Genomic DNA, 57671 nt, shown 5'->3' with positions numbered 1-57671 from the left:
TAGATAAGCAACATGCCACCCTGAACGGTCTCCATGTGACACTTTCTCCTTGGAATAATGCTATCTAGGCATACTGCCCAAACGAAGCTCTTCAACCAGAGATATACTCATTGTTGAAGCACTCATTTTTTATATTTTGTATGACTGGCATCCGCCAGTCACCGCATCACAAAAAATCTAAAGCACCTAAAAGATACTTTAGATTTTCAAACCACAATTACTTTCGTAAAACTCACAACTGACTTGCAATTTGGGCTAAACGGGTAATTTCAGCCCAATCTTGTGCAGCGACAACAGGTTTAGGTGTTAACCATGACCCACCTACACACACGACATTAGGCTGCTTCAAGAAATCTGGAGCCGACTCCGCTGTAATTCCACCTGTAGGACAAAAACGTAAGTTTGGAAATGGCCCATAAAATGCTTTTAGCATCTCTACACCACCAGCCTGTTGAGCAGGGAAAAACTTCACAATGTCGTAACCCAATTCAATCGCTTGAATAAGATCACTCGGTGTCATTACCCCTGGTAAAAGAGGCAAGCCCGCATCTTGCGCAGCCAGATGCAAGTCTTTAGTCAAACCCGGAGATACCCCAAATTTAGCACCTGCTTTTTTAGCTTGAGCACAATGCTCAGGCTTAGTAATCGTTCCTACGCCCACCACAATGTCATCTGCTAACTGAGACGCTCGCTCAATAGCAGCCAAACCAGCAGCGGTACGTAAAGTAATTTCCAGTACTTTTACACCACCAGCATGCAACGCACGTGATACATGCTCACCTTGTTCAGCAGAATCAAAAGCCAACACTGGAATTACTGGGCCTAATTTGACAACATCTTCAATCTTGCTCATTACTTTGTAATTCCTTCGTCTCAAATATGCGCTTGTGGCTCTTCGCCAACAAGTGCACCAAACACAGATGCACCATGCTCAGCAGGCGCTGCTGCTGCACGGAATACACCAAATAATTCACGTCCAAAACCGACTTCGTTTTCAGCCTGATGTTCTGGCTGTGCAACAGGGCGTGACTGCCAAGTTTGTTCATCTAACTCAATATCGAGTACGCCAGCTTCAGCATCAATGATTAACATATCTCCGGTTTGAACTTTTCCAATCGGACCGTTTAATAACGCTTCTGGAGACAAATGAATGACTGCCGGTACTTTGCCTGAAGCACCAGACATACGGCCATCAGTCACTAATGCAACATGGAAACCTTGATCCTGTAAAACACCCAACACAGGCGTTAAACGGTGTAATTCAGGCATACCATTCGCACGAGCACCTTGGAAACGAACCACCGCAATAAAGTCTCGGTGTAATTCACCACGATCAAACGCCGCTTGTACCGCTTCTTGCGAGTCAAATACGATTGCAGGTGCTTTCACTTTACGGTGCTCTGGCGCAACCGCAGAAATTTTAATAACACCACGGCCAAGGCGACCTTGCATTAAGCGCAAGCCACCATCTGGCTGAAACGGCACATCAATGCTACGGAGTACTTTGTCATCAAGGCTTTGAACCACACCGTCAACCCAAGTGAGCTGACCGTCAATCAATTTCGGTTCTTTAGTGTAGTGCTGTAAACCTTTACCAGCGACTGTCGTCACATCGTTATGTAGTAAACCAGCCTCAAGTAAGTTACGAATAAGGAATGCCACCCCACCCGCTGCTTGGAAATGGTTTACATCGGCTTTACCATTTGGATAGATTTTTGCGAGCAATGGAACAACAGCAGACAACTCATCAAAGTCATCCCAGTCAATTAAGATGCCAGCCGCACGTGCAATCGCAATAAGATGTAAGGTATGGTTGGTTGAACCGCCTGTAGCCAGTAAAGCTACAATGCCATTGATAATGGCTTTTTCATCAATAACATGACCAATTGGCGTGTAGTTGCCTCGCTCAGCAGTTAAGTCAAGTACACGTTTAGCAGCTTCGGCAGTAAGCGCGTCACGTAGTGGTGTGTGAGGATGAACAAATGCAGCACTTGGCAAATGTAAACCCATCACTTCCATCAACATTTGGTTACTATTGGCAGTACCATAGAATGTACATGTGCCCTGCCCATGATATGCAGCAGACTCAGCTTCAAGTAAGGCATCGCGACCTACTTGGCCTGTAGCGAATTGCTGGCGGATTTTAGCTTTATCATCATTCGATAAACCGCTGCTCATTGGACCTGCGGGTACAAAAATAGTTGGTAGATAACCAAACTGTAAAGCACCAATTAGCAAGCCTGGCACAATCTTATCGCATACCCCGAGACACAATGCAGCGTCAAACATATTATGAGAAAGTGCAATCGCTGTACTCATTGCAATTGTTTCACGTGAAAACAATGACAATTCCATACCGGCATTACCTTGAGTAATACCATCACACATTGCCGGTACACCACCAGCAAACTGTGCAACGCCGCCATTTTCGCGAGCAGCTGTTTTTATAATGTCAGGGAATGTTTTATATGGGGCATGTGCCGAAAGCATTTCATTATAAGAAGACACAATACCAATATTTGGTTCACGCCCCACTTTAATAATTAATTTTTCATTATCTTCCATGCCGGCAAATCCATGAGCCAGATTGGCACATGAAAGTGCTCCACGAGCTGGAAATTTGCCTTGAGCATGTTCAATACGTTGTAAATATGCAGAACGAGTTTTTTGGCTACGCGCAATTACACGTTCGGTAACTTTTGCCAATATTGGATTCGGCAAGTCCATGCTGGACGCTCCTGTACAACCGGATAAGCCGGAACAATAAAAATAGACCAAATGATATATTTCATCATCATTTGATAAGGGGGAGGAACAATATTATTAAGGCAAAAAGCGACATGCAAGCCCTAGACAACTTTACGGTAATACCTGAGCATGAGTATTAAATACAAATTATGTTTAAGTTTTAAACAAGAAGCTGGTTTTATTTTTGACTATATTTACCGGTATATTAGCCTCTAATAACTATGAGAAAATTCTCATAATATCAAAATAATAAAATATCTTTATAAATGTATTAACACAGTTTTTTTATACTAAATTTTATAATAAAAATGTTTATGATTTATTCATTTTAACCTATATATAAACGATTAAATCTTAATTTCATTTACGTATATTATTTGTAATATATCCATCGAGCTTGATTAAAATAACATCACTTCTTTTTCTTAAAAAATTTATACCAAATAGTTGAAAATTACATTAAATATAAATTTACTCTTCATAAATATATACAAAAAACTGTTTAATTCATCTACAAAAAATAAATGAATACAGTGGTTAAGCTTTATACTGAACAAATATTAGTTATAAAAAATTTAATGGTCGATAGTGCTTAAGTCTAATGGGCTAAAGTCTATCTTGGACAGAAAAACAACACATGTTAAAACATCACAACCTGCTCTTAGTGCATATTGCAATTAATGCCTTTTGATCAGGAAGTTAGGAAAACTATTTTTAAATCAGGACTTGGGTATTTCAACGTGGCTACATCAGTATTAGTTATTAATTGCGGTTCTTCATCTATTAAATACGCACTGGTTTCAGAGCGTCGTGAAGATCGTATTTATGGTTTAGCAGAAAACTTAGGGGCAGCTGATGCTCGTATTAAAGGAATTACAGTCGGTGGAGAACCGCTAGAGCTTTCAATTCCCTATGCTGACCACGCCAAAGCTTTAGAAACCTTACTTGCACGTCTTGCAAACTATAAACCTCAAGCAATCGGTCACCGTGTCGTACATGGTGGAAGTCTTACTAAAGCTGAATTACTCACCCCTGAAATTATAGAACGTATTCGTGCAGCCACGCCTCTTGCCCCGCTTCATAACCCTGCTCACTTAATTGGGATTGAAGCAACAATGCGCCTATTTCCTGAATTACCTCAAGTTGCCGTATTTGACACCGCATTCCACCAAACCATGCCTGCACATGCATACCGTTATGCAATTCCGAAATTTTTATATACAGACCATAACGTTCGCCGCTATGGCTTCCATGGCACAAGCCATGCTTATGTGTCTGACCGCGGCAGTGAACTGGCTGGAAATTTCCAAAAAGGTGGTTGGCTAACAGCACACTTGGGCAATGGTAGCTCGACTTGTGCAGTATGGAATGGACAAAGTGTTGATACTTCTATGGGCCTTACTCCGCTTGAAGGCGTTGTAATGGGAACCCGTAGTGGTGATGTCGACCCAAGCTTACACAGCTTCCTTGCAAAAAACCTTGGCTGGGACTTAGCGAAAATAGACAAAGTTTTAAATAACGAAAGTGGATTACTTGGCTTATCACAACTTTCTAACGATATGCGTACAGTGATTGAAGCTTCTGAAAACGGCAACGAGGATGCTCGTCTTGCAATAGAGGTATTTAGCTATCGCCTTGCAAAATCACTTGCTGCCTTAAGTTGTGGTTTACCAAGTATTGATGGTCTGATCTTCACAGGTGGTATCGGTGAGAACTCTGCTTATATTCGTGAAAAAACTCTAGCTTATTTACCTCACTTCGGTTTACAGCTCGATAAAGATCAAAATAACAACTTAAAACGTGGTACAGAAGGCCGTATCGATAGCGGTACAGGTCCACAAATTTGGGTGATTCCAACCGATGAAGAAGGCCGTATTGCCAAAGAAACTCGTCAGGTTGTAGACGTTTCACCAAATACATCTCCTGAAGTTAGCCTTGCTTAATTACAGAAGTCAAAGAACGTTATTCATTTATTTATAGGTTTATATGAATACAATTTTATTAATTCCTACAGGTGAAGGGGTTGGTCTAACCTCTGCCTGCTTAGGTATGATTTATGCACTTGATTGTAATGGGATTAAAGCAGGCTTTTTAAAACCATTTTCTCAGGTAGATCAAGAAAATTTAGACCGGACCACCTCTTTATTTGGCCATTTATTTCAAGGTAAAACTGTTCAATCCATTTCGCATGAAACGTTAACCCAACGCATTGCGTCAGGTGAAGTTGATGAGCTACTTGAAGAAGCAGTAAGTCTTCATCGCAGTATCGCAGCCGACAACAATGTGATTATTGTTGAAGGTTTATTACCAAATGGGCAAGACCATTTTGCCAGTGAGCTTAATGCTAGCCTTGCCCAAGCTCTTGATGCAGAAGTAGTTTTAGTGAGCACTGCTGACATTCAAAACCCACGTAAAACAGCCGAGAAAGTTGAAGCTCACTTGCGTCAGTTTGGCGGTGCAACTTCAAACCGAACAGCAGGTGTACTCTTTATGCGTACACGCGGGTTATCTGAAGAAACAGCTCAGATTCCTGTCGCATTTGACCCATCGCTACGTCCAACTGAAGACATCGCAAAATTTACGGCAGAACTGCAAAAATATAATCGCTACTTTGGATCAAACGATTTACCAATTATTGGCTTAGTTCCATTTAGCAACACCTTAAGTGTCCCTAGAACTTTAGACATCGCGAACGTGATTGACGGTCAATGGGTACACCAAGGCGAAGCGAAAACACGTCGTATTTTGCACTCAAGTTTAATTGCCTCAAGCATTGAATATGAACTGAATAAATTCATTGCTGGCGAACTGATTATTAGTGCGTCTGAACGTACCGATGTGTTACTTGCAGGTAGCTTGGCAACCAGTAACGGTATTCCATTGGCAGGCTTAGTACTGACCGAACGTGAAGCACCTGCCCCTGAGCTTTTAGAGTTTTGCCAAAGCGCCATCAAACAAGGCTTACCAATTTTACATACCCGTTTAAACACACTGGAAACAGCACAGCGCTTATCTGATTTTGGTAATGAAATTCCAACTGATGATACTGAACGTGCCGAGCAAGTGACTCGTTTTGTTTCAAGTCATATCGATGTCGAATGGCTTAAACAGCATAGTAATAACGGTGCAACTCCTCGTCTTTCTCCTTCTGCATTCCGTCACGAACTGGTACAAAAATCGATTGCAGCTAAAAAACGAATTGTGCTTCCAGAAGGCGATGAGCCACGTACTATTGAAGCAGCTGCTATTTGTCAGGCTCGTGGTATTGCACATTGTATTTTGCTAGCAAAACCAGATGCAGTACAAGACGTTGCAAAAGCACGCGGTATTGAACTACCAGCTGACCTAGAAATTATTGATCCGGACAGTATTCGCAACCAATATGTTTCACCAATGGTTGAGCTTCGTAAGGGTAAACTCAACGAGTTACAAGCCAAAGATCAATTACAAGACACCGTAGTTCTTGGCACCATGATGCTGGCCCTAGATCATGTAGATGGTTTGGTTTCAGGTGCAGTTCACACCACGGCTAACACCGTGCGCCCTGCTTTTCAGCTGATTAAAACCGCACCTTCTTACTCTTTAGTTTCGTCCATATTCTTTATGCTTTTACCAGATGAAGTATATGTTTACGGTGACTGTGCAATTAACCCAGACCCTACAGCCGACCAACTTGCTGAAATTGCAATTCAGTCTGCTGACTCTGCAAAAGCGTTTGGAATTGACCCACGTATTGCCATGATCAGCTATTCAACTGGTACGTCTGGAACAGGTGCGGATGTTGAGAAAGTACAGCAAGCGACTCAAATTGCACAGCAACGCCGTCCTGATTTACTAATTGACGGTCCACTCCAATATGATGCAGCTTCCGTTGAAAGTGTCGGACGCCAAAAGGCACCGAATTCACCTGTAGCTGGCCGTGCCAATGTATTTATTTTCCCTGACTTAAATACAGGTAACACGACCTATAAAGCAGTACAACGTGCAGCAAATGTAGTCAGCGTTGGACCAATGCTGCAAGGTCTAAACAAACCAGTCAATGACTTGTCTCGTGGTGCTTTAGTAGATGATATTGTCTTTACTATTGCATTAACAGCAATTCAGGCTGAACAACAGGCTGCTGCGAAATAATTAATATCATTTAATCTTTTCTACCTCTCGCCATTTGATATCCGCTCAAATGGCTTTTTTTATTCTTAAATAACAACATTCCCTTTTGGTTATTCTTAGTTTTAAAACACTTAGCACTAGTCCTATTCGACTTTCGGTCAAAAGATCAACCAATCCCCCACAAGTTTGTGTTTTTGTCATATAATTTAGCCCGCTAGCTAACAGCCCGCTCAAGAGATTTTCTGGTATGACAACGATTATCAAACAAGATGACTTGATTACATCAATCAAGGACGCCCTACAGTTTATTTCGTACTATCACCCGCAAGACTTTATCCAAGCGATGAGCCGTGCTTATGATCGCGAAGAAAACAAAGCTGCAAAGGATGCAATTGCACAGATTTTAATTAACTCTCGCATGTGTGCGGAAGGTCATCGCCCAATTTGCCAAGATACTGGTATTGTTAACGTTTTCCTTGAAGTGGGCTTAGATGTTAAATTTGATTTAACTATGAGCTTAGATGATGCAGTAAACGAAGGTGTTCGCCAAGGCTACCTTGAAAACAGTAACGTTCTTCGTGCATCTGTACTTGCTGACCCTGCATTTGGTCGTAAAAATACAAAAGACAACACCCCTGCTGTTATTCACTACAAACTCGTACCGGGTAACAAAGTAGATATTACTGTTGCTGCTAAAGGTGGCGGTTCAGAAAACAAATCTAAGCTTGCAATGCTTAACCCATCTGACTCGATTGTTGACTGGGTACTTAAAACCGTTCCGACTATGGGTGCAGGCTGGTGTCCTCCTGGTATGCTCGGTATCGGTATTGGTGGTACTGCTGAAAAAGCCATGATGCTTGCGAAAGAAGCACTCATGGAAGAAATCAACATGGACGAATTACTTCGCCGTGGACCAGAGAACAAAATCGAAGAACTTCGTATCGAAATCTTTGAAAAAGTAAATGCTCTTGGTATTGGTGCTCAAGGTCTTGGCGGTTTAACGACTGTTCTTGATATTAAAATCAAAGATTATCCATGTCACGCTGCAGGCAAACCAGTGGGTATGATTCCTAACTGTGCTGCGACTCGTCATGCTCACTTCCAGCTTGATGGTTCAGGTGTAGCTCATATTCAAGCACCAAAACTTGAAGACTACCCTTCAGTCACTTGGGACTCTTCACAATCTAAGCGCGTAAACCTTGATACCATTACTCAAGAAGAAATGGATTCTTGGAAACCAGGTGACACATTACTTCTTAGCGGTACAATGTACACAGGTCGTGACGCTGCGCACAAACGTATGGTTGAAATGATCGACAATGGTGAAGAATTACCAGTTGATCTTAAAGGTAAATTTATTTACTACGTTGGCCCTGTTGATCCAGTGGGTGATGAAGTCGTTGGTCCTGCTGGTCCTACAACTGCAACACGTATGGACAAATTCACACGTAAAGTACTCGAGCATACTGGTTTATTCGGTATGATTGGTAAAGCTGACCGTGGTCCAGCAGCAATTGAAGCAATCAAAGACAATAAAGCAACTTACCTCATGGCAGTTGGTGGTGCGGCTTACCTCGTATCTAAAGCTGTTCGCGAAGCTGAAGTTGTAGCATTTGCAGACTTAGGTATGGAAGCAATCTACAAATTCGTAGTTGAAGACATGCCTGTATCTGTAGCAGTTGATGTAAACGGTACTTCAATTCACGCAGTGGCTCCAAAAATCTGGCAAGCGAAAATTGGAAAAATTCCAGTAATCGATGCCGCAGCAGGCTAATCAAGAAAAGCACCGAATTCGGTGCTTTTTTTTATGCCTTATAATTTTTTTTGGAAATTGAAAAGAATTGTAACAATTAGTTCGCCAATCTATGTTATTAATAAATACCCCCCCCCGCCATATATTGCATATAGGTCATTTCATGACTATCCGCCCTATTCTTAAAAATCTCTCAATCAGCCTCTGCCTAAGCTGTATTACGACAAGCTTGTTTGCCTCTCCTGCGAAATTAAGCTCAGTAAAAGAACTCATGCAAATGAGCCAAATTGATTATTTGCTTAAAGAATCAATTAATGAATTAACGCCTTATTATGATCAACAAGCTGAGCAGATCATCACTAATATTACAGGCATCAAAACTTTAGGCCCGAAAGAAAAAGAGGCTGCAAAAAAGTTAGGCTTACTTTTAAAAGATTCGAGTAACCAGCTCATTAGTAGCCCAAAAACTACGCAAGCCTTACAAGATATTTATTTAAAGACATATACTGAAGAAGAAGTTCAGGCAAATCTGAAATTTTTAAAAACCCCAGAAGGTCAATCAATTACGCGTAAAAACGTACAGATTATGGGGCAAATTTCAGAATACATGATGGAGTTGGGTCAACAAACCTTTAATGACCCTAAAGCACGTGATCATATGCAAGAAGAGATGCTTAAAATTATTGCGCCACTCATGAAAGATAAAGAAAAGTCTTAACTTTTCTTTATCTTTTGTAGGCCATTACCACGTTAAAGGGTTCCACAACTTAAATGGTTTAATCAGATGGACATCTGATTTTTCATCATATTTGGCTGGTTTTAGCTCTTGCGGTTTATGTCGAATTTTTCCTGAAGCATCTTCAGCTACAAAGTTGAAGCTAGAAGATTTAAGCTCGGTAAATGCTATCTCTCTACGTCCAATATTGTCTTGCATTAACATAAATGGGCCAGTGTGTTCACCACGGTCCATTTTATTTTCTTCATCGTATTTTAAATAATAAGACGTTCCAGCATCGACTGTAATATCAATATATTTTGGCTCTTGAAAATGAATACCTAATAAAGGCCGACTTGCAGAAATACGATAACTTCCTGCTGGCAGTTCAATCCAGTAATAATGATTATGCAATAAGCTTGGAATTCGTTTGCCATTTACAAATAAATTAATTGCTGCAATTTCCTGACGGTTCCATTTGGTATCTGGCCGATAGAGATAGACTACTGCTGCATGTTCATTTTGCGGTTTAATCGGAACAAATGTCTGACCTAGTTTTTGGTTGACCCATCCCCCCATGCTAAAACCACCGACATGGTATTGATCAAATACACCAGGTGCTTTATCAACATCAACTTTAGGTAAAGTCGCAGTCAGCTCAGCTGGATTCTTTGCCAAGTGTGATGAACTCTGGCAACCCGCAAGTAATGCGGTACAACTTAATGCAATAATTAAATAACGCATGACATCCCTCAAAGCGTTTTCTTTTGATTTTTCTATATCGCAAAACTATGCGTATTTTGTTTTTTTAGATTAACACCACCTACATGAATTGAAAACAAAAAAAGCATGAATCACTCGCGCGATTCATGCTTTTTAGATGAATGAAATCTAAGCAGACTTCGAATCAATTACTTTTAAATCTGCCTTAGCAACACTTTCATGAGTTGCTGTTTCTTTAGGCTGACGTTCTGGTTTGTAAACAGGTTCAGCTTCACCATTAATCACTGCTTCATTAATGAAAACTGTTCCTACATCTGTACGGCTTGGTAAGTCATACATTGTTTCAAGTAAAACATTTTCCAAAATCGAACGTAGACCACGAGCTCCGGTATTACGCTCAAGCGCTCGCTTAGCAACTGCACGTAAAGCTGAATCTTCAAATACAAGGTCAACATTTTCCATGTTGAATAAGTATTGATACTGGCGAGTTAATGCATTTTTTGGTTCTGTCAAAATTTGCATTAATGCTTCTTCATCAAGCTCTTCAAGCGTCGCAATAACTGGTAAACGGCCAATAAACTCTGGAATTAAACCAAATTTCACTAAGTCAGTTGGCTCAACTTGACGGAACAATTCAGCAATTTTCTTGCTTTCATCTTTTTTCTTCACGTCAGCTGTAAAGCCAATTCCGCCTTTTTCTTGGCGCTGTTGTACAATTTTTTCCAGCCCAGCAAATGCACCACCACAAATAAATAAGATATTTGAGGTATCAATTTGAATGAACTCTTGCTGCGGATGTTTACGTCCACCTTGTGGCGGAATTGAAGCTACAGTACCTTCAATCATCTTAAGCAATGCTTGTTGTACACCTTCACCAGAAACGTCACGCGTAATCGACGGATTTTCAGATTTACGTGTAATCTTGTCGATTTCATCGATATAGATAATGCCCTTTTGAGCTTTTTCTACGTCGTAATCTGCTTTTTGCAAAAGCTTTTGTACAATATTTTCAACGTCTTCGCCGACATAACCCGCTTCAGTTAAAGTGGTCGCATCTGCCATCGCAAATGGAACATCTAACAAACGAGCTAATGTTTGAGCAAGTAATGTTTTACCTGAACCGGTAGGTCCAATCAGTAGAATGTTACTTTTAGCAATTTCCACATCTTTAGACACATGACCAGATTGCCCGACTTTCAAACGCTTATAATGGTTATAAACGGCAACAGATAATGTCTTTTTGGCAAGATCCTGACCAATCACATATTGATCAAGCGCAGCACGTATTTCATGTGGTTTTGGCAATGCCTTGCTCGCCCAGTCACCTGCTTCAACCTGTTGGCTGGTTTGTACAAGGTCTAAGCAGACATCTACACACTCATTACAAATATATGCGTCCTCGCCCGCAATCAGTTTCCCGACTTCAGACTGCGTTTTACCGCAAAATGAACAATGTTTTTGTCCTTGAGGATGTTCGGACATATTCTCTCCACAAATAGAATCTTAAATATGAGGGCAAGCGATAGGGTTAAATGACTATATGGAGGCGTTTTCTAACAACTCAAGCCACTTAAAAACTCCCCTTATGGACGCTTACTTAATACCTGATCGACTAAGCCATATTCTTTTGCTGCTTGTGCAGTCATAAAGTTATCACGATCAGTATCACGAGCAATCGTGTCATAGTCTTGACCACTGTGTTCTGCCATCAAACGATTCAAGCGTTCTTTAATAAATAGAATTTCACGTGCATGAATTTCAATGTCTGATGCCTGACCACGGAATCCACCTAATGGTTGGTGAATCATTACACGTGCATTTTCAAGGCAATAGCGCTTACCTTTAGCACCAGCATTTAATAAGAATGCACCCATAGATGCAGCCTGCCCCATACAGTATGTCACTACATCAGGTTTGATAAATTGCATCGTGTCATAAATCGCCATACCAGCAGTGACTGAACCACCAGGCGAGTTAATATAAAGATGGATATCTTTATCTGGGTTTTCAGCTTCTAAGAACAACATTTGAGCAACAATCAAATTTGCCATGTTGTCTTCAACTTCACCAGTTAGAAAAATGACGCGCTCACGTAAAAGTCGTGAATAAATATCAAAAGAACGTTCGCCGCGAGAAGATTGTTCAACCACAACAGGAACTAAAGCATTTTCAATTGTTGGAACATACATACGTTATTTATTCCTAAATTTTTTGTGACTTAACCTATGGCAACAATATGCGGGATAATTTCTCAAATTGCAAAAGGTTCGCACTGAAATATTATATTATTTATACCTAAGTACTTAATGACGTACTCAAATTAACCACATACCTAAAAAATGAAAAAGGCGCCTAAAGCGCCTTTTCCTGACTTCTCAAAAGATTAGCCCATACGGCGAGCTTGTTGTTCTTTCAATAAATCTTCGTAAGATACTGCTTTGTCAGTCACTTTAGCAGCAGCTAAGATGTGATCAACAACTTGATCTTCTAATACAACAGCTTCGATTTGAGCACGTTGTTGAGCATCATTTTTGAAGTATTCGATCACTTCAGTTGGATCTTCATAAGAAGAAGCCATGTCGTCGATGTAAGCATCAACACGTGATTGGTCAACTTCAAGTTTAGCATCAGCTAATACTTTGCTTACTAATACGCCAAGTTTAACAGAACGCTCTGCTTGTTCTTTGAACAATTCGTCAGGAAGCATGCTCTTGTCAAAAGATTGAGCACCAGCGCCAGCAAATTGTTGAGTGAACTGTTGAACCATTTGTTGACGTTGACGGTCAATTTCTTGAGCAACCATTGCAGCTGGTACTTCAACTTCGTTCGCAGCAACAAGAGCATCAAATGCCGCTTGTTTAACTTGGTTACGTAAACCATTGCGAACTTCACGTTCCATGTTTTTACGAACGTCAGCTTTTAATTTTTCAATGCCTTCTTCTTCAGTAACACCGAAGATTTTTAAGAATTCAGCATCAATCTCTGGAAGTTTAGGTTTTTCAACTTGCTTCACAGTGATTTTGAATTGAGCTGCTTTACCAGCCAAGTTTTCAGCTTGGTAGTCTTCAGGGAAAGTCACATCAATTACTTTCTCTTCACCAGCTTTCATACCAATGATGCCGTCTTCGAAGCCAGGAATCATACGACCTGAACCTAACACAAGTTTAAAGTCTTCAGCAGAACCGCCTTCGAACTTCTCACCGTCGATAGAACCTTCGAAGTCAAAAGTCACTTGCATATCTTTTTTCGCCATACCCTTGGTCACAGCCCAAGTTTGACGTTGTTTTTGCAAGTTTTCGATCATAGTGTCGACGTCAGCATCTTTAATTTCAGCTGTTTTACGTTCAACTTCTAAGCCGTCAAATGCTTTTACTTCAACTTCAGGATAAACTTCTACAGTCGCTTCAAAAACTAAAGCATCTTCTTTATGTTCAACTTTCTCAATGTTCGGCATACCTACCGCATTGATTTTTTCTTGTTGAATTGCTTCAAATACGCTGTCACGAATAATGTCATTCACAACTTCTTGATAAATACTTGCACCGTATTCGCGACGAACAACGTTTGCAGGTACTTTGCCCGGACGGAAGCCGTTGATCTTCACAGTTTTGGCAGTGCGCTTCAAACGAGCTTCAAATTGCTCGTTAATACGGCTCGTCGGTACAGAAACATTTAAACGACGGGCAACGCCCGAAACCGCTTCAGTCGTTACTTGCATGGCTTCCTCGATAAAAATTAGTTAGTAGGAACAGTTTTTAAAAAAGTGCTGTATTATATGACAACTTTCAAGATATACAAAATTAACCGATCAGATCAGTAAATTGAAGGTGGTTTTTCCAAGAAATTTCACAATAATTTTATGATTTTTTAATTTTTTTTAATTCAACCTTAAGCCAAAGTAATTTTTTAGTTATTCTTCATGAATCTAAAATTACAATTAAATTTCACATTATTATCGATTTTACAAACAGTTAAGAATAATCAATCAATTAGAGAATTTTAGACACAAAAACCTATTAAATCTTTCATATTTTCTTCATAATCCTATCGGCAAATCCAATTAACACAAACTGTACATATAAATAAGAATTATTATTATTCGCATAACGTTTTGTATTTAAGTCCTGAAAGTCATGTCATTGATTAGAACACGTAAAAAAATTGTTTCATCTGCAATCGCTTCATCCCTTTCTATGATTGCAACTACTGCAATGGCACAAGAAGCTGTTTCACAACTACCAACGATTCATACTCAAGCAACACAAGAAGAATCTTTAAAGGTAGATCAATCAGCAAATGCAAAATTCGTTGCTCCCCTTTTAGATACTCCGAAATCAGTTTCAGTGATTTCAAAACAACTTATTGAAGATACAAAAGTAACAACCTTATCAGATGCATTACGTACCGTCCCTGGTATCACGTTAGGTGCAGGTGAAGGTGGCAATCCAAATGGTGACCGACCTTTCATTCGTGGCTACAATTCAGAAAGTTCGATGTATGTAGACGGCGTTCGTAACGCAACTTCTCAAAACCGTGAAATGTTTGCTGTCGAGCAAGTAGAAGTGACCAAAGGTTCTTCATCTGCTTTAAGTGGTGCGGGTGGTTCAGGCGGTAGTATTAACCTGATTACGAAAGTTGCGAAAAAAGGTGACTCTCTTGAAGGTTCTGTTGCCGGGGGCACAGATAACTATGCACGTGTTACTTTGGATGGCAATAAAGACTTCGGCAATGGAGTGGCTGCCCGTGTGATTGTGATGGGACACCAAAATGACAAAGCCGGCCAAAGTAATGGCGCAGAATATAAACGCGCTGGTATCGCACCAAGTATTAGCTTCGGTTTAGATAGTGCTACTCGCGGAACACTGAGCTACTACTATTTAAAAACTGATGATACACCTGATTCTGGTGTGCCTTATCAATATGACGTCATTAAGAAAGCGACTGCTGGTAAACCGGTTGATGTTAAACAAGGTATTTATTACGGTTGGAAAGATCGCGATTTTCAAAAGCAAGAAAACCAGATTGGTACACTTAAACTTGAACATGACTTCAACGATAACCTAACTCTCAGCAATACCGCTGTTTATGGTAAGTCTAAAAATAATTATTTATGGACTCAGCCAGATGACAGCCAAGGTAACATTGTTAATGGTAAGGTTTGGCGCCGTGTAAATACCAATATTACTGATACAGACAGCTTTACTGATCAGCTATCATTAAAAGGTAAGTTCAATACGGGTTCTCTTAAGCACAGCTTTAATATTGGTGCTGAATATAGCAAGCAAGATTCAGATCGTGGCACAAACATCGTAACAGATCCAAATACTTCACAAATTGGTGGTAGCGGTACAAACAATGCTTGCTCACTTGCTAACTCAAATGGCTGGTGTACTGACCTTAATAACCCTAATCCAAATGATGCATGGTTGGGTCGTATACAAGCAAACCCAAATGTTACCAACATTACATCTAAAACCCAGTCAATTTACGCATTAAACAACATTGAAATTACACCTCAATGGTTAATTGACTTAGGTGTACGTTGGGACAAATTTGATACTGATGTTAAATATAATAAGGACTCAGGCTCAGGTGCAACGCTCATTAAAGCTGGCACAAAATACAGCTCAAGCAATGACTTCTTTAACTATCAAGCAGGTATCACATTTAAGCCTGTTGAAAATGGTTCTATTTATTTGAGCTACGCAACGTCAGCTAACCCAGTAGGTGTAGATGCTGGTGACGGTTCAGAAGGAATTAGTGTTCCAAACCGTAATACAACCGATGAACAAGCAAGAGCTATTAATAACCTTAAGCCAGAAGAAGTTAAAACTTATGAGTTAGGTACAAAATGGGATGTGTTAAATAACCGTTTAAACTTAACTGCTGCAATCTTCCGTACTGAAAAAACCAATACGCGTGCTTTAGGTACTGATGGTTTCACAAGAAACATTGGTGAAACACGTGTTGACGGTATTGAATTAGGTGCGAACGGTAACATTACTGAAAAGTGGGCAGTCTCTGCTGGTTACACCTATTTAGATAGCGAAATCGTTGATGGTGGATATGCTAAAGATAGTAACGGCAACTATGTTCCAAGCCCAACAAACGGTAATCAAGTACAAAACGTAGCGAAAAACTCAGCGACACTTTGGACAACTTATAAAGTATTACCACAAGTGACAGTAGGTGCTGGTGCAGTCGCTATGGATAAAGTATTTGGAGATGCTGCAAATACTAAATATGTTCCTGGTTATGTTCGTTACGATGCTATGGCTCGTTATGACGTAAATAAAAATGTTAATTTACAGCTTAACCTAAACAACTTATCTGATAAGCGTTACTTTACTAAAGCTTATGCTTCTCACTATGCAACAGAAGCAGAAGGCCGTAGCGCAGTACTCGCAATCAACTTTAAATACTAAGTTAGTCTAGAATCCCATAATCTTTTTATGGGTTCTGATATAAAATAGCCTCTATAGTTAGAGGCTATTTTTAATTTTCTACTACTATTACTCGCAGGTATCACCGTGATCCACCATATTCCCAATGTATTGAGTAAAGAACAGGTTCAATATTTTCGTAATGAAATGGACAAAATTGAATGGGTCAATGGCAAAGTAACAGCTGGTACACTCTCTGCAACTGTAAAACGCAATCAGCAATTACCCGAAGATCATCCGCTTACTCACCATCTGAGTAATATTATTCTTGAGGCACTAGGCACTCACCCATTATTTTTATCTGCTGCAATACCACTTGATATTATCCCTCCCCTGTTTAATCGTTATGAAAATCAGGAGTCTTTTGGTTTTCACGTAGACAACTCTATCCGCCGCATACGTGGTACCAATGAACGGCTTAGAACCGATTTATCATGCACTTTATTTTTAAGCGAACCTGAAGAATATGAAGGTGGTGATCTAGTCGTAGAAGACACTTATGGCTATCACGAAGTGAAACTTCCGGCAGGAGATATGATTTTATATCCATCTACCAGTTTGCATGAAGTGACGGCGATTACTTCTGGCTGTCGTATTGCTTCTTTTTTCTGGGTGCAAAGTATGGTGCGTGATGATGCTGAGCGACATATGCTTTTTAATCTAGATCAAACAGTACAAAACTTAAGAATGCAGCTGGGTGATAATCATAGCGAAGTCATTAAACTGACTAACCTTTACCATAACTTAATGCGTAAATGGGCTGAACTGTAACTCAATTTATTTTTGCCTTATTTGGACTAATTAATTATTTTTATCTCAATAAGGCAAAACAATGAAAATTATTTTCGACAAAACATTAAACAGCGCAAAATTAGAAAATTATTTTCTGAACACTAAAATTAAAATGAGTATAAGACTTTTGCACAACGTGTAATCATTGTTTAGATGTGGTATATCTAAACAATAAGCATATTTGCAAACCACCAAACTTACTATTACATGGTCCATAGATGAAAACGAATCACTTGTTTGCCCAGCCTACTCAAGCAAGACATCATCTCGAACTCCTGATGCTGCGCCTCGCGCGCGTATAAATTTTTGTCTGTATTTTAGAGCAGACCTTTTCAAATTCCCTTTAATTTTTCTGTATTAGATACCATATATAACTGTAGAACGTTGCCTTTTATACGATACCTAGAGCAACCGTGCTACGAGATAAGGAGTTTTCTCATGATGTTGGCTGACCCTAGCAAAAAATACCGCCGTATGTACCAGCGAGTCGATTTACCAGATCGCCAATGGCCAAATAATGAAATTACAAAAGCGCCAATCTGGATGAGCACGGATTTACGTGATGGCAACCAAGCAATTTTTGAACCGATGAACATGGAACAAAAGTTCAAAATGTTCAAAATGCTTGTAAAAATCGGTTTTAAACATATTGAAATCGGCTTCCCTTCTGCATCTCAAATTGACTTCGATTTTACTCGTATGTTGATCGAAGAAAATCATATACCTGATGATGTATACATTGAAGTATTGGTTCAGGCACGTGACCATTTAATTGAGCGTACTTTTGAAGCTTTAGCAGGTGCTAAGCGCGCAATTGTGCATATTTATAACTCTAACTCTCCAACCTTCCGTCAAAAAGTGTTGAATGTAGATGTAAATGGTGCAAAACAGTTGGCGGTGAATGCAGCTCAGAAAGTGAAAGAGTATGCTGCGCAATATCCTGAAACTGACTGGATTTTCCAGTACAGTCCAGAATGTTTCTCTGCAACTGAATTAGAAGTAGCGAAAGACGTCTGTGATGCGGTTACAGAAATTTGGGATGCACGTCCAGATCATAAAGTGATTTTAAACTTACCAGCGACTGTCGAAGTTTCTACGCCAAATGTTTATGCAGATCAAATTGAATGGATGCATCGTAATTTGGCACGTCGTGATGGCGTGATTATTTCCGTTCACTGTCACAATGACCGTGGCTGTGGTATTGCCGCATCAGAACTTGCCATTATGGCAGGTGCTGACCGTGTTGAAGGCTGTGTGTTTGGTAATGGTGAGCGTACAGGTAACGTTGACGTTGCAGCAATTGCATTGAACATGTACACCCAAGGTGTAGCGCCAGAGTTAGATTTCTCTAATATTAATGAAGTCATTGCAACGGTTGAAGAATGTACTGGTTTACCTGTACACCCTCGTCATCCATATGCAGGTGACTTGGTATTTACTGCATTCTCTGGTTCGCATCAAGATGCAATCAAAAAAGGCTTTGAATACCAGAAAAACGAAGAAATCTGGGATATGCCTTACTTACCAATCGACCCGAAAGATTTGGGCCGCGACTATGATGCTGTCATTCGTGTAAATAGTCAGTCTGGTAAAGGTGGTATCGCTTACTTATTAGAATCAAACTATAACGTTGTATTGCCTCGTCGCTTACAAATCGAATTTAGTCAGGTTGTTCAACAATATACTGATGAAAATGGTACAGAGATTAGTGCTAAACAAATCTGGACTTTATTTAAAGACACGTATGTTGAAGTGAAAAACCACCATTACACGGTCAAAAACTATAAGTTATCTGACATTAATGGTACTCAAATTATTGAACTTGAGATTGATGTTGAAGGTGAAACTCAACAATTGCGTGGCGAAGGTAATGGTCCAATCTCTGCATTCTTAAATGCACTTCAATTACCAATTGACGTATTGAACTACGAAGAACGTAGTATTAGTTCAGGTGCAAATGCCAAAGCATTAACCTTAATTGAACTTCAAGTGAAAGGTACAGGTAGAGGCTCATTTGGTGCAGGTGTTCACGACAACACAGTCACTTCATCTATTGAAGCCATTATTGCATGTACCAACCGTTTGATTGATCAAGGTGTTTTAAGTACAGATCAGGTTGTTGCCGCCGCTGTTTAATTAAAAAAAAGACTTTGGAAAGGATACCTAGCTTGGTATCCTTTCTTTTTATTCCTGAAAGATTTAAAAGGCGAAATGTTCCCGTGTCTTTTCCAGCTGACTCAGTGGGGTTAGTCACTCCGCAAAAGTTCCAATTTGAAGAACCCTTACATCTTGAATGTGGCCGTGTTTTACCGCGCTTTGAGTTAATGGTTGAAACTTACGGCACTTTAAATGCAGATAAATCAAATGCGATTTTAATCTGCCATGCCCTTTCCGGACATCATCATGCAGCGGGTTATCACCATGAAGATGATAAAAAAGCTGGATGGTGGGATAGCTGTATTGGCCCGGGTAAGGCAATCGACACAAATAAATTTTTTGTAGTTGCACTCAACAATATTGGTGGATGTAGCGGATCGACCGGTCCAACTTCACCAAACCCTGAAAATGACAATCGCCCTTATGGACCAGATTTCCCATTAGTAACGGTACGCGACTGGGTTAAAACTCAAGCCATGCTTTCTGATCGTTTAGGAGTAAGCGTTTGGTATGCAGTCGTTGGCGGTTCATTAGGGGGCATGCAAGCACTACAATGGTCGGTAGATTACCCTGACCGTTTACAAAAATGTGTCGTTATTGCTAGTGCGCCGAAGCTTTCAGCACAAAATATTGCATTTAACGAAGTAGCACGTCAGTCAATTCTGTCTGACCCGGACTTTCATCATGGTCGTTATTTGGAAAATGATAGCTATCCAAAACGTGGTTTGATTTTGGCTCGTATGGTCGGCCATATTACCTATCTTTCCGAAGAAGCCATGAAACAAAAATTTGGTCGTGATTTAAAGTCCGGCAAGTTTATGTACGGTTTTGATGTCGAGTTTCAAGTTGAAAGTTATCTGCGTTATCAAGGTGAACAGTTTAGCCGTAACTTTGATGCCAATACTTATCTGATTATGACCAAAGCTTTGGATTATTTTGATCCTTCGCGTGAGTACGGCCACTCGCTTACAGAAGCGATGAGTAAGACCAAATGTCAGTTTCTGATTGTCTCGTTCACCACTGACTGGCGTTTTGCACCAAGCCGTTCACAAGAAATTGTAGATGCACTCATTACCAATCATAAACCGGTAAGTTACCTCGATATTGATGCTGAACAAGGTCATGACTCGTTCTTATTCCCGATTCCACTGTATGTCAAAACACTGCGCGCTTTCTTAGGCGGTGAAGAACATTTAAAATCGACATCACTGGAGGCAAGCTAATGCGTATTGATCAACAACTGGCAGAAAAGTGGATTAAACCCGGCTCTAGCGTACTCGATTTAGGGTGTGGTGACGGTGAATTACTCGCTCATATGAGCCAAAAGCATCAAATTCGTGCTTATGGTTTAGAAATTGATCAAGAAAAGATTGCAATTGCCGTCAGTCGCGGGTTAAATATTATTCAACAAGATTTGAATCTCGGTTTGAGCCGTTTTGCCGACCAGTCTTTTGACTATGTGGTCATGGCACAAGCTTTGCAAGCCGTAGATGCACCCGATGTTTTATTAAGAGACATGGTGCGTGTGGGAAAACAGGCCATTATTACCTTTCCAAACTTTGCACACTGGAAGACTCGCTCTTTTCTAGCATTAAAAGGGATGATGCCTGTATCGGATGCTCTACCATATATGTGGTATAACACCCCCAACATTCATTTATGTACGTTTAAAGATTTCGAAGCACTATGTGCGGAAAATCAAATACAAATTATTAATCGACTCGCCGTCAATGGAAACCAGCAGGGAAGCCTGTTAAGCAAACATGTTCCGAATTTGTTTGGTGAAGTCGCTATTTATCGAGTGAGTGCACTATGAAAAAGACATTATTTAGCACACTAATTGCAGGACTGCTAAGTATGCAGGCTCATGCAGATTATATCGCCCAGCCACAATCGGTTGCGAGTCAGGCTGCGCGTTTCTCCACAATGGGGATTCATGACCTTCAAAAAGCAGCTCAAGCGGGTCAGGCTGGCGCACAATTTTATCTTGGAACACGTTACCAATACGGCAAAGATGTAGCAAAAGACGATAAACAAGCATTTGCATGGTTTAAAGCTGCTGCTGACCAAGGTCTTTCACCTGCGCAATTAAATGTTGGCCGTATGTATGCTGATGGTATTGGCGTTAAGAAAGATGAGTCTATGGCTCGTAAGTATTTCGAAAAAGCGGCTAGTAACGGCGATAACCGTGCAAGCTATAACCTTGCGATGATGGAAGAGCAAAAGAAAAACTACGTAGGTGCTTACCAGTGGTATGAGCTTTCAACTCGTGATGGCATGCTCGACAATAAAGTAATTAGCTTATCTGAAGGTAAAAAGACGGCTCTTGCTGCAAACTTAACTCAAGAGCAAATCCGTATGGCACGTGACCGCGCGGATAAATGGATTCAAGCACAATAATAATCCAGCTTATACTTACTCGACTAAAACCACCTTATATCACCTATAAGGTGGTTTTAGTTTTTAAACTTCTAATTTTATATTCTATTTGTTTTGCTCTATATCCCCTTTCAAAAAACACGTAACATAGCTCACGTTCAATATTGGTTATAAAGTTTGGTTATCTTATGTCTACCCCACATTGGTTTGATCAGGGCTCTTTAGTCCTTGCAAGTAATAACAAAGGTAAAGTCGCAGAGTTTGAAAAACTTTTTGAACAGCTTAAGTTACCTGTAGAAATTATTCCTCAAGGTCGCCTTAATATTCCCGACGCCATTGAAGACGGCTTAAGCTTTATTGAAAATGCCATTATTAAAGCACGTCATGCCTCTAAAATTTCAGGGAAACCTGCTATGGCTGATGACTCAGGTATTTGTGTTCCCGTTTTAGGTGGTGCACCTGGTATTTATTCAGCACGCTATGCTGGAGAACATGGTGACGATGCAGCGAATAATGCCAAGTTATTAAATGATCTTTTGCCATTTCGTAAAAATGGAGAAGTGATTGAAGGTATGTTTGTGTGCGTACTTGCTTTAGTGACTCATGCGGAAGATCCATTACCACAAATTTTCCAAGGCATCTGGCATGGTGAAATTTTAGAAGCGCCACGCGGTGAAAATGGTTTTGGTTATGACCCACTGTTCTGGTTACCAGAGCTACAAGTTTCTAGCGCTGAGTTGTCTAAAGAAGAAAAAAATAAGATTAGTCATCGTGGACAAGCGATGCAGTTATTTAGAGAGAGCTTGCAGAAGTAAAACTTTATATAACATTTATTTAGTTTAACGCTAAAGCCATTTGCTATCGTGCTAGGCGACATGGATGTCGCCCGTCGAACTGCGACATCAAGGATGTGTCGTCAGTTCGACAAATGGTTTTGTTACTTTTGACGAAACAAAAGTAAATATTGCCTATATACACAAAATAAGCATATAACCACTATTAAAAGGCTGTCTGATCTAAACATCTTACTTAGAAGTAAAGATGTAAAAACACTGCATAAATCGCAATACACACACAACTCACAATTGTCCCTGAGGCGATATAAGCCGCTGATCTACCCGTCCCTTGATAATGTGTTTCCAGAGCTACAATATTGGCTGCCGGTGGCAAGCAAAACATTAAAAACATTACACCAATATGCTGATTTATATTTGGAATCGGTAAAAATCTATAACTTAATCCACAAAGTACAAATCCACAGGCTACTTTAAATGCTTGAGCTTTTGTACTGTAAATTAAATCTTTTGCATAAACTCTGGTACGGCGTAGCCACATTCCAAGCACACACATACCTGCGAAAGTCATCGCAAATTTAGCAACCTCATAAACCCAATGTATAGCAGGGCTTTCGATATGCTGGGCCCCTAAAAGTCTGAGCACAACAGCACAAAATATTGATATACAAGGTGGCGACGTTAAAACCTTTTTTAATATATTGAGCTTACTTTGCGGTGCTGTAGTAACAGCAGTCACAGCCCAAGCATTGCCAAAAAGCGACATCCCAATATATAAAGCTACAATCGGAGCAGTTGCTTCAGGACCAAATAAAGCCATGGCGAAAGGAAAACCAAGCCACCCCATATTGGTATAACTGACGCAAAGCGCCAGTAAACGATCTTTAAATAGAGCCAAATAGGCAAAGAAAATAATAAACGCCGACCCAAAACTAAAGAGCATTAAACTCAAACTTCCCGATTGATAAAAAACCATGTTGTAAATAATTACAACCGGAATCAGGAGTCGTGCAAGCCAAGCTGAAAGAATAGGTTTTACGGTTTCTGAAATAGAGGTCTGAGCAAGTAGAAGTCCTGTGATAAATGCCAATACAGGCAGTAGTAATGCCACGTTCTCTCCTCTCACTCGTCAAAATCAGCTTGTTATGCTACACCTTTTAATTTTGAAATGTATGGTCTATTTCAAGTAAATTCGTCTAAGAAAGAAGCTTAATAAAACTTAAAAATCCTTCCAAAAAATATCTTTTAAAAACTGATCATAAGTGTCTACTTATAAATATTGTCTTAAAAATGAAATATAAGTGTCACATTCTTGTCATGGCAACCTGTTGAGATAAAGCGAACTAAAAAGAGGTATAAAATTATGGCCGGTTTATCTATTTGGCATGTCGTCATTTTCGCAATTGTAGTTATTTTATTGTTCGGTACATCTAAATTAAAAAATATTGGTAAAGATGTTGGCGGTGCAGTAAGAGACTTTAAAAAATCAGTTCGTGAAGAAGACGAAGCTGCATCTTTAAATACTCCTCGTACAATCGATGCACAAGTTAAAACATCTGAAAGCACATCAGTGAAAAGCTAAAGGTTTGACCCATGCTTGATGTAGGAATGACAGAGCTACTCTGTTTTGCAATTATTGCAATTTTAGTTTTAGGTCCAGATAAGCTTCCCGAAGCTGCACGCTTTGCAGGCCGCTGGTATGTTCGACTAAAACGCTATATTACCAATCTGCAAAACGAGATTGATCAGGAGCTGCGTCTTTCTGAGTTCCGCAAAGAAATGCAAGAGGAACTTAACCGCATCGAAGCATTGGAACGAAAAGTACAGCAACAGCTTGAAGAAATACAAAAACAGCAAATTTCAGAACATTTAGAAGTTACTGAAACGCCTAAAACAACACCAAAGCCTATTCGGAAATGTATTCCTATATCAGACCATTATAAAGTACCGTATGTTGCTAAACCTACGCCTTTAGTTCCTCAAACTGATATTGCAGAAACATCTCCTGTTGAATTGAAGATTGCCGTATGAACCAACTGCCTTCAACCACTGTAAATAGTCAAGAAAACTTAGACCAAATGCCAATCATGAATCATTTGGTTGTTTTAAGACGCCATTTATTCAGGATTGTAGGGGTAACATTATTCTTATTCTTTTGTTTATTACCCTTTCGAAATAATACTTACCAATTATTATCTGAGCCTTTAAGGTTACAACTTCCTGCGTCATCGTCAATGATTGCAACAGATGTAACAGCAACCTTTATGGCGCCATTTAAACTTAATTTATTTGTCGCACTTATGCTTGCAATGCCATTTATTCTTTATGAAATATGGTCTTTTGTTCGCCCTGCGCTTTATCAAAAAGAACGCCATTTAGCGCTTCCATTACTGATTGGTAGTATTGTCCTATTTTATGCAGGTGTCGCTTTTGCTTATTACATTACCTTACCTGCAATATTACATTTCTTTATTAGCGTTTCACCTGAAACAGTAGCACCAATGACCGATATTAATAGTTATTTAAGCTTCTGTTTAAAGCTATTTTTGGTATTTGGTGTGACCTTTGAGATTCCTATCGCGACCTTGCTACTCATTTTGATTGGTGTAGTAAATACGCAAAGCCTTGCTGAAAAAAGACGTTTTATTATTGTGGGCTGTTTTTTTGTTGCAATGTTTATTACTCCACCAGATGCGATTTCAATGGTGATGTTAGCTATTCCAATGTGGTTACTTTTTGAAATAGGTCTACTGTTCGGTAAGATTCTTGAGAAAAGAAAAAGCCAGACTGCTGAATAATTTAAAACTTCTCTTTAAAAGCCCGAATATTAAAATTTGGGCTTTTTACTTTTAAATCGTCTTAATTAATCAAACCATAAACTGTCTTCAAAGTGACTTAAAAATGTAAGAAAAGTGTCATTTCCAATCCATAGAATCGACTCAACAAATATACACACAAAAGTTACGGATTTATTATGACAACTGCTTCTAACCACCCAACACGTCGCGATATTTTAAAATGGTTTACGGGGATTCCTTTTCTTCCATTAGGTGCGATGGCTACGGCAGCAACGTTAGCAGGCTGTAATGACAGCAATAATGATTCAGATATTGTTACTCCACCACCAACAGTAAACTTTAAAAATGCAACCTTTACATCAATGGCTGCGCCATCTTTAGCTAACCCAGCGGCGATGGCAACCACAACTGTTGCATCAAGCCTTTCAATTAATTGGGAAGATGGATCAAAAACTGACTACACATTAGCGTATAAGCCTTTCTTTACCACAGGTGATTTGGTTGCAGACGGTAAAGGTGGAAAAATTCTGGCGGGGGGATATGTTGATATTAATAATCAACCAATTATTGATAAGTCAAAACCAGGTCAAGAACGTCAATTCTTCTCTGACTGTCCGGACGGAAGCTCTTTAATTAGCTTTAAACAAGCAACAGGCCGTGACTTTACCGATACAGACAAACAAGCTTTAGGTGTTACTGGCAACCCTGTATTTCACGTAGTTCAATTTGAATATACGACTCGTGACCAAAGCTTAGCGTCTATGTATGGTCTACTACCATCTCCAATTGCGATTTTAACTTTAGACCAAGACCCTAAAACTGGTCATTTAACCCTTGTTAAATACCACAATGTTGATACCTCTAAAGTAAACGGTTTATGGATCACGTGTGGTGCAAGTTTATCTCCATGGGGAACTCACCTGTCGAGTGAAGAATATGAACCAGATGCAAACAATGTTGCTGGAAGTTATTTACCAGTATTTAGCAAAAACTTATTTGGCGACAGTACAAAAGGTAATCCTTACCACTACGGTCACTTACCAGAAGTTACTGTAAATACGGATGGTACAGGTTCAATCAAAAAACATTACTGTTTAGGTCGTATCTCTCACGAACTTATTCAAGTTATGCCAGATAACCGCACTGCATTGATGGGTGATGATGCAACAAATGGCGGTTTATTCATGTTTGTTGCAGATAAAGAAAAAGACTTATCTGCGGGTACGCTCTATGTAGCTAAATGGAAGCAAACCTCAGGCGTAGGTGCTGGTGCCGGTGATATTTCTTGGATTAACCTTGGTCACGCGACAAGTGCTGAAGTAAAGAGCTGGGCTGATCAATATAAGATTACCGACCTGATGGATGTAAAAACGTCTGATCCAAAAGATGCAAGCTATACCAAAATCCGTTATAGCGGTAAAGATAACTGGGTAAAACTTGTACCTGGTAAAGAACGTGAAGCGGCTTTCTTAGAAACGCATCGTTATGCAGCCTTGGTTGGTGCAAGTATGGGCTTTACTAAGATGGAAGGCACAACTGTAAATATCAAAGATAAAATCGCTTACTCTGCGATGTCTTATGTACAGTCTTCTATGGTTGATAAAACTACTGATATTCAAGTACAAGGTCCAAAAGCTGGTGCAATTTACGCACATACGTTAAAAGGCAGCCAAGTTGATAACAAAGGTCAGCTTATTAACAGTGAATGGGTATCGACTCATATGGAACCACCTGCAGCTTTAGTGGGTGAAGACCTAACAACTGCTGATGCTTTAGGTAATACTGCAAATGCAGATAAAATTGCCAACCCAGATAACATTAAGTTCTCTGAAAATTTACGTACCCTCTTCATTGGTGAAGATAGTGGTATGCACGTAAATAACTTCTTATGGGCATATAATGTTGATACCAAACAATTAAGTCGTATCTTATCAACACCTGCTGGCGCAGAATCTACAGGTTTGCACGCAGTTGACTCTGTAAATGGTTGGACTTACATCATGAGTAACTTCCAGCACCCTGGTGACTGGGAATCTCCATTACACGATAAAGTAAAAGCAACGCTTGATCCTCTTGTTCGTGCAAACTACAAAGATCGTTTTGCAGCAGCAGTTGGCTATATTACAGCTGACCCTATCGCACCATCTGTTGTGAAGAAATAATTCTTAGCTCAACTCAAAAGAAGCCTGCTTTATGCAGGTTTCTTTTATTTAAAAGCATTTATAAAAATAAAAAGCCCTTTTCTTTTTTGACTAAACGATCAAATTTTTCATTAAGTTATCATTAAAACGTCAAGACCTCGTCATATTCAAAATTTAAGCTAATCAAGACTTTTAGAAAAAACTTATTTTGAATTAGGAATTTAATATGAACGATTTGACGCCATATCATGAAGATCAGGAATTAGACAACAACACTTCAGACAATATTCACTTTCGTGATGTTTTAGACCAATATGTGAGCCGTCGTAGCCTCATTACTAAAGCAGCAAGCGGTGCTGTGGCATTAACTTTAGCCTCTACTTTAACGGGCTGTAATGATAATAACGATGACTCTGGTTCTAATAACGGTGGAACTGCTCCAGTCGATCCAAACAAAAAGCCTGAAAAACTTACCTTTACGCCAGTTGCTAAAAATTTAAATGATATTGTGACCGTACCAGAAGGTTACGAAGCAAATGTAATTTACGCTTTAGGTGATTCTCTTAATCCTTCTTTTGGTGATTGGGACGATAACAATATTCCATCTGGTCCAAGCTTCCAGTTTCGCTCAGGTGACTGCCATGATGGTATGCACTATTTTGGTTTAAACACATCAACAAACCGTTTTGATGACACTGTTTCAGCACAAGGTTTATTGGTGATGAACCACGAATACATCAACCAAACCTTTCTACACCCTAAAGGTCCAACCAAAGTTGATGGACGCCGCCCAGAAGATGAAGTCATTCGTGAAACCAATGCCCATGGGGTTTCTGTAGTTCATATCAAAAAAGACCCTGCTACTCAAAAAGTCGAAGTTGTAAAAAACTCTATTTTTAATAGACGTATTACAGGTTCTACAGTCATGGACTTCGCTGGTGCCGCGACAGGATCTAACTTACTTTCGACGCGTTTTTCGCCTGCTGGCCGCCAGACTCGTGGTACACACAACAACTGTGGTAATGGCTATACACCTTGGGGAACATACTTAACCACGGAAGAAAACTTCATTGGTTATTTTGCGCGTAGTACAACTGATGATGCGCTACGTACTCCAGAAGAAATTATTGCTCTTAAACGCTATGGTCTTAAAGCAGGATCAAGCTCTCGCTACGGTTGGGAAACCGCAATTGGTCAAGTAGAGGCGCAAGACTTATATGACCGCTGGAATGCCGATGTAAAAGCAGCTCAAGCAACTCAAGATTACCGCAATGGACCAAACACATTTGGCTGGATGGTCGAAATTGACCCATTTGATAACCGCCAAAATCCGGTTAAACGCACATCATTAGGCCGTTTTGCCCATGAAGACAGTGCATGCCGTGCCGTAGCAGGTCAACCAATCGCATTTTATATGGGGGATGACTCTCGTGGCGAATATATCTATAAGTTTGTTTCAAGCGCTGTGTGGGACACAAAAGATATAAACGGCGGTTATGCAGCCGGTGACAAATACATGAACTCAGGTAAGTTGTATGTTGCCAAGTTTAATAACGATGGTTCAGGTCAATGGATTGAACTTGCCTACGGTAAAAATGGTTTAAATGAAAGTAACACTACCTATCCATTTAAATCTCAGGCAGAGGTAGTCACTTTTGCACGCTTGGCAGCAGATTCAGTCGGTGCAACAAAAATGGACCGCCCAGAATGGGCTACAGTTAACCCAATCAATGGCGAAATTTATGTCACACTCACCAACAACTCAAACCGAGGTAAAGATTACCCTACAGATGCGGCTAACCCTCGTAACTATACCGATCTGTATGCAGGCACAAAAGAACAAAAAGGAAATGTGAACGGTCATATCATCCGTTTTAGAGAAGCCTATGACAAAACCACTGCGGAAACCTTCAAATGGGATATTTATCTGTTCGGTGCAGAAGCTTCGATGGCTTCAAATATCAATTTGTCAGGTTTAACAGACAATAACGACTTTTCATCACCGGATGGTATGTGGTTTGACCCACGCGGTGTTCTCTGGATTGAAACAGATGACGGCGCTTATACAGATGTCACCAACTGTATGATGCTTGCTGCCCTACCAGGACAAATTGGTGATGGTGGTGCGGCAACTACTTCAAATGGTCAGCAAACCATAACAGGTGCTAAAGTTACAGACGCAACATTACGCCGTTTCTTAGTTGGACCAAAGCAATGTGAAATTACTGGTATTGCCATGACACCTGACTACAAAGCTATTTTCATTAATGTTCAGCATCCTGGTGAAGACTCGGCAAGTTATGCAAAACCAGAAAGTAACTGGCCTGCCACACAAAAAGATCCAAGCAACAAAACTGCCCGCCCACGTTCGGCAACTGTAGTTATTACCCGTAAAGATGGCGGTGTTATTGCTGGTTAATTGATTTCTTCCTAGAAAATGCCGATCAAGTGATCGGCATTCTTTTAACGGTTTAGAGGCACCTGCTGCTGTACAATTTGGCCGCTATGTTCGCCTTGCTGGGTCTTTTCCAACCAAATCCATTCATTATTGGTCATTCTTAAAAAATTCGAACACCGGGTTCCATATACTGGACTTTGAATAAAAGTCGATGATAACAACTCTTCCATTTCTGGTTGAATGCCTGTATTTGGCAACAATGCTGTGGTGACCTTGCGCTCATCTTCTAAAATATCCCACGCTGCATGTTGCAAGCTTAACTCTTGTGTTTTGTGCTGATGCATAGGCAAGAACTCTTGCGTAAAACGTGTGCGTAAATGTCTGGTTTTCTCCCAGTGATCGGACATTAAACCATTCGAAACCACATAAACACCGTTGGCTAATACTTGAGGAGCCTCACCACGGTTGCTCATGTAGACCGCTTGATCAGCAGTCCCCATAAACAGGTTAAAACCAGCAAAGTTCTGTTGCCGTTGTTCTAATTGCTGAGCAAAGCGAATCGGTAATAAATCAGACTCTAAAAAAGCCTGAACCAAATGACCACGAGAAGTTTCATATTGTTTTTTATCACGTCCATCACGGAAATTGGTTAACACAGCCCATCGGCCCTGCGGCGTAACACCCATCCAAGTACCACCCGACTGTAAGTCCTGCCCTGCAATGATTGGCGTATGTTCCCATTGATGCAACAATGCGGTTGGTCGGTGATAAAACTCATCACGGTTTGAAATCAGACACAAGGGCATATCATCCAGAACATGCCATGCTAAAGCCACAATACACATTGATTCTTGTTCCCTATGTTTACACATTGAATGTACAACATTTTTCACATCATTCCGCTACAATCTGTCAAAACGTAAGATCAAGGAGCAGCAATGCTGACCTATCCTAATATCGATCCGGTCGCAATACATCTAGGACCTCTTCAAGTCCATTGGTATGGACTCATGTATTTATTGGCATTTTTATGTGCTTGGGGACTCGCTTCCTACCGTGCCAAACAGCGTGATGGCTGGACATCGGACATGGTTTCCGATCTGGTGTTTTACGGCGCCTTAGGGGTTGTACTCGGCGGACGTATCGGCTATGTACTTTTCTATGAGTTTGATAAATTCCTTGAAAACCCGATCTGGCTCTTCCAAGTCTGGACAGGTGGTATGAGCTTCCACGGCGGCTTCTTAGGCGTCATGATTGCAATGCTATTCTGGTGTAAAAAATATCAAAAAACATGGTTCCAGACACTCGACTTTATTGCCCCTTGTGTACCGACAGGCTTAATGTTTGGACGCTTCGGTAACTTTATTGGTGGAGAATTATATGGTCGTGCGGTTACAGATCCGAATTATCCGTTCGGAATGATTTTCCCAACCGATCCATTACATTTAGTTCGTCACCCTTCTCAAATTTATCAAGCGCTTTGTGAAGGTCTAATTCTATTCATTGTTTTGTGGTGGTTTAGCTCAAAACCACGCCCACGCATGGCCGTATCTGCCCTATTTTTAATGGGTTATGGTGTTGCACGCTTTGTAATGGAATTCTTCCGTCAACCAGATGCTGACCAAGGTTTTATCTTATTTGGTTGGATGACGAAAGGACAAATCCTCACCGTTCCAATGCTACTCATTGGCCTTTGGATGATGTGGTATGCCTACCAAAAGAAAATTTATGACTGGGGCCCTCAAAAGAACAGTTAACATCTAAATCAGAGGAGTTTCGGCTCCTCTTTTTTATGCTACAGTTTTTATCTCCCAAGAAAGAAGATTCGCCATGCTGGAATTCTGGTTTAATACGCAAGTCCCGACTTTTAAAAAATTAATGATCTTAATTATTACCCTCTTAATCTGTATTGGGTTATATCAATATCAACCATTGCCTTTAGATACTATTTTAATGTTTACGGGAACTGGGGTCATTTTTTTAATCTGCCGTTACTTTAAATTGCATTTTGCTCAAAGTAATCCAACCGGTTTACTTTACCGTCTATTTACATGGGTCCCTATTGCCCTCTTGTTTGCACTTATTTTTGTGAAAGCCATGCCTAACTTACTTATTTGGGGCATTCAAGGCATTGCATTTATGGCGCTTGCTGCTTTTATTTTTTCACCACAATCGTTATTTAACAAATAGGCTCCCGTTTTATGTTGGCTTATTGGTACAACGCACCGCGTCACATTAAACTCATCTTCATTATTGTCGTTTGTGCTGCAATTTATGCAGCCAATCAAGTTCAGCCTTTATCATCGACTTACACTGTTCTTAGCCTCGTGTTAGGGTTCGGGCTTCATTTCGGGCAATATTTACAAACAAAAATTCCAGCTCGTAGTTCATATAAATCTAACTTCCAGTTTCTGCTTAGGATTTACCCTTTCATTATTGTTGCTATTGTGGTGTGGATATTGCCCCCTCAGCACAATTGGATCGTAACGATACAAGCTTTAGGCTTTGTACTGGTTGGATTTTTTCTTGTTTCAATTTATCAAAATCGTGCCAAGCGTTTTTAAGCATAAAGTTTAGTTCGTTTTTACTATTCCTAAAGCATGCTATTATCTTCCACGGTTTATTGATCCATGAACCGTCTCCCTTTTATTTGATGGAATTAATCCGAACTCGAGAGTGTTATGCGTGCATATTTAGACCTTCTACAACATATCCTTGATAATGGCGGTGACAAAGGTGACCGTACAGGCACAGGAACCCGTTCTGTATTTGGTCATCAAATGCGTTTTGATCTCTCTAAGGGTTTTCCTTTACTCACCACAAAAAAAGTTCACTTTCGTTCTATCGTGATTGAGTTACTTTGGTTCTTAAAAGGCGATACTAACGTTAAGTACTTGCAAGACAATAAAGTCACCATTTGGGATGAATGGGCAACAGCAGAACAAACTGCCCGTTTCGGCCGCCCAGAACATGAGCTTGGCCCAGTTTATGGCCATCAATGGCGTAATTTCGGCGCCACCAAAAATGCCGATGGTACTTATAATCAAGATGGTTTTGACCAAATTAAATGGTTAATTAATGAAATTAAAACCAACCCAAATTCACGCCGCTTAATTGTCTCTGGCTGGAACCCAAATGAGGCAGGACAAGTTGCATTACCGCCTTGCCATACACTCTTCCAATTTTTTGTACAAGACAACAAGTTATCATGCCAGCTTTATCAACGTAGTGCTGACGTATTCTTAGGCGTGCCATTTAATATTGCCAGCTATGCCCTACTCACCCATATGATTGCTCAGGTGTGTGGCTTAGGTGTTGGTGATTTTGTTTGGACAGGTGGCGATACGCATCTTTACGCAAACCATTTTGAACAGGCAAAACTACAATTGACGCGTGAGCCATTACCACTTTGCCAATTAAAACTTAATCCGGAAGTTAAAGATATTTTCGACTTTAAATTTGAAGATATCGAGATTGTAGGCTACGAGTCACATCCGGCAATTAAAGCACCAGTTGCAGTATAACGACGGCTTAAATTTCATTAGATTACGGTTTAGAGAATAAAATTATGGCATGGCAAAATGTAGAAGTTGTCCACGTTGTCGCAATGGACAAAAATCACTGTATTGGTAAAGGCAATGCGTTGCCATGGCATATCTCTGCCGACTTAAAACACTTTAAAGAAATCACACAAGGTGGTGTGGTGATCATGGGCCGTAAAACCCTTGAGTCTATGGGCCGTGCTCTACCGAACCGTGTGAACTGGGTAATTACCCGTGACATTAACTGGCATTTTGACGGCGTAAAAATTGCGTATTCAATTGAAGATGCTTTAAATGCTGCTTTAGAAGATGCCAAAAACACCGAAAAGCAAGCTTTATTCATTATTGGTGGTGGCGAAATCTTTAAGCAAACCTTGTCAATTGCAGACCGTCTTGAGCTCACTCATGTTGACTTAGATGTACAAGGTGATGCACATTATCCAACTATACCGAGTGAATTTCATAAAACTGCAAGCGAACAGCAAGTAGATGAAAAATCAGGAACTTCATTCGAATTTGCCACTTATAAAAAATAATTTTCTGGTCGCCTATGCACAATATCGGAACGCGTGAATTTATTATCGCCCTCGCTTTCGGCGCTTTACATAGTTTATTCACGTTGTTTATTGTGCTTTCCAGCATTTGGGTATGCTTAGCCTTATGGGTGCAACAACCTTTTGGCTGGTTAGGCAGCCGTATTATTATTGGCATATGGATTGCCTTTGCTCTAAGTATGGCAGGCTTATATTTTAATGGGCATATCATTAGCCGTCGTACAGACGTTTTAATCTACCTGTTAGCTTTTGCCTGCTCTTTGGTTTGGTACTTTTCGATTACTGCACGTCAAGACCGTGACTGGAACCCTGAAGTTGCCAATATGTTAAGTTACGAAAAACACGGCGATGTTATTACCTTGCATAATGTCCGTAACTTCAACTGGCATCCTGATGGAACCTATGATGTCCGTTGGGAAACCCGTACTTTTGATCTAAACCAGTTAAATGGCATAAATATCATTACCTCTTATTGGATGGGGCCACAAATTGCCCATACACTGGTCAGTTTCGAATTTAAAAATCAACAACCTTTAGTTTTTTCCATCGAAATTCGAAAAGAAAAGACTGAAGAGTTTTCAGCAATTGGTGGCTTCTTTAGAAAATATGAACTGAGCTTAATTGCATCTGATGAAAAAGATATTGTCTACACACGTAGCAACATTCGTAAAGAGCAAGTTTATAATTTCCCGGTCAATATGCCTCGCTCTGAACAAAAAGCACTATTTTTAGAATATCTTAAAAAGTCAGATGAGCTACGTGCACAGCCAAAATGGTATAACACCCTCACAAGTAATTGCACAACCTTGATTTTTGATATGGTTCAAGCCATTAACCCATATCAACTTCCTAAAGATTATCGCTTAATTGCGTCTGGTTACTTACCTAATTATTTATATGATCTTAAAGCACTTAATCAAAATATTAGTTTAAAGCAGTGGTATCAAATCGCACATATCAATCCACGTACTGAGCATTTTGAACAACTTTCAGATCAGAGTAGTGAACACTTCTCTCAAATTGTGCGACAAGGTTTACCCAAAGCTGACTAGAGTCTGCTTGATATTTTATAGACTCATTTTCGCCAAATATTAGAAGAACACTTTGAGAGCATTGAATATGATCTGCAAAAATTACAAAGTAATTCCAAAACTTATTCAATTTGTAAATTAACCAGTTTTCTAATAAAGGAAAATAATCATGACAGAAAAAATTACACCATTTAATATTTCTAAAGTATTTAATGCACCTCGTGATCTTGTATTCAAGGTACATACTGATATTAATCACTTACAAAATTGGATGAGTCCAAAAAATTTCAAAATCATTCATACCTCAATGGATTTTAGAGTTGGTGGCACTTATCACTATGGATTAGAAGGACCCGATGGAACACAAATGTGGGGTAAGCAAGTGTTTCGTGAGATTGTACCTAATGAGCGATTAACGTTTATTCAATCTTTTTCAGACAAAGACGGTAACAACACACGACACCCTATGTCACCGACATGGCCATTAGAAATGTTAGCAACCACAACTTTTGAAGATATTGATAATAAAACAAAAGTCACAATTACTTGGCAACCGTGGAACTCTGACGATATTGGTAACTCAACTTTTGATTCTGCACGCGATGGAATGACGCAAGGATTTAATGGAACATTCTCCAATTTAGAAGCTTATTTAAAAACCCTTTAAATATAGAGGATCTGTTGGTGGCTATCGAAAACTAAATAAGTTATTCTCTTTTTCTTTACTTTTTTATACACGCTTTACTTTGTAATCTAGATAGATAGACCCTATTGTAATAGGCAGGAAATAGAGGGAAAAACAATGCAACAGGCATTATTTGGCGGCGGCTGTTTTTGGTGCGTCGAAGCCGTATTTTTACAGATACGTGGTGTAGAAAAAGTAACAAGTGGTTATGCTGGTGGGCATACAACTCAGCCAACTTATGAGCAAGTATGTCAAGGTGACACTCAGCATGCTGAAGTTGTTCTCATCGACTTTGATGAACAACAAGTTACATATTCTCAGTTACTTGATGTCTTCTTTGCAACGCATGATCCAACGACCTTAAATCGCCAAGGTAATGATATTGGTACTCAGTACCGCTCTGTTATTTACTATTATAGCGAAGAGCAAAAGCAGGCAGCAGAACACACGATTCAAACGTTAAAAGATGACGATCTTGATATTGTGACTGAGCTGTCTCCTGCCCCGACATTCTATCCAGCCGAAGAATATCATCAGAATTACTATGCAAAGAATCCTTCACAAGGTTATTGCAACTTTGCGATTCCACCTAAGCTATTAAAGCTATATAGTAAATTCCAGCATCTAATGAAAGATCAATAAATTAAAGCAATAAAAAAGCAACCGACTTGGTTGCTTTTTTATTGAGTAAACTAAATTTTAGTTTTCACTTACAAAGGCAATATCGCTCAGTCCGGCTTCACTGGCGCGAGACATTACCTGAGCTACCGTATCGTACTTCGACTCTTTATCAGCACGAAGTTGAACGGTTGGTTTAACCGCACCTTGACCTGCTTCTTGGAAACGTTTTTGAAGCTCATCAAGACTAATTACTTGAGTATCCCAAGCCACTTCACCATTTGCATTGATACTAATCGTAATTGCTTTTGGTGGTGGATCAATAATTTCAGCAGTTGTTTTAGGCAGTGTTAATGGAATCGATGGGTTGGCAACTGTTGCTGTGACCAAAAAGATGATCATTAACACCAACATAATGTCGATTAGCGGAATGAGGTTCATCTCATTTATGCCACTATCGTGGTCTTCACCCAATTGAAAAGCCATTAAGCTTGACCTCCAACATAACTTTGCTCTGCAGTTTTAACATCAGACTTTACAGTTGAGTCTTGCTGCAACATGGTGTCGATTAACAAACTGTGTGCTTGATCTTGTAAATCATGAGCAAGACCACGATTAGCACGTACACAAATGTTATAAGCCAATACCGCAGGAATCGCAACTGCAAGACCAAGACCAGTCATAATAAGTGCTTCACCTACTGGTGTAGCCACTTGAGCCAAACCTGCTTGTCCGCTCTTACCTACAGCAACCAGCGCGTGGAAAATACCCCATACCGTACCAAACAAACCAACAAATGGTGCAATTGAAGCAATTGTTCCTAAAACAGAAATACCTTTTTCAGCATTGACTTTTTCAGCAGAAATTTGGCGCAATAATGCTTGCTCTGCAACTGCTTTACGCTGTTCAAAACTCAAAGGCTGTAACTTTGCTTTTAGCGAACTAATAGCTTTAGAGAGTTGAGCGTAAGCTTGTTGTTTTAATTGGCGAGTCCCCATCAAACGTAAGATGAAAACTGTCCAGGTAGCAATCGACATTGCCAATAAGATGAAATACAGGGTTTTACTCACTGCATCTGCATGTTGCCAATAGATTGAAAAGTTCATATTCGAACTCCTGATTAAGGTTAGCCGTTGGGACTCAAATTCGTTTAAGGGGTTAAATCAAAGGGTTGCTCGGCTTTAATTGGATAAGCAACACCGTTTTCCATATAAGGTTTAAATTTTGCACCACGTACAGCACGGACAACTTTGTCATCTAGACTTGAGATGCCACTGCTTCGTGTTACACGTACGTTGGTAATCTTGCCTTTTTCATCGGCTTCAATCAGTACAACAACCGAACGCGCTTCGCCTTGTAAATCTTTTGGTGAAACAGTCAAACGTGGTGAACGGCTCCACTGCACACCTGAACCACCAATTGAAACATGTTTTGGTGATGGATCTGGCGCAGGTTGAGCTTTAGGTGCTTCTTGCACCACTGGCTTTGGCTTTTCAACGACTTTTTCAGTCACAGTAGTTGTTGGGGTCACTACTTTTGGTTCAACTTTAGGTTCTGTCTTTACTGCTTGTTTAGGAGTTTCAGCCTTTTTCACCTGCTGAATTTTTTCCACTGGTTTAGGTGGAGTCACAGGTTTCTCAACAACCTTAACTTCTTTCACTTCTTTTTTAGGTTCCGGCTTTTTAGGCGGTTCTTTCGGTTTCGGTGGTAAAGGTTTTGGTTGTTCTTGAATTTTTACAAAGCGGACTTGTAAAGGCTTCTTATCAATTGGCTTTAGTTCAGCAGGCTTAATGTGGCTAACTGCCCATAAGACCCCGATATGACCAATTGCAACCGCAATTAGTGCCGTGATGACTTTCTTTTTCATCGGATTGGGAGAGTTTAAGGCTGCGGAAGATTGACTCATAAGAATCTAATTACCTAATGGATGATGAAGTCGACTTCAATTTATAGAAACGATTTCAAACATCGGATAGAACAATAAAGTGCCACAATAATAAATGAGAAGTGTTTTCATTTGCAACTACTTTTTTGCGAAAACACTTTCCAGTATTGTGCGATCTAACTTCATAAAGTGATATCACTTTACTTTTCTCATGTTTAGACAATGCACTAAAACTTGTTGGTTTCAGATACTACTTATCAAATCGTGCTCAACTTAAAAAAACATTAAGGAGCTATATTGAACGTAATCAATGAAACCTCAAATCATAGTTATGTTATAACATTTTAATTTTATTTTAGCCATAAAAAAGCACACTCAAAAGTGTGCTTTTAAAAATATGAGGTAATTAGAAAACAACCGTCTTATTACCATCTACAATGATTCTGTCTTCTAAATGCCATTTAACAGCACGAGCTAACACATTACGTTCCACATCTTCGCCAAGCTCACGTAACTGCTCAACATTATAATCGTGGCTCACACGTTCAACGTCTTGCTCAATAATTGGGCCTTGGTCTAGATCAGCAGTCACATAGTGAGCTGTTGCACCAATCAACTTCACACCTTTTTCATAGGCTTGCTTATATGGATTTGCCCCAACGAAAGCAGGTAAGAATGAGTGGTGAATATTGATGATTTTCATTTCCCATTTAGAAACGAAATCTTCACTTAAAATCTGCATGTAGCGCGCTAGAACTAATAAGTCATTACCCTGCATCATTTCATGAATTTGAGCATAGGCTTCTGCTTTATTGTCTTTAGTTACTTTAATTACAGTAAATGGAATACCGAAGTTTTCAACAGATTCACGCAAGTCTTCATGGTTAGAAATTACATGCGTAATTTCACAAGGTAACGACCCACGTGCATGACGCCACAATAACTCAAGTAAAGCATGGTCGACTTTAGAAACTAAAATACCAACTTTTTTAATTTCGTTTACAAATGCAAGACGCCATTGCATGCCATAACGCTCAGCAACGTTGACAGCAAATGTTTGAATTAATGCATCTTTACGCGACTGTAAATGATCAAGTTCAAATTCAACACGCATGAAATAACGCCCGCCTTGAGCTTCCGTCGCATACTGATCAAGCGCGGTAATGTTTGCACCTTGATGGTACAAAAAGCTCGATACAGCCTGTACGATCCCAGGCTTGTCTTCACAAGTAATCAGTAAACGGGCTGTATTGGCAGTGGTCATATTCATTTGGTTAATATCACTTAATTGAGACAAAATTTTGATAAGCCGAGTATTCTAGCGCTCTAAATAAACAAGCACAACTATTCATCTTTTAAGGATGACAAGCTTGCAAAAAGATCAGAGGGTCCAAGTGATTCTAACAATTGTTCATAAGTCGCACGGCTTTCACCCATCAAATAAGGGCCTTCTAAGAAAACCATTTGACGTAATGCTTGCCAGACCCATTTCTCTTCAAGGTGATTATTGTCACTAATATGCCCAGACATATATAGAAAGTTGGTCCAGTTCGTTAAGACAATCCAAAGGTTAATAATTAAAGCTTCAATTTCAGAAGCTGTCATTTTCATAAGTCCTGCATCAACAAAGGCCTGATAAATTCGTTGTCCTTGTTGCATCACCTGTCCTGCAAATCGTGGATAGATCTTTTTAAAGTCTTCGTTACTTTCAACTAAGTGATAAACATCACGATGAATAAAACGATAGTTCCATAACTGACCGCTGAGCACTTGAAAATAGTTAATTTTGTCATTGGTCGTTAATGGTCTGTCTTCAGGTAAAGATAGCATTTCCAAAGTCTCGACCTGATATTGATACATTAATTCTTTAATAATTTCATGCTTGTTTCGAAAGTGATAATACAAGTTTCCAGGACTAATGCCCAACTCTGCAGCAATATGATTGGTAGTGACAGACCGTTCGCCACGCTCATTAAAAAGCTGCAAACTGATTTGCAAAATCCGGTCTTTTGTCTTCAAAGCTTTAGGTAGAGACATTTTAATAACCTTCGTTAATTCATATGGTTAAGACTTGCACACAGAAACCAACTTGACTCTTTAGAGTATTTAATCTAAAAAATAAGTATATCAGTATATTTGGTAAGTACCGATGAACAGTCAAACAAAAACAAATCCAGAGACTCAGGTTCCTTATGATGTTAAGCATTTACAAGATTTGCTTGAGCAGCAAAAGATTGCCTACTTACGTCATCCGGTACCCACTGCTAAAGAGCGTATTGATCGTTTAGCTCGTCTTAAAAGAGTCTTGGTAAAATATCAAGATCAGATTGCCGAAGCAATTAACCTTGATTATGGCAATCGTGCCATTATGGAAACCAAAATTGGTGAGTTACTTACCTGTCTTGAACAAATCAAATATTACAGTAAGAACCTGACCGGATGGATGAAACCATCAAAACGCCATATCAGTGTATTACATCAGCCAGCAAAAGGTTGGGTACAATATCAACCAATGGGCGTAATTGGCATTATTACACCATGGAACTACCCGTTACTACTGTCTGTTGGTCCACTTATTTGTGCGTTGGCTGCAGGTAACCATGCCATGATCAAAATTTCGAGTGCTTCTCCAAATTTTGGACAGGTTCTTGAAAATGCACTTTCTGAAGCCTTCCCACAAGAGCTGGTTGCGGTGGTAAATGGCGGCGGTGTAATTTCTGATGCGTTTAGTCATTTGCCTTTCGACAAAATGATTTTCACTGGCTCGACTTCTGTTGGTAAAACTGTCATGGCAGCCGCAGCTCAAAATCTGGTTCCGGTTATTCTTGAGTTGGGTGGTAAATCCCCTGCTTTGGTACATGCTTCCGTAGATATGAAAGATGTCGCACAGCGTATTGCTGTAGGTAAACTATGGAATGCAGGCCAAACTTGTGTTGCGCCAGATCATATTTTCTTGCCACGCGGAAAAACTGCCGAGTTCATTGAAAACTTTAAATTGATTGTGGCCGGAATGTACCCACATTTCCGTAACAACCAAGACTACACCTCTATTATTAATGATAAACAGTACAATCGTATTCAGGGATATCTCGAAAATGCCCGTGATCAAGGTGCGCGTATTGTTGAAGTTAATCCGCAAAATGAAATTTTAGATGATGTCCGCAAAATTGCACCGACTCTAGTGACTGGTGTAACAACTGCAATGGATATTATGCAAAATGAAATTTTTGGTCCTGTTTTACCAATTTTAGAATATGACCAAATCGAAGAGGTCATTGAGTTTATTAATAGTCGCCCGCGTCCTTTAGCAATGTATTATTTTGATTATGATCAGGCACGTGCTGATTATATCTCTCAACATACTCATTCAGGGCATTTCGGAATTAACATGGTGATTACCCATGTTGCGCAAGATGACTTGCCATTTGGAGGAATCGGCGCATCAGGTATGGGTAAATACCACGGACCTGAAGGCTTTTTTGGGCTGTCACATGAACGTTCGGTAATGTCAAATCCAAAACTTTATAGCTTGAAATACATTCTTCCACCGTTCAATAAACCAATTCATCGCTTCATTTCGAAAACCTTGTTGCGTTAACTGATCAAGGCATGATCTGTTACACTAGATCATGCCTCGTTTTTACCAATTTCGCTTGTCTTTTAATCGTATTTTTGGTATAAAACGCCCCTTGAATGAATTCATCCGTTTACATTTAGTATGACTGGCCACAGATTTGCTGTTGGCTAAATCAATGGAGTTACACCATGTCTAAGGTTTGCCAAGTTACCGGCAAGCGTCCAGTCGTTGGTAACAACGTCTCACACGCCAACAACAAAACCAAGCGCCGGTTCGAGCCGAACCTGCACCACCACCGTTTCTGGTTAGAAAGCGAAAAACGTTTTGTACGTCTTCGTTTAACCACTAAAGGTATGCGTATTATTGACAAATTGGGTATCGAAAAGGTTGTTGCAGACCTTCGTGCTCAAGGTCAAAAGATCTAAGGAGTCTGAGCAATGCGTGATAAGATTCGTCTCGTTTCTTCAGCTGGTACAGGTTATTTCTATACCACGACTAAAAACAAACGTACTATGCCGGAAAAAATGGAAATCAAAAAATTTGATCCAAAAATCCGTCAACACGTGATTTTCAAAGAAGCTAAAATCAAATAATTTTAGCGTCGAAAAAAACGACTTCTTAAAGAAGTCGTTTTTTTTTGCATTTTTTTTATACCTGCCTTTTTGTTAAACTTTCTACATATTCCGCCTTGGCATTTTTTATGCTTGTCTTTAGCCTAACTCACGTAAAAGGAGTTTTTAGTGCCGCATGACGTAGATTTAATTATTTTACTTGCTGTTGGTTTCGGTGTTGCCCTCTTTTTTGGCTATATAGCCGCCCGACTACGACTTCCCCCTCTTATTGGCTACCTTATTGCCGGAATTATTATTAGTCCGAATACCCCCGGCATAGAAGCAGATATTCATCTTGCCAACCAACTTGCTGAACTCGGCGTAATGTTCTTGATGTTTGGCGTTGGGATGCATTTTTCATTAAATGATCTTTTACAAGTTCGTCGTATTGCCTTGCCGGGTGCGATTTTACAGATTGCTGTTGCCACCTTACTTGGTATTGGCGTTTCAATGTTATGGGGCTGGAGCTTTGGCTCCGCTCTGGTTTTTGGCTTAAGCCTATCGTGTGCGAGTACTGTTGTCTTATTAAAAGCTTTAGGAGACCGCGGTCTTTTAGACTCAGTAAACGGCAAAATTGCTGTGGGTTGGCTGTTAGTTGAAGACTTAGTGATGGTACTTGTTTTAGTACTTCTTCCAGCTACAGCAGTTTTACTTGGTGGCAAAGCACCAGCAGGCGCGGAAGGCAACATTTGGTTAACGCTTGGAATCACCCTATTAAAAGTGATTGGCTTTATTGCGTTCATGCTCATTGTAGGCAAGCGTGTAGTGCCTATCATTATGCAGTTTGTTGCTCGCTTAGGTTCAAGAGAGCTATTTACGCTGACAGTCGTAGCAGCAGCTGTTTCAATCGCCTATGGCTCTTATGCTATCTTTGGCGTTTCAATGGCCTTAGGGGCCTTCTTTGCGGGTATGGTCGTAAAAGAATCAGACTTTAGCCATCGTGCAGAAGAAGAGACTCTTCCTCTACGTGAAATTTTCTCAATTTTATTTTTCGTTTCGGTAGGAATGTTGTTTGATCCACATATTCTTATCGAGCGTCCACTGCATATTTTGGCAGTTATCGCAATTATTATGGTGGGTAAAACACTTGCTGCAATGGCCTTGGTTTTATTCTTCCGCTATCCAATTAATACTGCTTTGACAGTCGGGGCCAGCCTTGCACAAATTGGTGAGTTTTCATTTATTTTGGCTACACTGGGAGTTTCTTTAGGTCTATTAACCCTAGAAGCGCAAAACCTGATTTTAGCGGGTGCTTTGTTCTCAATTACGCTTAACTCTTTTGTTTTCTCGGCAGTTGAACCTGTACAACGCTGGATTCGTGAACGCTCTCATTTGGCACGACTTCTTGAACGTAGTGGTGACCCACTCGCTATGCTGCCAGATGAAGTCGATCAGGCTTATCTACGCGATCAAGTGGTGATTGTAGGGTATGGTGGCGTTGGACGACGTATTACTGAAAATTTAATTAATCAGAATATTAAAGTCGTAATTGCCGAAGAAAATCGTGAAATTGTAGAAAAGTTACGTCAAGCGAATATTGCTGCCGTAAGTGGTGTAGCAACTGAACCCGGCGTTCTCATTCAGGCTCATATCATGCATGCACGTCTTTTGGTGATTTCCCCTATGGATATTTTAGATATTCACCGAATTGTGGATATTGCCAAACAATTAAACCCTCAAATTCAGGTTTTAATTTGTGCAGAAAGTAAAGAAGAAGCAGCCGTTATTCGAGATGAAAATATTGGTGAAGTCTTCTATGCAAAAGAAGAAATGGCGAAGAATATGAGCCATCATATTTTAAATCAAATCGAGCTTGCGCATCAGTCAACACATCATTAACGCACACAAAAAAGCGTACTCAAGAGTACGCTTTTTTTAACTTAGGAATTTAGGCTGCTCATCTACAACTTCAGCCTGCCATTCATTAACCTGCTTCTCTAGCAGTCCAAATAAAGCAGCTTGAATCATATGCTGGGCAACGATAGGCGTTTGCTCGCCTAATATCTCTTTTAGTTCATCACTAAATTGAATTTTAACCAAAGGCTCTTTTTCAGAACCAGCATTACGCAAGGCGAGCTCACCACCTTCGAGTTGGACTAACTCCAACACTGCTTCTTGATTTCCAAATAACTCTTTCAATTGCTGTATAGACATATACTTCCTCCATGTTTCAACATGGTGGCAAAGCACCCTTGCACTTTGCATCTCTCGTCTTATTTATATAGGCGCACTGGGATTAAATTTCAAGCGCTCAGACAGTTTAATTTTAGAACTCGACCATTTCGTTACGAAAACCATCAATTAAATGACTTAACTCTCTATGCCATTCACGCAAAATTTTCACATCAGGTAACCATGATTGTGGCCCCTGAGTCACTTTAATGATCAAATTAGAAGAAGTTTCTTCTTCCGGTGTCGGTTCAGTAGGTTCCGGTGCATATTGGCACATGCGGTAAGCACGCTTTAACTCTGCAACAAAACCATCTTTTGCCAATTGCTGCAAAACAGAAACTTCAGGAGAAACTTGTCCTTTTGCCGCCATATGCTCTTCAATCGATTTTAATGTCGGCTGTGAGTCATTTAAACGGTAATAACGTACCAGTTCTTGCAGGAATGCTAACATCGCACCATGCAAGTGAAAGACAGCTGTTTCACGATACGCTTGTACCTGCTGTACATGATCAGTTTGCTCTGCTTGTTGACACGCTAGGCGTGCAAAATAGAGTTTTTGATTGGTACGATCGGCATGATAACGAGCAACACGTGACATAACTAAACTTTCCTGTTCTAAAATTGCCATCAATATGGCTATTCTTAGCTTAACGACTCCATTGATAAAATCAACGTTATTTATGGTAAATCCAGAGAGACTTGATAAATTTTACGTTATCCCTCATCACCATCATTGATTAAAAAATTCTTGTTTTCAACAATGAATAGATCTTTAAGAGGTAACTCTGTAGGCACCCATGAAAGGACTTCAAATGTCTTTACACCTTGGGCTATATAGGTTCCATTTGGAGCAACCACAGAAAGAGCTAAAAATTGTTGCATAAAAGTATTACTCTTCAGCAGCCTTAACGCGAATACCGTAACCTTTTACCTTAAATGTATTTAGACCTTTGATTGCTTTATTGGCTTCACGCGAATTCGGCATTTCAACAAAGCCAAAACCTTTTGATTTACCTGTATCTTTATCGGTAACAACCACACAAGACTCAACTTTACCATAAGCCTTAAACAGCTCTAAAACTTCTGCTTCAGTCACTGAACGATCTAAATTACGAACTAATATTTTCATTTTCCAACCTTGATTAGCCTTAAATAATAAAGGCCAATACACATTTGAGTATTCACAGTGTCTTATACAGTAGTTTAGTCGAGATCGATACCAAAACCTAAGTTTACTGTTCGTGAAGTGTTCCATTGTTTTTTGGCAAATGGCTGCGGAACTTGACGATGAATTTTTGCCTGCACCAAATGAGCAGGTAAATCATTTAGGAAATAACTTTCGATTTTACGGCCTTGTTCGTCATATGTATCTTGTGACCATGTATTGAGATTTTGCTTCGTTAAAATCAATTCATTTTCCGCACGTGTTAATGCAACATACAATACACGGCGTTCTTCTTCGACTTCATCAAAATCGCCCTGCGCACGCGCATATGGAAATTGATTTGGTGAGACATGCGGCACATAACACACCTTCTGTTCTGCACCTTTAGCCGAATGAATTGTAATTAAGGTCACTAAATCATCATCACCCGCTTTTTCAATTTCAGAAACTGAAATTGGTTCAAGCACATATTCTTCAAGGAACTCACCAAGAGATGCATGTTTACGCGCTAGTTGTTTGACTAAATCAAAATCTCTAGCGCGACGTGACCAATCTTTAGTTTTATAGTTTTGCTCCAACTGTTCACTTAAGGCATCAAGAGCTAGACCAATGCTTGCCTCAACATGCTGCTGTAGCACATCAAGCTGCTTCAAAATCAAAATAGCCTGTAAAGGAACTTTTCCATGACGCTCCAAACGCTGGCAACGCTCTTCGACCTCACTAATGCTCATTAACTCTTGTGCTAACTTGCTGGCCCCAACGTCACCAATACCATCCCATAAGGTTAAAAAGCGCATCCAAGCCAAGTCATCCTGCGGGTTACTCACAATACGTAATAAACTGAGCACATCCTTTACATGCGCTGATTCAAGTAACTTTACGCCCCCAATAAAACGATACGGAATTTCAGCGGCAATAAATGCACCTTCCAAATAACGAGCACTGTAGCCAGAGCGGACTAACACCATATGGTCGTACCAATTTGCACCCTGTTGATGTCGCTCTATTAAGTCTTGTGCAATCCAGTTGGCTTCTTCAAATTCATTACCAAACAAATGGAGTTGTGGCTTTTGTCCTTTGCCACGATGTGCCTGTAACTGTTTTTGATAATCGATTGGACTGTGGGCGAGTAACCAATTTGATAAATCTAATATTTCTTGAGTCGAGCGATAATTCAGATCTAAAGTATGAATGACCGCATCAGGAATACGTTCTTTAAAAGAATGAATGTTTTCAAAGTCGGCACCACGGAAACCGTAAATTGACTGGGCATCATCTCCCACACAAAATAATTTCACCTTACCAATCAGTGGCTGCAAAAGAGCCCACTGTAAAGGGTTGGTATCTTGCATCTCATCAACCAGTAAAGCTTGGCAAAAGCCTGCAACCCAGTTCGTCAGTGCTTCCGAGTTTTGTAAATGAACAGCGACGATCGACAAAATATCATCATAATCTAAAAAATTACGCTCTCTTTTACGCTGTTCATAGGTTTTCATTAACTCAGCAATTTGTGATTTATATTCATATGCTTCAGGTAATTGCTTGAGTAACGCTTCAGACAGCTTAGATTGCGTATTTCGGGCATAAGAATATAAATCACACAGCTCTGCCGCTTTAGGCAAAACATTATCTTTGTCTTTGCCTCTCAATAAGCGAAACATGAGTAACTGATCATCACGATCAATAATACTAAATTGGGTTAAACCAAACGCTTGCGGATTACGACGCAATAAATACATGCAAAAGGTATGAAAAGTGGATGCGCGAAGGCCTTTGGCTTGTGCACCAACATGCTGTTCAACCCTTGCAACAATTTCACTCGCAGCACGGCGCGTGAACGTTAAAATCTGAATTTGATTGGCTGACAAACCCTGATCAATTAAATAAGCTGCGCGAGCAACAATGGTTTTAGTCTTGCCACAGCCCGCTCCAGCCAAAACCAAACAGTTTTGTGCTGTAGTAGTTGCTGCTTTTTTTTGCTGAGCATTTAATTCATTAATTAACTTTGCAAGACTCATAACACATATCGCTAAAACACCAAGGCTTAGTTTAACAGACCCATGCCATGAGATGGACCTTCACTCACTAAAAACAAAAAAGGACACCCTAGGTGTCCTTTTGTTCGTTATTTATATTAAGAAACCGTTTTTGAACTAGAAGGCAAATGTTTAATTGCAGAAGCAAGTCCTAAAAAGTTGATTCCCTGAAATAAAATATCTACTGCTAAAAACATTCCCAACACCCAAAAAGGTGAGTCTTTAGAAACTAAAATTAAAATACCGGTAGCGAGTGTTAGTAACCCTGAAAATAAGGTCCAGCCCCATCCAGCGATTGGTCTCAATAAAAATGCATTTATAGTACGAATTACGCCGGCAATAATCAGGGCAATTGATAATAAGCTAGTTAAACCCACAGCCGTAGTCACAGGCGTAGAAAATGCGTAATAGCCCGCCATTAAATACAGCACACCAAAAAGTGCCCACAGCCATCGGCTACCGCCCTTAAATACACTTATGGCAGCAATCAAGTGCAGCACACCACCTATCATCATTAAAATACCAAATAGGAAAACAACCGAAAATGTTGCAAATGGCAGTGAGCTAAATAACACCAAACCGAAAATAATGAGCACAAAGCCTAATATTAGATACCATTTACGATCAGCATGTAGCTGATTACGAACTAAATCATTACCTACAGTTTTCATCATGGCTACTCTTATTATCAGGTATTAGAAAGTTTATATAATGTCATTATAGTGATGTACTTCACATTTATTGTCTGTATAAGATCTGCATCGTTTATTAACAATTGATGGGGATAAAACAGTATTTATCCACAATTTTATTTCAACCATCCAATTTCTTGAGCAGTCGGTAAACCAATTACAGTTTCTTGTAAATCACTTGGCATTTTATTGGTCTGTTCAGATAATGGTGTTCGACCACCCATGATTTCTGCTCGTGTTTGTGGATAAAGAGGGACCTTTTCAGGTTGTGCGTAGCCTAATGGATAAATCGGCTGACCTGTTTTTAAATCATATTTATCTTTTGCGCCAAAGCCGTGTAATAGCTCGTGAACGATAACAACCTGATTTTGTGGGGCTTGCTCTCGTGTAGCAAACAAATTAACGCTACCAATACGGCCTTTTTCTAAAGCAGTCGAATGCACCAAAACTTTTTGATAACTTGGATCATAATAATTTAAATAAAGTTTGAGTGATGCGCCCCTATCTTCAGATTGCTGTTGTCGCCATGCATAAAAACGAAACTTTAAGCTCCACCAAATGACATTCAGGATATTGGCATTTTGAGGAACTACAGGCGGCCTCTGTTGTAGTTGCTGCCCTAAACGAATTTCAAAGTTACTTGATTGCCCACGATAATGCTGTGACCATTCACTTAGGTAGCTTTTAAGCATTTGAAAGTCAGCGTTTTGTAGCTGATGAATATAAGCTTGCGTGGTTTGTAAACCATCCGTATTTATTGGGTGCAATACCACAACAATAGGCTGATTCCAGTCTTGGTTTTGGTCACGCCATGCCTGAACTGCAACGATTAATAAAACAATCAATAGACACAAAATCCGAATGTTTTTCCACATTCTTGTTCCCCATAAAAATTAAATTTTCTTTTCTTGTTCTAGATATAAAAAATGCTAGCTGAGCTAGCATTTTTCATTTGTCTTATTTAGCCTTCAATCCATTTACCGTCTTGGTAAATCAGGCTCCATTTAGTTTGTTTACCTTCTGGTGTTTCAGATCCCACATACTGCGATTGGTTCTTACGACTAAACTTCACAATGGTTGGGTTACCTTCAGGGTCTACATCCGGAGCTTGTAAAATAAACTGGTATTTTGGATCAAGTTGGTCAGCAACACTACGAAGCTCAGCAACTTTTGGTGCACGTGTTTCACGAATTTTCGGGAACTTACTTGCAGCCAAGAACAGACCAGCAGCGCCATCACGTAACACAAAATAGTCATCATGTTTGGTCGAGCGCAAATGTTCCATCTTAATTGGTTCTACGCGTGGTGGTGCAGGTTGACCATTTTTCAAAACTTTACGGGTATTATCACAGCTTGTACAAGCGAAATACGGGCCAAAACGGCCAGTTTTAAGCTGCATTTCACCATCACATTTATCACATGGAATGGTTGGGCCATCATAACCTTTGATCTTGAACTCACCTTCTTCAAGCTCATAACCATCACAGTCTGGATTGTTACCACAAACATGTAACTTACGGCCACCATCAATGACATAACTGTCCATTGCTGTACCACATTTAGGACAACGATGTTTAGACATCAAGTCTGCGGTTTCAGCACTGTCATCATCAGATAACGCTGCTAATGACTCAACTGGTGTTAAATTCAAAGTTCCTTTACAGCGTTCTTTAGGTGGCAAGTTATAACCTGAACAACCTAAGAATACGCCTGTAGTACCCGTACGAATCTGCATTGGTCTTGAACATTCAGGACAATGTACTGCTGGTACTTCAACTGGTTGATTACGGCGCATTCCCTGCTCACCTTGAGCATTGGTCAGACGCTTTTTAAAATCACCGTAGAATGTATCGAGTAATTCTTTCCAATTACGCTCACCCGTTGCCACACGGTCCAACTGACCTTCTAAATCTGCGGTAAAAGCATAATTCATCAGGTTATTAAAACTTTCATCAAGACGATCTGTTACGATCTCACCCATTTTCTCGGCAAAGAGACGGCGATTTTCTAACTTAACGTAGCCACGTTCTTGAATTGTAGAAATAATGGCAGCATAAGTTGACGGACGACCAATACCACGTTTTTCAAGTTCTTTTACTAAAGATGCTTCAGTAAAACGAGCTGGTGGTTTAGTAAAGTGCTGACTTGGATCTAGCTTTTCTAATTTTAAAATTTCACCCACTTTAATTGCAGGTAAAATGATATCGTCATCAGATTTGTTAGCACCACGAACTTTAGTGAAGCCATCAAATACAAGCGTACGGCCTTTTGCCTTTAACTCCACATTGCCAGCTTCAACGGTTAAAGTTGAAGATAAATATTCTGCTGGAGTCATTTGGCAAGCAACAAATTGACGCCAAATTAAATCATATAAACGCTGCGCATCACGCTCTACACCTGCAAGTTGATCACCTGTAAGTGCAACATTTGACGGACGAATTGCTTCATGGGCTTCTTGAGCACCCGCTTTGTTACCATAGCGGTTTGGCTTTGCTGGTAAATATTTCTCACCAAACTGGCTTTCAATATGAGCACGGACCATACTTACAGCGTCATCACTCAAGAATGTTGAGTCCGTACGCATATAGGTAATAAAACCAGCTTCATACAAACGTTGCGCCAACATCATGGTTTTCTTTACAGAGAAACCTAAGCGTGTACTTGCCGCCTGTTGTAAAGTCGACGTGATATATGGTGCACTCGGATTCACCTTAGTCGGCTTATCTTCACGCTGTGCAACTTTATATTCAGCGCCCTTTAATACATCCAACAGGGCATCTGTTTCAGCTTTGTTCTTTAATTTAAGTGTTTTACCAGCCTGTTTCACAGCCTCAAGACGAATATCATCTTTTTTAGCCTTAGTGTCTGCAAACACTTGCCAATATTCTTCTGGAATAAAAGCACGAATTTCACGTTCACGTTCAACAACAAGCTTTACCGCTACAGACTGTACACGACCTGCTGACAAACCACGGGCAATCTTTTCCCATAGTAATGGCGAAACCATGAAGCCTACTACACGGTCCAAGAAACGACGCGCTTGCTGTGCATTAACACGGTTTAAGTCTAGGCGAGTTGGCTGTTTAAATGCTTCTTGAATGGCATTTTTAGTAATTTCGTTAAATACCACACGATGATAACGGCTATCGTCACCACCAATCACTTCGCGTAAGTGCCAAGCGATTGCTTCCCCTTCTCTATCCAAGTCCGTTGCGAGATAGATTGCATCTGCATCTTTGGCAAGTTTCTTGAGTTCAGCAACAACATTTTCTTTGCCAGGTAGAACCTCGTAGTGTGCTTTCCAGTCATGTTCCGGATCGACACCCATACGATTAATCAGCGCAGATTGGGCTTTTTGTTCTTTTTCAGCTTCAGTGAGTTTTGTCCGGGCAGCCGGCTTTTTCTCTGTTGATTTGCTGCCGCCTGTTGGCAAGTCACGTACGTGACCTACAGAAGACTTAACAATGTACTGCGAACCTAAATATTTGTTGATGGTTTTCGCTTTGGCAGGCGACTCCACAATCACTAAGGCACGTTTATGTGCAGCAGAGGCAGTAGATGCTGTGCTTTGAGATGCAGAGCGCGAGGTATTCGCCATATAAAATGTTATTCCTATACCAATAAATTTAAAAATCAGGCTTCAGCCAAGGCCAACAGATAAGCCTTCATCTCATCTAATTGCGTGGCTTTTAGGTCCGATTCCTCATCCCAATAAAGGCCCACACAGTTTGCCTGCATATCAATAGCATAAATCCCTTTTAATGCAATGGGAGAATCATTAAATTTCTCATCACCCTGCACTACTTTTAATTTTCCGTCTATAACACGAGCACGCATGAGCGTTAAACGAGCATCGGGGATCAATACACTATAATAAGCAACCATGCTGGCACGCTTTTCAGTTGCCATCGGGACATGTGTCCATTCAGGTGCGGCAATTATGCGTGGATGTAGTCCCATTTTACGGGCTTTGTCTCGCATAATACCGAGTGCCTTTTCACGCGGACTCACTCTTAAACCAAAAATGGAGCCCAGCACAAAAAGAACAATGATAACGGTAACCCAAATTCCGATATTGTCCATAGCAAAACCTATTAATCTCTTTTATTAGAGTTGCATAAGCTGACCAGAAAACGCAAGTTACATCATAAAAATAATGTCCAATTAACCGACGAGGTTAAAAACTACAACATTTCCTCATAGATATTCTTAGCAATCTAGGCACAATATTTAGGCGCTCTTTTCAGTTTCAAGAGTAGCTAACTTACCAAACTGATCCAGATGCGCATCTCCCCACGTTTTTAGAGCAAGAAGTATCTGCTCAAGCCCACGTCCTAAATCAGTCAGGCTATATTCCACTTTAGGAGGAACTTGAGGATAAACCTCCCGATGAATAATGCCATCTTGTTCTAACTCACGAAGCTGATTGGTGAGCATTCTTTGCGTAATGCTTGGAACTCGTTTACGGATTTCATTAAATCGTAAAGTTCCTTCATTTAATAAATGCCAAAGAATGACGCATTTCCATTTGCCATCAATCAAACTGATCGCGGCTTCAACTGAACAACCCGGTGAGCAGTCAAAACTTGAATGTCGAGCTTTTGCCATTTTACAGTATCCTTTTTGACACTATGAGCGTTATTTGTCTGTAGTCACTATTTTTAAGCTTACGTTATGATCAAACTCTCAACAAGAGGAATCACAATTATGAAAGCTGTCGCATATCAAAAAGCAGGTGCCATTACATCGCCAGAATCACTCGTTGATATTGAACTCGATACACCTGTTGCGAAGGGGCACGATTTACTAGTTCGCGTGCAAGCTATTTCAGTAAATCCAGTCGATACCAAAATACGTAAAAATATAAGTGCGGAATCCGGCTGGAAAGTGCTTGGCTGGGATGCTGTAGGCGTGGTTGAAGCGACTGGAGATAAAGTCACTCAATTCAAAGTAGGCGATGTTGTTTGGTATGCAGGTGCTTTAAATCGCCAAGGCAGTAATAGTGAATTGCAATTGGTTGATGAACGTATTGTTGGTCATAAACCAAAAATTTTAGAAGCAACAGAGGCAGCAGCTCTCCCTTTAACTGCAATCACCGCTTGGGAAATGCTATTTGATCGTCTGCAAGTTCCAAAGACTGCACCTGCTAATACAACTATTTTAGTGATTGGTGGAGCTGGCGGTGTAGGTTCAATTACCATTCAGCTTCTTAAGCAATTAACTAATCTAACAATTATTACTACAGCTTCACGTCCCGAAACAAAAGAATGGGTAGAACAACTAGGTGCCGACTATGTATTAGATCATCACGAGCCTTTAGCCCCACAAATCAAGCAATTAGGCTTAAATGCACCTTCATATGTGTTCTCGACCACTCAAACGGATCAGCATTTATCAGATATTGTAGAGTTGATTGCACCACAAGGGCATTTTGGCTTAATTGATGACCCTGAACAGTTAGATATTAAACCGTTTAAATCGAAGTCTGTATCCGTACATTGGGAATTTATGTTTACGCGTTCAATGTTTCAGACTGAAGATATGCAAAAACAAAGTGACCTATTAAATGAAGTCAGCAAGCTGGTTGATGAAGGGAAAATTAAAACAACTGTGACTGAAGTTTTAAGTCCAATTAATGCTGAAAACTTAAAACGGGTTCATCAGCAAATTGAAAGTGGAACAACAAAAGGGAAGATTGTTTTACAAGGTTTTTAAATAAAATTAAAAATATTCCCCCAATAAAAGGCAAGTATTAAACTTGCCTTTTTATTAATAGTGCGGGGGTTTATTCGTTAAAGGATCAAAAGGTGCAATGCCTTCTGATAAATCCGAAGATTCCACACGTTGATAAAGTAATTGCATTTGTTTTTTCAAATCAGCTATTTCCTGAGTTTGAATAGCGAGTTGTTGATTTAATTGTTCAACTAAATCATCCAAAAATGTAATTCGCACTTGCAAATCTTCAATGGGTGCGGAAAATGACGCTTGATCATCATGATATGGTGGTTTAGTCATTTAAATCCTCATTTGAGATTCTGGAAAACATTATGGCCTATATTACCCTAAGGGATGTCCAACTTGCTTTTGGCGGACCTGCCCTGCTCGATGGCGCGAACTTTAATCTAGAACGTGGCGAACGAGTCTGTTTAATTGGGCGTAATGGTGAAGGTAAGTCTACTTTACTTAAACTCATCGAGGGAAGCTTATTACCAGATTCTGGTGAAGTTTCTATCCAAAATGGTTTAACGGTTTCCATGTTAGCCCAAGACGTTCCAATGGATTCTGGTAAGGTTGCTGACATTGTAGCAGATGGCGCAGGAGAAGCGGCTGAAGTACTCAAAGCGTATCACCAAGCAACCGATGCTTGTATGCTTGGCGATATGGAAGCTTGCGACCGTATGGGTAACCTTCAGCACAAGCTAGATCAACTAGACGGTTGGGCACTTGAAAACAAGGTTAATGCTCTATTAAGTAAAATGGGTCTCGACCCAAATGCAGATTTGGCAGACTTATCTGGTGGACGTAAACGTCGTGTTTTACTCGCTCGTGCTCTTTTAACGCAGCCAGACGTATTGCTTCTAGACGAACCAACCAACCATTTAGATGTTGAAAGTATTGAGTGGCTAGAAAAATTCCTACTCGATCAAAATAATTTAACACTTCTATTTATTTCGCATGACCGCTCTTTTGTAGATAGCATTGCGACTCGAATTGTTGAACTTGACCGCGGCATCTTACGTGGCTACGAAGGTAACTATTCACGCTATTTGGAGCTTAAAGCTCAGCAAATGGAAGCCGAAGAGAAACAAAATGCTTTATTTGATAAAAAATTAGCTGAAGAAGAGGCTTGGATTCGTCAAGGCATTAAAGCACGTCGTACACGTAACGAAGGCCGTGTTCGTGCATTAAAAGCTTTACGCGAAGAATCGAAAGCACGCCGTTCACAACAAGGCAAAGTGAGCATGGCGACTCAAGAAGCAAATCGCTCTGGTAAATTAGTATTTGATATTGAGCACTTGAGCGTATCTTATGATGGTAAATCACTCATCAAAGACTTCTCGACGCTTGTCATGCGTGGTGATCGTATTGGCTTAGTCGGTGATAACGGTGTCGGTAAAACGACTTTAATTAAAGCTATTTTAGGTGAAATCGAACACGGTGGCTCTGTTAAAACAGGTACTCAATTAGAGATTGCTTATTTTGATCAATTACGTAATGCCTTAGATCTTGAAAAAACAGTCATGGCAAACGTTTCAGAAGGCTCTGACTTTGTGGATGTAAATGGCAACCGTCGTCATATCTACAGTTATTTACAAGATTTCTTGTTCTCACCTGAACGTGCACGCACACCAGTAAAAGCCCTTTCTGGTGGTGAGCGTAACCGTATTTTGCTTGCTAAATTATTGCTTAAACCATCGAACCTGATTGTGATGGACGAACCAACCAATGACTTGGATATGGTAACTCTTGAACTACTTGAAGAGATGCTCTCCGAATATAAAGGCACGCTATTACTTATTTCGCATGACCGTGCATTTATGGACAATGTTGTCACTTCTACTTGGGTCTTTGATGGTAAAGGTGGTATTGCAGAGTACATTGGTGGTTACCAAGACTACTTACTACAACGCCCAGATGAAAAAGTGGTAGACCAGAAGTCTGATGTTAAGAAAGCTCAGGCAAAAGCTGAAGCTGAAAAAGCTGCTGCTCAAAGTAGCGTAAAAAAGGTGAAATTGAGCTATAAAGACCAACGTGAACTTGAGCAACTTCCTGCTGAAATTGAAAAGCTGGAAGTTGAACAAGCCGAGCTTTCTGACAAACTTGCAGATGGTTCATGGTTTGTGTCTGATGCAGATGCTGCGACTCAAGCAAGTCAACGCCTAGCAGAAATTGAAGAATTATTGCTTGAAAAATTAGAGCGTTGGGATGAACTTGAGCAAATGAGTAAAGGCAGTTAATCAATAAAAAGGGCTTTAATTAAAGCCCTTTTTTTGGATTTAGAATTTCTAGTAATGCCATAAAAGGTTTATAAACAAATAAAGAGATGAAGCGAATTAAACGTTCAAATATCTGTAACTGCAAAATCATACAAGTGAGGATAGCCAAAACAAGACTAATGAAAATATTGATCTCGACCGAATATTTAAAACTTAACTGATGAGTGGCTTTGTTGCATAAACATTCAAAAGCTGAGTTCTCCCCAATCCATTCAAATTTAAGACACAACTTGGGTGCGAGGTCTACCTAATTCCGTAAATCTATTCAGAACTGCCACACGCGCATGAATTTCATTGACCTGACTTTGAAAATGTCTTGCCGTCAGCCTATCACCTAATAATTTGATGCAATGCATCTTGGTTTCCACCAAACTACGACGGTGATAACCCGACCATTTTTTCCATAGGGTTCTGCCTAAATGTTTAACCGTTTGAAGTAACTCATTTCGTTCTATTGAACTTATTTTAGAATCTTTCCAGGGCTTGGCATTCTTTCTGGGTGGAATTACTGCATGTGCTTGACGATCTGAAATCACTTTTCTGCAGCACTTCGTGTCGTACGCGCCATCGGTATAGACAGAATCTATTCGCTCATCTAGTGGAATTTGATCCAGTAAATCACCTAGTACTTGTGAATCACTGACATTATTTGTAGTAAGCTGAACGGCACGTATTTGCAGTGTTTCAGCATCTATACCAATATGCAGTTTACGCCATTGCCGACGGTATTCAGGCTGATGTTTTTTACGCTTCCATTCGCCTTCACCTAAAAACTTTAAACCCGTAGAGTCGACAAGTAGGTGTAACCCATCATGACTTTTCTGATAGCTTATCGCAATATCAATATGCTTTTGTCGTCTACAAAGGGTGGAGTAATCTGGTGCTGTCCAATTCAAGCCACAGAGTTTAATCAGGCTTTGAACAAAGCCAGTAACCATACGTAAAGAAAGACGGAATAGAGATTTGATCATTAAACAGCATTGAATCGCTGTATCGGAATAAGTTTGATTTCGTCCTTGCTTGCCTTGTGGTTGTGCATACCATTGCGTCTTAGGATCAAACCAGATTGAAATATTTCCTCGCTTGATTAAAGCTTGGTTATACGAGGACCAATTGGTTGTACGATAGATTTTAGGTGTAGGCTTCTTCATCTGG

The 57671-nt window shown here is 40.0% G+C and carries 56 protein-coding genes and 1 pseudogene (1 of these 57 running past the window's edge); 30 read left to right on the top strand and 27 right to left on the bottom strand.

What is annotated here, in order from left to right; translation table 11 throughout:
• The 3 genes from J671_RS11340 to edd all read right to left on the bottom strand — a co-directional run.
• On the bottom strand, positions 1–35 hold the 5' end (the start) of the coding sequence (locus J671_RS11340; protein ID WP_002053229.1) for a gluconate:H+ symporter. The gene continues 1324 nt to the left of window position 1, outside the view; 35 of the gene's 1359 nt are visible here — the first part of the coding sequence; its start codon is at positions 33–35; its stop codon lies beyond the left edge, outside the window.
• Positions 36–232: 197 nt separating this feature from the next.
• Positions 233–853, bottom strand: a complete 621-nt coding sequence (gene eda / locus J671_RS11335; protein WP_002053427.1) for a bifunctional 4-hydroxy-2-oxoglutarate aldolase/2-dehydro-3-deoxy-phosphogluconate aldolase — start codon at positions 851–853, stop codon at positions 233–235.
• A 20-nt stretch (positions 854–873) separates the two neighbouring features.
• Positions 874–2727 carry a phosphogluconate dehydratase gene (gene edd / locus J671_RS11330; RefSeq protein ID WP_006580441.1) on the bottom strand — a complete coding sequence of 618 codons (1854 nt, stop codon included), beginning with the start codon at positions 2725–2727 and terminating at the stop codon, positions 874–876.
• 761 nt (positions 2728–3488) lie between these two features.
• Here edd and J671_RS11325 point away from each other — a divergent pair.
• From J671_RS11325 to J671_RS11310, 4 genes are all read left to right on the top strand, one after another.
• Entirely contained in the window at positions 3489–4691 is a 1203-nt protein-coding gene (locus tag J671_RS11325) for an acetate/propionate family kinase (RefSeq protein WP_022575785.1), read from the top strand.
• 43 nt (positions 4692–4734) lie between these two features.
• A complete protein-coding gene (pta, locus tag J671_RS11320) occupies positions 4735–6879 on the top strand; it encodes a phosphate acetyltransferase (RefSeq protein ID WP_031982303.1) in 2145 nt (714 codons plus the stop codon).
• A 226-nt stretch (positions 6880–7105) separates the two neighbouring features.
• A complete protein-coding gene (locus J671_RS11315; RefSeq protein ID WP_002053445.1) occupies positions 7106–8632 on the top strand; it encodes a fumarate hydratase in 1527 nt (508 codons plus the stop codon).
• 142 nt (positions 8633–8774) lie between these two features.
• Positions 8775–9329 (top strand): DUF2059 domain-containing protein, encoded by a 555-nt coding sequence (locus J671_RS11310; RefSeq protein ID WP_004710671.1) that lies wholly within the window; start codon positions 8775–8777, stop codon positions 9327–9329.
• A 24-nt stretch (positions 9330–9353) separates the two neighbouring features.
• On the opposite strand, the gene J671_RS11305 is transcribed toward J671_RS11310, so the two are convergent.
• From J671_RS11305 to tig, 4 genes are all read right to left on the bottom strand, one after another.
• On the bottom strand, positions 9354–10070 hold the full coding sequence (locus tag J671_RS11305; protein ID WP_006580444.1) for a DUF2846 domain-containing protein: 717 nt from the start codon (positions 10068–10070) through the stop codon (positions 9354–9356).
• 147 nt (positions 10071–10217) lie between these two features.
• Entirely contained in the window at positions 10218–11531 is a 1314-nt protein-coding gene (gene clpX, locus J671_RS11300) for an ATP-dependent Clp protease ATP-binding subunit ClpX (protein WP_002053318.1), read from the bottom strand.
• Positions 11532–11632: 101 nt separating this feature from the next.
• Complete coding sequence (gene clpP, locus J671_RS11295) at positions 11633–12238, bottom strand: ATP-dependent Clp endopeptidase proteolytic subunit ClpP (RefSeq protein WP_000289452.1); 606 nt, start codon at positions 12236–12238, stop codon at positions 11633–11635.
• 194 nt (positions 12239–12432) lie between these two features.
• Entirely contained in the window at positions 12433–13767 is a 1335-nt protein-coding gene (gene tig / locus J671_RS11290; protein WP_031982301.1) for a trigger factor, read from the bottom strand.
• 415 nt (positions 13768–14182) lie between these two features.
• On the opposite strand from tig, the gene J671_RS11285 reads away from it, so the two are divergent.
• The 7 genes from J671_RS11285 (at position 14183) to rdgB (ending at position 22635) form a co-directional block, all read left to right on the top strand.
• Positions 14183–16474 carry a TonB-dependent receptor gene (locus J671_RS11285; RefSeq protein WP_004883343.1) on the top strand — a complete coding sequence of 764 codons (2292 nt, stop codon included), beginning with the start codon at positions 14183–14185 and terminating at the stop codon, positions 16472–16474.
• Positions 16475–16579: 105 nt separating this feature from the next.
• Positions 16580–17263: a Fe2+-dependent dioxygenase gene (locus J671_RS11280; RefSeq protein WP_001984475.1), complete on the top strand. Its 684-nt coding sequence runs from the start codon at positions 16580–16582 to the stop codon at positions 17261–17263.
• A 459-nt stretch (positions 17264–17722) separates the two neighbouring features.
• Positions 17723–19420 (top strand): 2-isopropylmalate synthase, encoded by a 1698-nt coding sequence (gene leuA, locus J671_RS11275; protein ID WP_004883345.1) that lies wholly within the window; start codon positions 17723–17725, stop codon positions 19418–19420.
• Between the two features lie 83 nt (positions 19421–19503).
• Positions 19504–20664, top strand: a complete 1161-nt coding sequence (gene metX, locus J671_RS11270; RefSeq protein WP_002053295.1) for a homoserine O-succinyltransferase MetX — start codon at positions 19504–19506, stop codon at positions 20662–20664.
• Positions 20664–21257: a methionine biosynthesis protein MetW gene (gene metW / locus J671_RS11265; RefSeq protein ID WP_001217230.1), complete on the top strand. Its 594-nt coding sequence runs from the start codon at positions 20664–20666 to the stop codon at positions 21255–21257. Before metX ends, metW begins: the two co-directional genes overlap by 1 nt.
• Complete coding sequence (locus tag J671_RS11260) at positions 21254–21841, top strand: tetratricopeptide repeat protein (protein ID WP_022575788.1); 588 nt, start codon at positions 21254–21256, stop codon at positions 21839–21841. The genes metW and J671_RS11260 overlap by 4 nt, the downstream gene beginning before the upstream one ends.
• A 167-nt stretch (positions 21842–22008) precedes the next feature.
• Positions 22009–22635, top strand: a complete 627-nt coding sequence (gene rdgB / locus J671_RS11255) for an RdgB/HAM1 family non-canonical purine NTP pyrophosphatase (RefSeq protein WP_002053259.1) — start codon at positions 22009–22011, stop codon at positions 22633–22635.
• A gap of 214 nt (positions 22636–22849) precedes the next feature.
• On the opposite strand, the gene J671_RS11250 is transcribed toward rdgB, so the two are convergent.
• Positions 22850–23725: an AEC family transporter gene (locus J671_RS11250; protein WP_031982300.1), complete on the bottom strand. Its 876-nt coding sequence runs from the start codon at positions 23723–23725 to the stop codon at positions 22850–22852.
• A 252-nt stretch (positions 23726–23977) separates the two neighbouring features.
• On the opposite strand from J671_RS11250, the gene J671_RS11245 reads away from it, so the two are divergent.
• From J671_RS11245 to J671_RS11225, 5 genes are all read left to right on the top strand, one after another.
• Positions 23978–24196 (top strand): Sec-independent protein translocase subunit TatA, encoded by a 219-nt coding sequence (locus tag J671_RS11245; RefSeq protein WP_002053267.1) that lies wholly within the window; start codon positions 23978–23980, stop codon positions 24194–24196.
• A gap of 11 nt (positions 24197–24207) precedes the next feature.
• The gene (tatB, locus tag J671_RS11240; protein ID WP_031982298.1) at positions 24208–24645 is read left to right on the top strand and encodes a Sec-independent protein translocase protein TatB; all 438 of its coding nucleotides are present in this window, start codon (positions 24208–24210) and stop codon (positions 24643–24645) included.
• Positions 24642–25412, top strand: coding sequence for a twin-arginine translocase subunit TatC (gene tatC / locus J671_RS11235; RefSeq protein ID WP_002053474.1), 771 nt, complete (start codon positions 24642–24644; stop codon positions 25410–25412). Before tatB ends, tatC begins: the two co-directional genes overlap by 4 nt.
• Positions 25413–25588: 176 nt before the next feature.
• Positions 25589–27574, top strand: coding sequence for a PhoX family protein (locus J671_RS11230; RefSeq protein ID WP_031982296.1), 1986 nt, complete (start codon positions 25589–25591; stop codon positions 27572–27574).
• 205 nt (positions 27575–27779) lie between these two features.
• The gene (locus tag J671_RS11225; protein WP_031982295.1) at positions 27780–29972 is read left to right on the top strand and encodes a PhoX family protein; all 2193 of its coding nucleotides are present in this window, start codon (positions 27780–27782) and stop codon (positions 29970–29972) included.
• Between the two features lie 44 nt (positions 29973–30016).
• Here J671_RS11225 and J671_RS11220 read toward each other — a convergent pair whose 3' ends face one another.
• Positions 30017–30796: an NRDE family protein gene (locus tag J671_RS11220; RefSeq protein WP_031982294.1), complete on the bottom strand. Its 780-nt coding sequence runs from the start codon at positions 30794–30796 to the stop codon at positions 30017–30019.
• A 93-nt stretch (positions 30797–30889) separates the two neighbouring features.
• Here J671_RS11220 and lgt point away from each other — a divergent pair, with 93 nt between their 5' ends.
• From lgt to msrA, 8 genes are all read left to right on the top strand, one after another.
• Positions 30890–31708 (top strand): prolipoprotein diacylglyceryl transferase, encoded by an 819-nt coding sequence (lgt, locus tag J671_RS11215; protein WP_002053387.1) that lies wholly within the window; start codon positions 30890–30892, stop codon positions 31706–31708.
• Positions 31709–31781: 73 nt separating this feature from the next.
• Complete coding sequence (locus tag J671_RS11210) at positions 31782–32141, top strand: hypothetical protein (protein ID WP_031982292.1); 360 nt, start codon at positions 31782–31784, stop codon at positions 32139–32141.
• An 11-nt stretch (positions 32142–32152) separates the two neighbouring features.
• Positions 32153–32515 carry a hypothetical protein gene (locus J671_RS11205; protein ID WP_004698836.1) on the top strand — a complete coding sequence of 121 codons (363 nt, stop codon included), beginning with the start codon at positions 32153–32155 and terminating at the stop codon, positions 32513–32515.
• A gap of 117 nt (positions 32516–32632) precedes the next feature.
• On the top strand, positions 32633–33475 hold the full coding sequence (gene thyA / locus J671_RS11200; protein WP_001203170.1) for a thymidylate synthase: 843 nt from the start codon (positions 32633–32635) through the stop codon (positions 33473–33475).
• Positions 33476–33519: 44 nt separating this feature from the next.
• Positions 33520–34029, top strand: a complete 510-nt coding sequence (locus tag J671_RS11195) for a dihydrofolate reductase (RefSeq protein ID WP_000312548.1) — start codon at positions 33520–33522, stop codon at positions 34027–34029.
• Positions 34030–34043: 14 nt separating this feature from the next.
• The gene (locus J671_RS11190; protein WP_017393939.1) at positions 34044–35099 is read left to right on the top strand and encodes a DUF4105 domain-containing protein; all 1056 of its coding nucleotides are present in this window, start codon (positions 34044–34046) and stop codon (positions 35097–35099) included.
• Between the two features lie 148 nt (positions 35100–35247).
• Complete coding sequence (locus tag J671_RS11185) at positions 35248–35745, top strand: SRPBCC family protein (RefSeq protein WP_031982290.1); 498 nt, start codon at positions 35248–35250, stop codon at positions 35743–35745.
• Between the two features lie 135 nt (positions 35746–35880).
• Complete coding sequence (msrA, locus tag J671_RS11180) at positions 35881–36405, top strand: peptide-methionine (S)-S-oxide reductase MsrA (RefSeq protein ID WP_031982288.1); 525 nt, start codon at positions 35881–35883, stop codon at positions 36403–36405.
• Between the two features lie 57 nt (positions 36406–36462).
• Here msrA and J671_RS11175 read toward each other — a convergent pair whose 3' ends face one another.
• The 5 genes from J671_RS11175 to J671_RS11155 all read right to left on the bottom strand — a co-directional run bounded on the left by J671_RS11175 (position 36463) and on the right by J671_RS11155 (position 40303).
• A complete protein-coding gene (locus J671_RS11175; protein ID WP_002053449.1) occupies positions 36463–36867 on the bottom strand; it encodes an ExbD/TolR family protein in 405 nt (134 codons plus the stop codon).
• On the bottom strand, positions 36867–37487 hold the full coding sequence (locus tag J671_RS11170; RefSeq protein WP_002053291.1) for a MotA/TolQ/ExbB proton channel family protein: 621 nt from the start codon (positions 37485–37487) through the stop codon (positions 36867–36869). Before J671_RS11170 ends, J671_RS11175 begins: the two co-directional genes overlap by 1 nt.
• A 44-nt stretch (positions 37488–37531) precedes the next feature.
• Entirely contained in the window at positions 37532–38287 is a 756-nt protein-coding gene (locus tag J671_RS11165; protein WP_002053518.1) for an energy transducer TonB, read from the bottom strand.
• A 385-nt stretch (positions 38288–38672) separates the two neighbouring features.
• Positions 38673–39536 carry a formyltetrahydrofolate deformylase gene (gene purU / locus J671_RS11160; RefSeq protein ID WP_031982286.1) on the bottom strand — a complete coding sequence of 288 codons (864 nt, stop codon included), beginning with the start codon at positions 39534–39536 and terminating at the stop codon, positions 38673–38675.
• Between the two features lie 74 nt (positions 39537–39610).
• Complete coding sequence (locus tag J671_RS11155; protein WP_002053350.1) at positions 39611–40303, bottom strand: TetR/AcrR family transcriptional regulator; 693 nt, start codon at positions 40301–40303, stop codon at positions 39611–39613.
• A gap of 112 nt (positions 40304–40415) precedes the next feature.
• On the opposite strand from J671_RS11155, the gene J671_RS11150 reads away from it, so the two are divergent.
• The 4 genes from J671_RS11150 to J671_RS11135 all read left to right on the top strand — a co-directional run bounded on the left by J671_RS11150 (position 40416) and on the right by J671_RS11135 (position 44293).
• Positions 40416–41864, top strand: coding sequence for a coniferyl aldehyde dehydrogenase (locus J671_RS11150; RefSeq protein ID WP_004710683.1), 1449 nt, complete (start codon positions 40416–40418; stop codon positions 41862–41864).
• Positions 41865–42031: 167 nt separating this feature from the next.
• Complete coding sequence (gene rpmB, locus J671_RS11145; protein ID WP_000048256.1) at positions 42032–42268, top strand: 50S ribosomal protein L28; 237 nt, start codon at positions 42032–42034, stop codon at positions 42266–42268.
• Positions 42269–42280: 12 nt separating this feature from the next.
• Complete coding sequence (gene rpmG / locus J671_RS11140; RefSeq protein WP_001205031.1) at positions 42281–42436, top strand: 50S ribosomal protein L33; 156 nt, start codon at positions 42281–42283, stop codon at positions 42434–42436.
• A 147-nt stretch (positions 42437–42583) separates the two neighbouring features.
• The gene (locus tag J671_RS11135) at positions 42584–44293 is read left to right on the top strand and encodes a cation:proton antiporter (protein ID WP_004710684.1); all 1710 of its coding nucleotides are present in this window, start codon (positions 42584–42586) and stop codon (positions 44291–44293) included.
• Positions 44294–44329: 36 nt separating this feature from the next.
• Here the strand turns inward: J671_RS11135 and J671_RS11130 are convergent, their stop codons facing one another.
• From J671_RS11130 to J671_RS11085, 10 genes are all read right to left on the bottom strand, one after another.
• Positions 44330–44608: a hypothetical protein gene (locus J671_RS11130; protein ID WP_002053465.1), complete on the bottom strand. Its 279-nt coding sequence runs from the start codon at positions 44606–44608 to the stop codon at positions 44330–44332.
• Between the two features lie 112 nt (positions 44609–44720).
• Positions 44721–45224: a DUF6586 family protein gene (locus tag J671_RS11125; protein ID WP_004710685.1), complete on the bottom strand. Its 504-nt coding sequence runs from the start codon at positions 45222–45224 to the stop codon at positions 44721–44723.
• A gap of 116 nt (positions 45225–45340) precedes the next feature.
• Positions 45341–45508 (bottom strand): hypothetical protein, encoded by a 168-nt coding sequence (locus J671_RS11120; RefSeq protein WP_016803624.1) that lies wholly within the window; start codon positions 45506–45508, stop codon positions 45341–45343.
• 7 nt (positions 45509–45515) lie between these two features.
• Positions 45516–45755: an RNA recognition motif domain-containing protein gene (locus J671_RS11115; RefSeq protein WP_031982285.1), complete on the bottom strand. Its 240-nt coding sequence runs from the start codon at positions 45753–45755 to the stop codon at positions 45516–45518.
• Between the two features lie 74 nt (positions 45756–45829).
• Positions 45830–47809 (bottom strand): ATP-dependent helicase, encoded by a 1980-nt coding sequence (locus J671_RS11110; protein ID WP_016803625.1) that lies wholly within the window; start codon positions 47807–47809, stop codon positions 45830–45832.
• Positions 47810–47925: 116 nt separating this feature from the next.
• Complete coding sequence (locus J671_RS11105; protein ID WP_031982283.1) at positions 47926–48498, bottom strand: HdeD family acid-resistance protein; 573 nt, start codon at positions 48496–48498, stop codon at positions 47926–47928.
• 137 nt (positions 48499–48635) lie between these two features.
• Positions 48636–49394 (bottom strand): hypothetical protein, encoded by a 759-nt coding sequence (locus J671_RS11100; protein ID WP_031982282.1) that lies wholly within the window; start codon positions 49392–49394, stop codon positions 48636–48638.
• 86 nt (positions 49395–49480) lie between these two features.
• Positions 49481–52117 (bottom strand): type I DNA topoisomerase, encoded by a 2637-nt coding sequence (topA, locus tag J671_RS11095; RefSeq protein WP_002053435.1) that lies wholly within the window; start codon positions 52115–52117, stop codon positions 49481–49483.
• A 35-nt stretch (positions 52118–52152) separates the two neighbouring features.
• Positions 52153–52602 (bottom strand): hypothetical protein, encoded by a 450-nt coding sequence (locus J671_RS11090; RefSeq protein WP_002053270.1) that lies wholly within the window; start codon positions 52600–52602, stop codon positions 52153–52155.
• A 147-nt stretch (positions 52603–52749) separates the two neighbouring features.
• Positions 52750–53127, bottom strand: a complete 378-nt coding sequence (locus J671_RS11085) for a winged helix-turn-helix transcriptional regulator (protein ID WP_002053421.1) — start codon at positions 53125–53127, stop codon at positions 52750–52752.
• Positions 53128–53226: 99 nt separating this feature from the next.
• Here J671_RS11085 and J671_RS11080 point away from each other — a divergent pair, with 99 nt between their 5' ends.
• Complete coding sequence (locus J671_RS11080) at positions 53227–54234, top strand: zinc-binding alcohol dehydrogenase family protein (RefSeq protein ID WP_031982281.1); 1008 nt, start codon at positions 53227–53229, stop codon at positions 54232–54234.
• A gap of 54 nt (positions 54235–54288) precedes the next feature.
• Here the strand turns inward: J671_RS11080 and J671_RS11075 are convergent, their stop codons facing one another.
• Complete coding sequence (locus tag J671_RS11075; protein WP_002053395.1) at positions 54289–54534, bottom strand: SlyX family protein; 246 nt, start codon at positions 54532–54534, stop codon at positions 54289–54291.
• A gap of 32 nt (positions 54535–54566) precedes the next feature.
• Here J671_RS11075 and J671_RS11070 point away from each other — a divergent pair, with 32 nt between their 5' ends.
• Positions 54567–56477 (top strand): ATP-binding cassette domain-containing protein, encoded by a 1911-nt coding sequence (locus J671_RS11070; RefSeq protein WP_031982280.1) that lies wholly within the window; start codon positions 54567–54569, stop codon positions 56475–56477.
• A gap of 19 nt (positions 56478–56496) precedes the next feature.
• Here the strand turns inward: J671_RS11070 and J671_RS26310 are convergent.
• Together J671_RS26310 and J671_RS11065 are read right to left on the bottom strand one after the other, a co-directional pair.
• Positions 56497–56682: pseudogene (locus tag J671_RS26310) on the bottom strand (acyltransferase); the annotation flags it as partial.
• Between the two features lie 52 nt (positions 56683–56734).
• A complete protein-coding gene (locus tag J671_RS11065) occupies positions 56735–57667 on the bottom strand; it encodes an IS5-like element ISAha3 family transposase (protein ID WP_004812228.1) in 933 nt (310 codons plus the stop codon).
• Positions 57668–57671: the final 4 nt, after the last annotated feature.

Origin of the sequence: Acinetobacter sp. 1130196, assembly GCF_000588095.1 — a bacterium.
In the GTDB taxonomy this organism is placed as follows: domain Bacteria; phylum Pseudomonadota; class Gammaproteobacteria; order Pseudomonadales; family Moraxellaceae; genus Acinetobacter; species Acinetobacter nosocomialis.
The sequence above is the reverse complement of the archived record's forward strand: the minus strand, read 5'-3'. Positions and strand labels throughout refer to the sequence as shown.

Excerpts from the sequence above, each read along its gene's own strand:
- eda (WP_002053427.1), bottom strand. The coding sequence starts at position 853 with ATGAGCAAGATTGAAGATGTTGTCAAATTAGGCCCAGTAATTCCAGTG.
- edd (WP_006580441.1), bottom strand. The coding sequence starts at position 2,727 with ATGGACTTGCCGAATCCAATATTGGCAAAAGTTACCGAACGTGTAATT.
- pta (WP_031982303.1), top strand. The coding sequence starts at position 4,735 with ATGAATACAATTTTATTAATTCCTACAGGTGAAGGGGTTGGTCTAACC.
- J671_RS11315 (WP_002053445.1), top strand. The coding sequence starts at position 7,106 with ATGACAACGATTATCAAACAAGATGACTTGATTACATCAATCAAGGAC.
- J671_RS11310 (WP_004710671.1), top strand. The coding sequence starts at position 8,775 with ATGACTATCCGCCCTATTCTTAAAAATCTCTCAATCAGCCTCTGCCTA.
- J671_RS11305 (WP_006580444.1), bottom strand. The coding sequence starts at position 10,070 with ATGCGTTATTTAATTATTGCATTAAGTTGTACCGCATTACTTGCGGGT.
- clpX (WP_002053318.1), bottom strand. The coding sequence starts at position 11,531 with ATGTCCGAACATCCTCAAGGACAAAAACATTGTTCATTTTGCGGTAAA.
- clpP (WP_000289452.1), bottom strand. The coding sequence starts at position 12,238 with ATGTATGTTCCAACAATTGAAAATGCTTTAGTTCCTGTTGTGGTTGAA.
- tig (WP_031982301.1), bottom strand. The coding sequence starts at position 13,767 with ATGCAAGTAACGACTGAAGCGGTTTCGGGCGTTGCCCGTCGTTTAAAT.
- J671_RS11285 (WP_004883343.1), top strand. The coding sequence starts at position 14,183 with ATGTCATTGATTAGAACACGTAAAAAAATTGTTTCATCTGCAATCGCT.
- leuA (WP_004883345.1), top strand. The coding sequence starts at position 17,723 with ATGATGTTGGCTGACCCTAGCAAAAAATACCGCCGTATGTACCAGCGA.
- metW (WP_001217230.1), top strand. The coding sequence starts at position 20,664 with ATGCGTATTGATCAACAACTGGCAGAAAAGTGGATTAAACCCGGCTCT.
- J671_RS11260 (WP_022575788.1), top strand. The coding sequence starts at position 21,254 with ATGAAAAAGACATTATTTAGCACACTAATTGCAGGACTGCTAAGTATG.
- rdgB (WP_002053259.1), top strand. The coding sequence starts at position 22,009 with ATGTCTACCCCACATTGGTTTGATCAGGGCTCTTTAGTCCTTGCAAGT.
- J671_RS11245 (WP_002053267.1), top strand. The coding sequence starts at position 23,978 with ATGGCCGGTTTATCTATTTGGCATGTCGTCATTTTCGCAATTGTAGTT.
- tatB (WP_031982298.1), top strand. The coding sequence starts at position 24,208 with ATGCTTGATGTAGGAATGACAGAGCTACTCTGTTTTGCAATTATTGCA.
- tatC (WP_002053474.1), top strand. The coding sequence starts at position 24,642 with ATGAACCAACTGCCTTCAACCACTGTAAATAGTCAAGAAAACTTAGAC.
- J671_RS11230 (WP_031982296.1), top strand. The coding sequence starts at position 25,589 with ATGACAACTGCTTCTAACCACCCAACACGTCGCGATATTTTAAAATGG.
- J671_RS11225 (WP_031982295.1), top strand. The coding sequence starts at position 27,780 with ATGAACGATTTGACGCCATATCATGAAGATCAGGAATTAGACAACAAC.
- J671_RS11220 (WP_031982294.1), bottom strand. The coding sequence starts at position 30,796 with ATGTGTATTGTGGCTTTAGCATGGCATGTTCTGGATGATATGCCCTTG.
- lgt (WP_002053387.1), top strand. The coding sequence starts at position 30,890 with ATGCTGACCTATCCTAATATCGATCCGGTCGCAATACATCTAGGACCT.
- J671_RS11210 (WP_031982292.1), top strand. The coding sequence starts at position 31,782 with ATGCTGGAATTCTGGTTTAATACGCAAGTCCCGACTTTTAAAAAATTA.
- J671_RS11205 (WP_004698836.1), top strand. The coding sequence starts at position 32,153 with ATGTTGGCTTATTGGTACAACGCACCGCGTCACATTAAACTCATCTTC.
- thyA (WP_001203170.1), top strand. The coding sequence starts at position 32,633 with ATGCGTGCATATTTAGACCTTCTACAACATATCCTTGATAATGGCGGT.
- J671_RS11195 (WP_000312548.1), top strand. The coding sequence starts at position 33,520 with ATGGCATGGCAAAATGTAGAAGTTGTCCACGTTGTCGCAATGGACAAA.
- J671_RS11190 (WP_017393939.1), top strand. The coding sequence starts at position 34,044 with ATGCACAATATCGGAACGCGTGAATTTATTATCGCCCTCGCTTTCGGC.
- J671_RS11185 (WP_031982290.1), top strand. The coding sequence starts at position 35,248 with ATGACAGAAAAAATTACACCATTTAATATTTCTAAAGTATTTAATGCA.
- msrA (WP_031982288.1), top strand. The coding sequence starts at position 35,881 with ATGCAACAGGCATTATTTGGCGGCGGCTGTTTTTGGTGCGTCGAAGCC.
- J671_RS11175 (WP_002053449.1), bottom strand. The coding sequence starts at position 36,867 with ATGGCTTTTCAATTGGGTGAAGACCACGATAGTGGCATAAATGAGATG.
- J671_RS11170 (WP_002053291.1), bottom strand. The coding sequence starts at position 37,487 with ATGAACTTTTCAATCTATTGGCAACATGCAGATGCAGTGAGTAAAACC.
- J671_RS11165 (WP_002053518.1), bottom strand. The coding sequence starts at position 38,287 with ATGAGTCAATCTTCCGCAGCCTTAAACTCTCCCAATCCGATGAAAAAG.
- purU (WP_031982286.1), bottom strand. The coding sequence starts at position 39,536 with ATGAATATGACCACTGCCAATACAGCCCGTTTACTGATTACTTGTGAA.
- J671_RS11155 (WP_002053350.1), bottom strand. The coding sequence starts at position 40,303 with ATGTCTCTACCTAAAGCTTTGAAGACAAAAGACCGGATTTTGCAAATC.
- J671_RS11150 (WP_004710683.1), top strand. The coding sequence starts at position 40,416 with ATGAACAGTCAAACAAAAACAAATCCAGAGACTCAGGTTCCTTATGAT.
- rpmB (WP_000048256.1), top strand. The coding sequence starts at position 42,032 with ATGTCTAAGGTTTGCCAAGTTACCGGCAAGCGTCCAGTCGTTGGTAAC.
- rpmG (WP_001205031.1), top strand. The coding sequence starts at position 42,281 with ATGCGTGATAAGATTCGTCTCGTTTCTTCAGCTGGTACAGGTTATTTC.
- J671_RS11130 (WP_002053465.1), bottom strand. The coding sequence starts at position 44,608 with ATGTCTATACAGCAATTGAAAGAGTTATTTGGAAATCAAGAAGCAGTG.
- J671_RS11125 (WP_004710685.1), bottom strand. The coding sequence starts at position 45,224 with ATGTCACGTGTTGCTCGTTATCATGCCGATCGTACCAATCAAAAACTC.
- J671_RS11120 (WP_016803624.1), bottom strand. The coding sequence starts at position 45,508 with ATGCAACAATTTTTAGCTCTTTCTGTGGTTGCTCCAAATGGAACCTAT.
- J671_RS11115 (WP_031982285.1), bottom strand. The coding sequence starts at position 45,755 with ATGAAAATATTAGTTCGTAATTTAGATCGTTCAGTGACTGAAGCAGAA.
- J671_RS11110 (WP_016803625.1), bottom strand. The coding sequence starts at position 47,809 with ATGAGTCTTGCAAAGTTAATTAATGAATTAAATGCTCAGCAAAAAAAA.
- J671_RS11105 (WP_031982283.1), bottom strand. The coding sequence starts at position 48,498 with ATGAAAACTGTAGGTAATGATTTAGTTCGTAATCAGCTACATGCTGAT.
- J671_RS11100 (WP_031982282.1), bottom strand. The coding sequence starts at position 49,394 with ATGTGGAAAAACATTCGGATTTTGTGTCTATTGATTGTTTTATTAATC.
- topA (WP_002053435.1), bottom strand. The coding sequence starts at position 52,117 with ATGGCGAATACCTCGCGCTCTGCATCTCAAAGCACAGCATCTACTGCC.
- J671_RS11090 (WP_002053270.1), bottom strand. The coding sequence starts at position 52,602 with ATGGACAATATCGGAATTTGGGTTACCGTTATCATTGTTCTTTTTGTG.
- J671_RS11085 (WP_002053421.1), bottom strand. The coding sequence starts at position 53,127 with ATGGCAAAAGCTCGACATTCAAGTTTTGACTGCTCACCGGGTTGTTCA.
- J671_RS11080 (WP_031982281.1), top strand. The coding sequence starts at position 53,227 with ATGAAAGCTGTCGCATATCAAAAAGCAGGTGCCATTACATCGCCAGAA.
- J671_RS11075 (WP_002053395.1), bottom strand. The coding sequence starts at position 54,534 with ATGACTAAACCACCATATCATGATGATCAAGCGTCATTTTCCGCACCC.
- J671_RS11070 (WP_031982280.1), top strand. The coding sequence starts at position 54,567 with ATGGCCTATATTACCCTAAGGGATGTCCAACTTGCTTTTGGCGGACCT.
- J671_RS11065 (WP_004812228.1), bottom strand. The coding sequence starts at position 57,667 with ATGAAGAAGCCTACACCTAAAATCTATCGTACAACCAATTGGTCCTCG.